This is a genomic window from Pseudomonas sp. P4_B3 (assembly GCF_056402295.1).
This window is the reverse complement of record NZ_JBFUHR010000020.1, coordinates 55,856-113,132: the sequence shown is the minus strand read 5'-3', so window position 1 is coordinate 113,132 and position 57,277 is coordinate 55,856. Positions and strand designations below refer to the sequence as shown.

53 protein-coding genes (2 of these 53 cut by a window edge) are annotated in these 57,277 nt (G+C 60.6%); 41 read left to right on the top strand and 12 right to left on the bottom strand.

Features of this window, described 5'->3' with window-relative positions:
• A protein-coding gene (locus tag AC1DWG_RS22815) for an AraC family transcriptional regulator (protein WP_477788385.1) crosses the window boundary here: on the top strand, positions 1–855 show its 3' portion. 207 nt of this gene lie to the left of the window's left edge; only the last 855 of its 1,062 coding nucleotides appear in the window; its start codon lies beyond the left edge, outside the window; its stop codon occupies positions 853–855.
• Here the strand turns inward: AC1DWG_RS22815 and AC1DWG_RS22810 are convergent.
• A complete protein-coding gene (locus tag AC1DWG_RS22810) occupies positions 812–2,266 on the bottom strand; it encodes a TrkH family potassium uptake protein (protein ID WP_477788384.1) in 1,455 nt (484 codons plus the stop codon). The genes AC1DWG_RS22815 and AC1DWG_RS22810 overlap by 44 nt on opposite strands.
• Before the next feature lie 121 nt (positions 2,267–2,387).
• Between AC1DWG_RS22810 and AC1DWG_RS22805 the strand changes: the two genes are divergently transcribed.
• On the top strand, positions 2,388–2,894 hold the full coding sequence (locus AC1DWG_RS22805) for a nitroreductase family protein (protein ID WP_477788383.1): 507 nt from the start codon (positions 2,388–2,390) through the stop codon (positions 2,892–2,894).
• Positions 2,895–2,948: 54 nt separating this feature from the next.
• On the opposite strand, the gene AC1DWG_RS22800 is transcribed toward AC1DWG_RS22805, so the two are convergent.
• From AC1DWG_RS22800 to AC1DWG_RS22775, 6 genes are all read right to left on the bottom strand, one after another.
• Entirely contained in the window at positions 2,949–4,286 is a 1,338-nt protein-coding gene (locus AC1DWG_RS22800; protein WP_477754469.1) for a sensor histidine kinase, read from the bottom strand.
• Between the two features lie 183 nt (positions 4,287–4,469).
• Entirely contained in the window at positions 4,470–4,919 is a 450-nt protein-coding gene (locus tag AC1DWG_RS22795; RefSeq protein WP_477754468.1) for a Spy/CpxP family protein refolding chaperone, read from the bottom strand.
• 240 nt (positions 4,920–5,159) lie between these two features.
• Positions 5,160–5,837 (bottom strand): response regulator transcription factor, encoded by a 678-nt coding sequence (locus AC1DWG_RS22790; protein ID WP_007984138.1) that lies wholly within the window; start codon positions 5,835–5,837, stop codon positions 5,160–5,162.
• A 7-nt stretch (positions 5,838–5,844) separates the two neighbouring features.
• Entirely contained in the window at positions 5,845–6,258 is a 414-nt protein-coding gene (locus AC1DWG_RS22785) for an SH3 domain-containing protein (RefSeq protein ID WP_477762548.1), read from the bottom strand.
• A gap of 122 nt (positions 6,259–6,380) precedes the next feature.
• Positions 6,381–6,680, bottom strand: a complete 300-nt coding sequence (locus AC1DWG_RS22780; protein WP_477752379.1) for a YciI family protein — start codon at positions 6,678–6,680, stop codon at positions 6,381–6,383.
• A 1-nt stretch (position 6,681) separates the two neighbouring features.
• Complete coding sequence (locus tag AC1DWG_RS22775) at positions 6,682–7,278, bottom strand: septation protein A (protein WP_477752380.1); 597 nt, start codon at positions 7,276–7,278, stop codon at positions 6,682–6,684.
• Between the two features lie 87 nt (positions 7,279–7,365).
• Here AC1DWG_RS22775 and AC1DWG_RS22770 point away from each other — a divergent pair, with 87 nt between their 5' ends.
• The 7 genes from AC1DWG_RS22770 (at position 7,366) to arfB (ending at position 15,134) form a co-directional block, all read left to right on the top strand.
• Positions 7,366–8,229 carry a PHP domain-containing protein gene (locus AC1DWG_RS22770; RefSeq protein ID WP_218432616.1) on the top strand — a complete coding sequence of 288 codons (864 nt, stop codon included), beginning with the start codon at positions 7,366–7,368 and terminating at the stop codon, positions 8,227–8,229.
• Between the two features lie 13 nt (positions 8,230–8,242).
• A complete protein-coding gene (locus AC1DWG_RS22765; protein ID WP_032829738.1) occupies positions 8,243–8,872 on the top strand; it encodes an L-threonylcarbamoyladenylate synthase in 630 nt (209 codons plus the stop codon).
• A 60-nt stretch (positions 8,873–8,932) separates the two neighbouring features.
• On the top strand, positions 8,933–9,691 hold the full coding sequence (locus tag AC1DWG_RS22760; protein WP_477762612.1) for a segregation and condensation protein A: 759 nt from the start codon (positions 8,933–8,935) through the stop codon (positions 9,689–9,691).
• An 11-nt stretch (positions 9,692–9,702) separates the two neighbouring features.
• Complete coding sequence (scpB, locus tag AC1DWG_RS22755; RefSeq protein WP_477762547.1) at positions 9,703–10,674, top strand: SMC-Scp complex subunit ScpB; 972 nt, start codon at positions 9,703–9,705, stop codon at positions 10,672–10,674.
• A 319-nt stretch (positions 10,675–10,993) separates the two neighbouring features.
• Complete coding sequence (rluB, locus tag AC1DWG_RS22750; RefSeq protein ID WP_477762546.1) at positions 10,994–12,223, top strand: 23S rRNA pseudouridine(2605) synthase RluB; 1,230 nt, start codon at positions 10,994–10,996, stop codon at positions 12,221–12,223.
• A gap of 863 nt (positions 12,224–13,086) precedes the next feature.
• Positions 13,087–14,499 (top strand): amino acid permease, encoded by a 1,413-nt coding sequence (locus AC1DWG_RS22745; protein WP_477762545.1) that lies wholly within the window; start codon positions 13,087–13,089, stop codon positions 14,497–14,499.
• Between the two features lie 221 nt (positions 14,500–14,720).
• Entirely contained in the window at positions 14,721–15,134 is a 414-nt protein-coding gene (arfB, locus tag AC1DWG_RS22740) for an alternative ribosome rescue aminoacyl-tRNA hydrolase ArfB (protein ID WP_108218603.1), read from the top strand.
• On the opposite strand, the gene AC1DWG_RS22735 is transcribed toward arfB, so the two are convergent.
• The 5 genes from AC1DWG_RS22735 to phhA all read right to left on the bottom strand — a co-directional run bounded on the left by AC1DWG_RS22735 (position 15,131) and on the right by phhA (position 19,542).
• A complete protein-coding gene (locus tag AC1DWG_RS22735; protein ID WP_477788382.1) occupies positions 15,131–16,330 on the bottom strand; it encodes an MFS transporter in 1,200 nt (399 codons plus the stop codon). The two genes, arfB and AC1DWG_RS22735, sit on opposite strands and share 4 nt — an antisense overlap.
• Positions 16,331–16,429: 99 nt before the next feature.
• On the bottom strand, positions 16,430–16,615 hold the full coding sequence (locus tag AC1DWG_RS22730) for a hypothetical protein (RefSeq protein ID WP_477752385.1): 186 nt from the start codon (positions 16,613–16,615) through the stop codon (positions 16,430–16,432).
• Between the two features lie 481 nt (positions 16,616–17,096).
• On the bottom strand, positions 17,097–18,290 hold the full coding sequence (locus tag AC1DWG_RS22725) for an amino acid aminotransferase (protein ID WP_477788381.1): 1,194 nt from the start codon (positions 18,288–18,290) through the stop codon (positions 17,097–17,099).
• Positions 18,290–18,646, bottom strand: a complete 357-nt coding sequence (locus AC1DWG_RS22720) for a 4a-hydroxytetrahydrobiopterin dehydratase (protein WP_046037728.1) — start codon at positions 18,644–18,646, stop codon at positions 18,290–18,292. The genes AC1DWG_RS22725 and AC1DWG_RS22720 overlap by 1 nt, the downstream gene beginning before the upstream one ends.
• Before the next feature lie 104 nt (positions 18,647–18,750).
• Positions 18,751–19,542: a phenylalanine 4-monooxygenase gene (phhA, locus tag AC1DWG_RS22715; protein WP_104449926.1), complete on the bottom strand. Its 792-nt coding sequence runs from the start codon at positions 19,540–19,542 to the stop codon at positions 18,751–18,753.
• A 279-nt stretch (positions 19,543–19,821) separates the two neighbouring features.
• Here phhA and AC1DWG_RS22710 point away from each other — a divergent pair, with 279 nt between their 5' ends.
• The 32 genes from AC1DWG_RS22710 to AC1DWG_RS22555 form a co-directional block, all read left to right on the top strand.
• Positions 19,822–21,384, top strand: coding sequence for a sigma-54-dependent transcriptional regulator (locus tag AC1DWG_RS22710; protein ID WP_477788380.1), 1,563 nt, complete (start codon positions 19,822–19,824; stop codon positions 21,382–21,384).
• Positions 21,385–21,659: 275 nt separating this feature from the next.
• Positions 21,660–22,400 (top strand): flagellar basal body rod protein FlgF, encoded by a 741-nt coding sequence (locus AC1DWG_RS22705; protein ID WP_477762542.1) that lies wholly within the window; start codon positions 21,660–21,662, stop codon positions 22,398–22,400.
• 45 nt (positions 22,401–22,445) lie between these two features.
• Positions 22,446–23,231, top strand: coding sequence for a flagellar basal-body rod protein FlgG (gene flgG, locus AC1DWG_RS22700; RefSeq protein ID WP_007975316.1), 786 nt, complete (start codon positions 22,446–22,448; stop codon positions 23,229–23,231).
• 51 nt (positions 23,232–23,282) lie between these two features.
• The gene (gene flgH, locus AC1DWG_RS22695) at positions 23,283–23,978 is read left to right on the top strand and encodes a flagellar basal body L-ring protein FlgH (protein WP_223547427.1); all 696 of its coding nucleotides are present in this window, start codon (positions 23,283–23,285) and stop codon (positions 23,976–23,978) included.
• A gap of 27 nt (positions 23,979–24,005) precedes the next feature.
• The gene (locus tag AC1DWG_RS22690; protein WP_477762611.1) at positions 24,006–25,094 is read left to right on the top strand and encodes a flagellar basal body P-ring protein FlgI; all 1,089 of its coding nucleotides are present in this window, start codon (positions 24,006–24,008) and stop codon (positions 25,092–25,094) included.
• Between the two features lie 11 nt (positions 25,095–25,105).
• Positions 25,106–26,392, top strand: coding sequence for a flagellar assembly peptidoglycan hydrolase FlgJ (gene flgJ / locus AC1DWG_RS22685; protein ID WP_477762541.1), 1,287 nt, complete (start codon positions 25,106–25,108; stop codon positions 26,390–26,392).
• A gap of 23 nt (positions 26,393–26,415) precedes the next feature.
• Positions 26,416–28,461, top strand: a complete 2,046-nt coding sequence (gene flgK / locus AC1DWG_RS22680) for a flagellar hook-associated protein FlgK (RefSeq protein ID WP_477762540.1) — start codon at positions 26,416–26,418, stop codon at positions 28,459–28,461.
• A 13-nt stretch (positions 28,462–28,474) separates the two neighbouring features.
• On the top strand, positions 28,475–30,046 hold the full coding sequence (locus AC1DWG_RS22675; RefSeq protein ID WP_477762539.1) for a flagellar hook-associated protein 3: 1,572 nt from the start codon (positions 28,475–28,477) through the stop codon (positions 30,044–30,046).
• 115 nt (positions 30,047–30,161) lie between these two features.
• Positions 30,162–33,752, top strand: coding sequence for a glycosyltransferase (locus tag AC1DWG_RS22670; protein ID WP_477762538.1), 3,591 nt, complete (start codon positions 30,162–30,164; stop codon positions 33,750–33,752).
• Between the two features lie 280 nt (positions 33,753–34,032).
• A complete protein-coding gene (gene rfbF, locus AC1DWG_RS22665; RefSeq protein ID WP_477762537.1) occupies positions 34,033–34,806 on the top strand; it encodes a glucose-1-phosphate cytidylyltransferase in 774 nt (257 codons plus the stop codon).
• A complete protein-coding gene (rfbG, locus tag AC1DWG_RS22660) occupies positions 34,788–35,870 on the top strand; it encodes a CDP-glucose 4,6-dehydratase (RefSeq protein ID WP_477762536.1) in 1,083 nt (360 codons plus the stop codon). Before rfbF ends, rfbG begins: the two co-directional genes overlap by 19 nt.
• Positions 35,867–36,427, top strand: coding sequence for a dTDP-4-dehydrorhamnose 3,5-epimerase family protein (locus tag AC1DWG_RS22655; RefSeq protein ID WP_477762535.1), 561 nt, complete (start codon positions 35,867–35,869; stop codon positions 36,425–36,427). The genes rfbG and AC1DWG_RS22655 overlap by 4 nt, the downstream gene beginning before the upstream one ends.
• On the top strand, positions 36,424–37,650 hold the full coding sequence (locus AC1DWG_RS22650; RefSeq protein WP_477762534.1) for a methyltransferase domain-containing protein: 1,227 nt from the start codon (positions 36,424–36,426) through the stop codon (positions 37,648–37,650). The genes AC1DWG_RS22655 and AC1DWG_RS22650 overlap by 4 nt, the downstream gene beginning before the upstream one ends.
• Complete coding sequence (locus AC1DWG_RS22645) at positions 37,647–38,768, top strand: DegT/DnrJ/EryC1/StrS family aminotransferase (protein WP_477762533.1); 1,122 nt, start codon at positions 37,647–37,649, stop codon at positions 38,766–38,768. Before AC1DWG_RS22650 ends, AC1DWG_RS22645 begins: the two co-directional genes overlap by 4 nt.
• Positions 38,765–39,430: an acetyltransferase gene (locus AC1DWG_RS22640; protein WP_477762532.1), complete on the top strand. Its 666-nt coding sequence runs from the start codon at positions 38,765–38,767 to the stop codon at positions 39,428–39,430. The genes AC1DWG_RS22645 and AC1DWG_RS22640 overlap by 4 nt, the downstream gene beginning before the upstream one ends.
• A gap of 30 nt (positions 39,431–39,460) precedes the next feature.
• Entirely contained in the window at positions 39,461–40,189 is a 729-nt protein-coding gene (locus AC1DWG_RS22635; RefSeq protein WP_477762531.1) for a cephalosporin hydroxylase family protein, read from the top strand.
• 52 nt (positions 40,190–40,241) lie between these two features.
• Positions 40,242–43,166 carry a glycosyltransferase family 2 protein gene (locus AC1DWG_RS22630; protein WP_477762530.1) on the top strand — a complete coding sequence of 975 codons (2,925 nt, stop codon included), beginning with the start codon at positions 40,242–40,244 and terminating at the stop codon, positions 43,164–43,166.
• A gap of 126 nt (positions 43,167–43,292) precedes the next feature.
• Entirely contained in the window at positions 43,293–44,483 is a 1,191-nt protein-coding gene (gene pseC, locus AC1DWG_RS22625; RefSeq protein ID WP_477762529.1) for a UDP-4-amino-4,6-dideoxy-N-acetyl-beta-L-altrosamine transaminase, read from the top strand.
• Positions 44,483–45,103 (top strand): pseudaminic acid biosynthesis-associated methylase, encoded by a 621-nt coding sequence (locus AC1DWG_RS22620; protein ID WP_477788379.1) that lies wholly within the window; start codon positions 44,483–44,485, stop codon positions 45,101–45,103. The genes pseC and AC1DWG_RS22620 overlap by 1 nt, the downstream gene beginning before the upstream one ends.
• Positions 45,100–45,807, top strand: a complete 708-nt coding sequence (gene pseF / locus AC1DWG_RS22615; RefSeq protein WP_477762527.1) for a pseudaminic acid cytidylyltransferase — start codon at positions 45,100–45,102, stop codon at positions 45,805–45,807. The genes AC1DWG_RS22620 and pseF overlap by 4 nt, the downstream gene beginning before the upstream one ends.
• Positions 45,804–47,309, top strand: a complete 1,506-nt coding sequence (gene pseG / locus AC1DWG_RS22610; RefSeq protein WP_477788378.1) for a UDP-2,4-diacetamido-2,4,6-trideoxy-beta-L-altropyranose hydrolase — start codon at positions 45,804–45,806, stop codon at positions 47,307–47,309. Before pseF ends, pseG begins: the two co-directional genes overlap by 4 nt.
• Complete coding sequence (pseI, locus tag AC1DWG_RS22605) at positions 47,302–48,354, top strand: pseudaminic acid synthase (RefSeq protein ID WP_477762525.1); 1,053 nt, start codon at positions 47,302–47,304, stop codon at positions 48,352–48,354. The genes pseG and pseI overlap by 8 nt, the downstream gene beginning before the upstream one ends.
• A gap of 226 nt (positions 48,355–48,580) precedes the next feature.
• A complete protein-coding gene (locus tag AC1DWG_RS22600; protein ID WP_477752404.1) occupies positions 48,581–49,507 on the top strand; it encodes a ketoacyl-ACP synthase III in 927 nt (308 codons plus the stop codon).
• Positions 49,508–49,597: 90 nt separating this feature from the next.
• The gene (locus AC1DWG_RS22595) at positions 49,598–50,890 is read left to right on the top strand and encodes a motility associated factor glycosyltransferase family protein (RefSeq protein WP_477762524.1); all 1,293 of its coding nucleotides are present in this window, start codon (positions 49,598–49,600) and stop codon (positions 50,888–50,890) included.
• Positions 50,887–51,153, top strand: coding sequence for a hypothetical protein (locus tag AC1DWG_RS22590; protein WP_477788377.1), 267 nt, complete (start codon positions 50,887–50,889; stop codon positions 51,151–51,153). Before AC1DWG_RS22595 ends, AC1DWG_RS22590 begins: the two co-directional genes overlap by 4 nt.
• A 244-nt stretch (positions 51,154–51,397) precedes the next feature.
• Positions 51,398–52,249, top strand: a complete 852-nt coding sequence (locus AC1DWG_RS22585) for a flagellin domain-containing protein (protein WP_057715895.1) — start codon at positions 51,398–51,400, stop codon at positions 52,247–52,249.
• A 72-nt stretch (positions 52,250–52,321) separates the two neighbouring features.
• Positions 52,322–52,675 carry a flagellar protein FlaG gene (locus AC1DWG_RS22580; RefSeq protein WP_477752407.1) on the top strand — a complete coding sequence of 118 codons (354 nt, stop codon included), beginning with the start codon at positions 52,322–52,324 and terminating at the stop codon, positions 52,673–52,675.
• 82 nt (positions 52,676–52,757) lie between these two features.
• Positions 52,758–54,194, top strand: coding sequence for a flagellar filament capping protein FliD (fliD, locus tag AC1DWG_RS22575; protein ID WP_477788376.1), 1,437 nt, complete (start codon positions 52,758–52,760; stop codon positions 54,192–54,194).
• 128 nt (positions 54,195–54,322) lie between these two features.
• Positions 54,323–54,718 (top strand): flagellar export chaperone FliS, encoded by a 396-nt coding sequence (gene fliS / locus AC1DWG_RS22570; RefSeq protein WP_477752409.1) that lies wholly within the window; start codon positions 54,323–54,325, stop codon positions 54,716–54,718.
• Positions 54,719–54,728: 10 nt separating this feature from the next.
• A complete protein-coding gene (gene fliT / locus AC1DWG_RS22565; RefSeq protein WP_477788375.1) occupies positions 54,729–55,025 on the top strand; it encodes a flagellar protein FliT in 297 nt (98 codons plus the stop codon).
• A 172-nt stretch (positions 55,026–55,197) separates the two neighbouring features.
• The gene (locus AC1DWG_RS22560; RefSeq protein WP_477788374.1) at positions 55,198–56,673 is read left to right on the top strand and encodes a sigma-54 dependent transcriptional regulator; all 1,476 of its coding nucleotides are present in this window, start codon (positions 55,198–55,200) and stop codon (positions 56,671–56,673) included.
• Positions 56,674–56,801: 128 nt separating this feature from the next.
• Positions 56,802–57,277, top strand: the 5' end (the start) of a protein-coding gene (locus AC1DWG_RS22555; RefSeq protein ID WP_477762610.1) for a sensor histidine kinase. 718 nt of this gene lie beyond the right edge of the window; the window shows 476 of its 1,194 coding nt (coding positions 1–476); the start codon lies at positions 56,802–56,804; its stop codon lies off the right edge, out of view.

The following is a 57,277-nucleotide window of genomic DNA, read 5'->3' as shown; positions in this document are numbered from 1 at the left end:
AACATGGGCAAGGTGGTGCGACCGGCGCAGTTTCATGTGACCGGTTACGCCTTGATGTCCAGTCAGACCCTGGCCGAAGGCTTTCAGCGTCTGGTGCGCTATCAGCGGATCATCGCCGAAAGTGCCGACCTGAGTTTCAAGCTGCTGGAAGAAGACTACGCGTTGATTCTGACGGTACATGGCGACCATCTGCCGCCAACCCGGCAAAGCGCCGAAGCTTCACTGGCCTGTGCCTTGGCGCTGTGCGGGTGGTTGACCGGGCGTACGTTGCATCCACGCAAAGTGTTGTTGCAAGGCGCCGAGCCGGTCAACCTTGAACCCTATAGACAAGCCTTTCATGCACCGCTGCTGTTCAACGCGCCTTACGATGCGCTGATTTTCGAACGCGCGGACATGGAAGCGCCCCTGCCGACGGCCAACGAGGCCATGGCCTTGCTGCATGACCGCTTTGCCGGCGAGTACCTGACGCGCTTTTCCGAAAGCCGCGTGACCCACCAGGCGCGGCAGGTGTTGTGTCGCCTGTTGCCACAGGGCGAGCCCAAGCGCGACACCGTGGCGCAGACGCTGCATTTGTCCCAGCGCACCTTGCAACGGCGTTTGCAGGAAGAGGGCACGAGTTTTCAGGTGCTGCTGGACGATACCCGGCGTGAACTGGCCGAGCAGTACCTGGCGCAACCGACCATGACCTTGCTGGAAATCGCCTACTTGCTGGGGTTCGCCGATCCGAGCAACTTCTTCCGTGCTTTCCGCCGCTGGTTCGATGCCACTCCCGGCGAGTACCGGATGCGGCTGATGCAAATATCTGAAGCGGTCAATGACGCCAAAATGCCGGAATACACAGCACAAACACCGTAATGATCTCCAGTCGGCCCAGCAGCATGCCAAACGACAGAATCCACTTGGCGGCATCCGGCAGGGTGGCGAAGTTGCCCGCCGGGCCGATGGTTTCGCCGAGCCCCGGGCCGACACCGGACACGGTGCTGGCCGCACCGGTCAGGGCGGTCATCCAGTCCACGCCGAGCAGCGACAGCAGCAGCGCAATCACACAGATGGTGATTGCGAAGAAAAACGAAAAGGTCAGGATCGAGCGCACGATTTCTTCGTCGAGGCGGTGACCGTTGTACTTCTGCTTGATCACCGCTCGCGGGTGGATCAGTTGGTTAAGGTTGGCCTTGAGCAGGATATAGGCCACCTGGAAGCGGAAAATCTTGATACCGCCCGCGGTCGAGCCGGAGCAACCGCCGACAAACCCCAGATAGAAGAACAGCATCAGCGAGAAATTGCCCCACAAGCTGTAGTCCCCCAGTGCGAAACCGGTCGTCGTCACCACCGACGTCACGTTCAGCGCCACATGCCGCAGTGCTTCCAGCCAATGCAGCTTGGTGGTCCACCAGTACCAGGTACCGAGCACCAGCCAGGTCACCAGCAGCATGCCGAGCAGGCCTTGAACCTGTTCATCCTTGATCAGCGCCCGGCGGTTACCACGCAACATGGCGACATACAGGGTGAACGGCAGGGCACCGAGAATCATGATGACGATCGCGACCCAATGCACCGCAGGCTCCGGCCACTTGGCCAAAGACTGGTCGGAGGTGGAGAAGCCGCCGGTGGAAATCGCCGACATCGCATGGTTGATCGCATCGAACAGGCTCATCCCGGCCCACCAGAACGCCAGGCTGCCGACAATGGTAATGCCGACGTACGCCGCCACGATCAGGCGCGCCACCATGTGCGAGCGGGGCATGACTTTTTCCGAGCGGTCCGACGATTCGGTTTGGAACAGCCGCATGCCACCGATGCGCAACAGCGGCAGGATCGCCACCGCCATGCCGATAAAGCCGATGCCGCCGAGCCAGTGCAGCAACGAGCGCCACATCAGGATGCCGGGGGACATGGTGTCCAGGCCGCTGAGCACGGTCGAGCCGGTGGCGGTGATGCCGGACATGCTTTCGAAGAAGGAGTCGGTGTAGCTGATGTGCTGGGTCAGCAGGAATGGCAGCGCGGCGAAGATGCACACCACCAGCCAGCTGCTGACGGTCAGCAGGTACATGTCCCGGGGGCGCAGGTGAATGTGCTCGGGGCGCCCCGGAATCACCAGCGCCAATCCGGCGACAAAGGTGATCATGCTGGCCCAGAGGAACGACGGCAGATCGCTGGTACGGTCGAAAATGACCAGCGTGGCCATGGGTACGACCATGGAGATCGCCAGCGTTATCAGGAAGATGCCGATGATGAAACCAATGATCCGTAAGGTCGGCAACGCCATGAGGTCCGCTCGGCTGATAGTGGAAAGGGCGCCATTCTACCCGCGAGGCAGGGCATGTAAACCGGCACTGCTGCGGCAGTTACCGCTAGAATAGCCGCACAAATTTTTCAGGAGGTGGCCGATGCAGGCTCTCGACGCTTTGCTCAACCGTGTTTCCGTTCCACGACTGATTGACCCAGCGCCCACTGCCGAGCAGCGCGAAGTGCTGTTCGGCGCCGCCATGCGCGCCCCGGATCACGGTCACTTGCAGCCGTGGCGCTTCCTGACGGTGGAAGGCGCGGCGCGCGAGCAATTGGGCGAGTTGCTGGCCGAAGCGGCGAAGCTTTCGGACAGCGAAGTCAGCGAAGCAGCCATCGACAAGGCACGCAATGGTCCGCTGCGGGCACCGCTGGTGGTAGTGGTGATTGCGCGGTTGCAGGATCACGTCAAGTATCCGAAGTCCGAGCAGTTGCTGGCGGCGGGCTGTGCGGCCCACGGGATTTTGCTGGCAGCGTATGCGCAGGGCATCGGTGCGGTGTGGCGTACCGGTGACCTGGCTTATTCGCCCCATGTGGCCAAGGGGTTGGGCTTGGCGGAGGGGGAAGAGGTGATTGCTTTCCTGTATCTGGGGTTATGCATACACCTGTAGGAGCTGTCGAGTGCAACGAGGCTGCGATCTTTTTACATCATCACTACTTTAAGGTTATACGACAGCCCCCGGCACCAACGGCAATTCCAGGCTGGCAATGAACCCGCCCTCCGGGTGATTGGCCAGCACCAGGCTGCCACCATGGCGCTCCGCCGCGCGGCGGGCGATGGCCAGGCCCAGGCCATGTCCGGCCGCGGTCTGCCCCGGTGCCCGATAGAACGGCTCACCGAGCTGGTTCAAATATTCGGCACTGACACCCGGCCCGTGATCGCGCACGGTCACGACGATCCGCTCACCCTGACGCAGCGCCTGCATTTCGATCGGCAGGCCACCCACCGGATTGAAGCGCTGGGCGTTGCGCAGCAAGTTGTCGACGGCCCGTTCGATCATGGTCGGCCAGCCCTTCAGATTCAGTTGCGACTCGGCTTCAAGGTGGACGAGCTGCTCGGGTGAACCGAGTTGTGCATCCTTTTGCAGGGTATTGAGCAAGGCGTTCAGATCCACCTCTTCCGCACCGGCGTTATCGGAGTCGACCCGCGCCAGAACCAGGATTTCGCTGATCAGCGCCTCCAGTCGGTCGCACTCGCGGGTCAGGCGCGGCCAGAGCTGTTCCCGTTCTTGCGGAGTGGCCCGTTCGGCCAGCGCCAGCGCGATGCGCAGGCGGGCGAGGGGCGAACGCAGTTCATGGGATACATCCCGCAGCAGTTGCCGCTGACTGCCAATCAGGCTTTGCAGGCGTGCGCCCATGCGGTTGAAATCGTTGGCAAGGACGCCGAACTCGTCACGACGGTTGGCCAGCTTGACCAGACTGTTCTGTTGATACGTGGTTTGTCCCAGGTCATGCACCGCTCCGCGCAGACGACTGAGCGGGCGAGTGATGGAAAAGGTCACCAGCAGGCTGAACAGGGTCAGTACCACCAAGGCGATTCCCAGCGCACTCAGCGGCCAGAGCAGGCTTTCACGATGCCAGGCGTCCAGTTCCGGGTGCGGAATGCGGTAGATGAACAGGAAGGTGTCACCGGTTTTTTCGCTGGTGAACTCATCGGTCAGACGCCGCCATGGCAGGCGCCGGTCCTCGTTGTTCTGGCGCGCCTCAAAGGCCGCCGCACGTTTCGGGAAAGTGCCGCGCACCACCGGATCGCCGCTTTCGTTAAGTACCTGAACGTCGATGTGATACTGGCGTTTGCGTTGCTGGAGAATGTCCTGGGCGGCATCTTCGCCCTGACTTTCGTAGGTTTGCGTCCACTGTTCGGCCAGTGTGTTGAGGCCCGGGTGGCGGCTGAGAATCCAGGCGTCCTGGTTGAGCATGTGCCCGAGCAGGATGGAAAGCCCGGCAACCAGAGCGATGGCCAGCCAGAAGCTGGCCAGGATACGCCAGAACAATGAACGCACGGAAAATCCTCAAGCAAGCGCAAAATTCTATGTAGGAGCGAGCTTGCTCGCGATGGACGTCAACGATAACGCGCGGCATCAGGCAGCACGTGTTGTCTATTCGTTTTTCGCGAGCAAGCTCGCTCCTACAGTAAAAGCAGCAGACCCAACGGTGTTTAGCCGTTGGGTCCGGGGTTTAGCGCATTATTGCGCTTTTTGCGGTTGTTGCGCTTTCCAGGCTTTGAACTCGGCCCACTCGGCGCGGCGTTCGGCCTGTTTTTTCTGGATCTCGTCGAATTTCTTCTGTTGATCCGGCTTCAGCAAGGCGCGCACGTCCGCTTCGGCTTTCTTGTGGTTAGCGGCCATCTCGTCTTTCATGGCTTTCTGGTCGGCTGGCGAGAGCTTCTCCAGGTACTTCTCGACCAGTTGCTTACGCTCGTGCATCTGCTCGCCCATGATCTTGCGGATCTGCTCGCGCTGTTCGCGGCTCAGGTCCAGTTCACTGTACGGGCCTTTGCCGTGCATGCCGTGCATCTGACCGCCGTGGCGCGAACCGTCCATCGACCCATCCATCGGGCCGGTGCCTTCAGGCATGGCCATGGCAACGGTCGGCAGGGCAGCAGCGAACATCAGAGCGATAAGAGTCTTGCGCATGGTGTATCTCCTTGTCTCGTTCCCGGTACGTTCCGGATGAGTACAGATTACGCAGATCAAGGTCAGCGGCGGTCAGCGGAGGGTAAAGCTTGGGTAAAGACGATTTCCCGCCGACCTGACAAATGCAAATCCCTGTAGGAGCTGGCTTGCCAGCGAAGGGGCCCTTCAGCCATGCATCGCCAATGAAGACGCCTTCGCTGCGATGCGGCGACCCGACAAGCCAGCGCCTACGGATCGCCGTTAGAGGCTGTAGTAGTAGCCGCGGCTGCGCAGGGCGACGATGCGCGGACGACCGTCGGGGTGTGGGCCGATTTTTTTGCGCAGGTTGCTGACGTGCATGTCCAGGCTGCGGTCGTACAGGGTCAGCTTGCGTCCGAGAGCGATCTGCGCCAGTTCCTGTTTGTCCAGGGGCTCGCCGGGTTGCTTGAGCAGGGCTTCCAGCAGGCGGCTTTCGGAAACAGTGAGGGTGAACTCTTGCTCGTCGATGCTGACCACGCCGCGCACCGGGCTGAAACAAAGGTCGCCCAGCTCCATCTGGCTGGACACCGCTGCCGGATGGCTACGACGCAGGACCGCGCGCAGGCGGGCAGTCAGTTCCCGTGGGTCGCAGGGTTTGGCCAGGTAATCGTCGGCGCCGAGTTCCAGGCCGAGGATACGGTCCAGGGGCTCGCCACGGGCCGAGAGCATCAGCACCGGCAGATCCGGGTGATCGCTGCGCAACTGCTTGAGCAGTTCCAGGCCGCTGCCATCGGGCAACATCACATCCAGCACCACGGCCGCCGGGGCGGTTTCGGCCAGTGCACGGCGTGCGCTCTGGCCATCGTGACAGGCACGTACCTGAAACCCTTCCTGGCTCAGCCAGCTGCTCAGGAGCTCACACAGCTCCTGGTCATCATCAATAAGTAACAGCTCGCTCATGACTCACTCAATTTAGCCATTGTCGACGTTTTCGACTTGCTCCACTGGCGAAGATACCGCAGAGCAGAGCCAATAGCGCTACCCCGGCGCCAATGACAAACCATTGTTGCTGGTCGGTCAGCAGGCGCGGCAGTGGACTGCTGGCTTGGGCTTCCTTGAGTTGCAGCTTCAAGCGCTGGTTCTCCTGGCGCAACCGGGCCAGCAGCGGGCTTTCGCGTTCGCCATCGGCAGTTTGCAATTGTTTGCTCAGTTCTTCCCGTTGCCGTTCGCTTTCTTTCAAGCGTTGCTGCAACTCGGTGATCTGGCTGCCGGCGCTCAAGGAAAGCGGCGTTGAATTACCGCCCTCGACACTTTCTTCACCGTGGGCAGGCGCCCCGATCGACAACGTGACCAACATCAGACACAACGGACCCTTGCGCATCGCGACTCCTGATTCCAATACGAGTATTGGGCAAGTTGTCGGCCGGCAAGCGAGAATAATGAGCGATTGAGAACGCGATGTACCGACAAGGTTCATCGCGTGGGGCAATTGCGAGAAGAAAGTTACGGCAGGACTTGCTTGAACGGCTTGACCAGAACGTTGGCGTAGACGCCTGCGGCGATGTACGGATCAGCGTCGGCCCAGGCCTGGGCGGCGCTCAGGGAATCGAATTCGGCGACGATCAGGCTGCCAGTGAAACCCGCCGCGCCCGGATCATTGCTGTCGACGGCCGGGTGTGGGCCGGCCAATACGATGCGACCTTCGCCCTTGAGCACTTGCAGGCGATCGAGGTGCGCAGGCCGTGCGGCCAGGCGGGCTTCCAGGGAGTTGGCGACGTCTGTGGCAATGATTGCGTAAAGCATGTCAGTCCTCGGTTTTTGGCGTTGTGGTGTCGGCATCGTGCAGATGGCGGGACAGGTAGATGCCCTGGCCGACCAGGAACAGCAAAGTCATGCCCAGGCTGCCGAAGACCTTGAAGTCGACCCAGTAGCTCTGGAAAGTGAACGCGACAAACAGGTTGGCGGCACCGCAAAACAGGAAGAAGACGATCCAGGCGATGTTCAGGCGCGTCCAGACCGGCTCCGGCAGGGTCAGCGCGTGGCCCATGATGCGTTTGATCAGCAGGCTGTCACCGACGAAGTGGCTGCCGATGAACGCCAGGGCGAACAGCCAGTTGACCACCGGGGCTTTCCACTTCAGGAACGTCTCGCTGTGGAACGCCAGGGTCAGGCTGCCGAAGACCAGGCAGGCGATCAGGGTCAGCCACTGGCTCTTCTCCAGCTTGCGCTGCTTGATGAACAGCGTGCCGTAGACCACCAGGGAACTGACGATCAGCATCGCCGTGGCGCTGTAAATACCGCCTACAGTGAGCTCATGACCGGCGATGTCGACGACCCGTGGATCGATCTTGAAGACGATGAAAAACAGCAGGAGCGGGATGAAATCGATGAATTGTTTCACAGTGGCAGCCAGAAGCAGGATGTGGCGGCATAATAACAAACATATGGGCGCGCGATAGCGCCAGCTGATTTGAGGTTACAAAGCCCTGTGAATGTTGATTTGCACTGCCATAGCACGGCCTCCGATGGCGCCCTGGCGCCTGCGGTTCTGGTGGCGCGGGCGTTCGAGAAAGGCGTGCGAGTCCTGGCCCTGACCGATCACGACACCCTTGAAGGCCTTGACGAGGCCCGCCACGCGGCCACCGCGCTGGGAATGCAACTGGTCAACGGCGTCGAATTGTCCTGCACCTGGGGCGGCGCGACCATTCATGTCCTGGGCTACGGTTTTGACGTGAACGCCGCGCCGTTGGTCGAGGCCATCGCCAGATTGCATGATGGCCGCTGGCTACGCTCCGAGGAAATCAGCCGCAAACTGGCGCTCAAAGGCATGCCGGGGGCGCTGGAGGGCGCCCGCAAGATCCAGCAGGAGCTGGGCGACAGCGGCAATGCGCCGGCCCGCCCGCATTTCGCCGACTGGATGGTGCGTGAGGGTTTCGTCAAGGACCGCGCCGAGGCGTTCCGCAAATGGCTGGGCGCCGGCAAGCTGGGCGACGTCAAGCAACACTGGCCGACCCTGGAAGAAACCGTCGAAACCCTGCGCGCAGCCAAAGCCTGGGTCAGCCTGGCACACCCTTGGCACTACGAATTCACCCGAAGCAAGCGTCGTCGCCTGATTGCCGACTATATTCAAGCAGGGGGCCACGCCATCGAAGTGGTCAATGGTTACCAGCCTGCCGAGCAAGTGGGCAGCCTGGCCATTCTGGCCCGCGAATTCGGTCTGCTGGTCAGCGCCGGCAGTGATTTTCATGGCCCTGGAGGGTGGTCGGAGATCGGTGAATACCGGCCACTCCCGGAGGATCTGCCACCACTATGGTGTCGATTCAAACATGACCCAGTTATTGCCGCCGTCTGAACAGGTAGAGAATGTGAGTCAATTTTTCCAGATTCATCCGGAAAACCCGCAAGCGCGCCTGATCAAACAGGCAGTCGAGATCATCCGCAAGGGCGGGGTGGTGATTTATCCCACGGACTCTTCCTACGCCATTGGTTGCCAGATCGGCGACAAGGTGGCCGTGGAGCGCGTTCGGCGCCTGCGACAGCTGGATGAAAAACACAACTTCGCGCTGATCTGCAGCGACCTGTCGCAACTGGGCCTGTTCGCCAAGATCGACACCGGCACATTCCGTATTCTCAAGGCCCATCTGCCGGGACCGTATACCTTCATTCTCAACGCCACCCGCGAAGTACCGCGGCTGTTGTTGCACCCGAAGAAACGTACGATCGGCCTGCGTGTGCCGAGCCACCCGATTGCCCTGGCGCTGCTGGCTGAACTGGGCGAACCGTTGATGAGCGTGACCCTGATCATGCCTGGCGATGAAGATCCGTTGAGCGACCCACACGAAATGCGCCAACTGCTCGAACACCAGGTTGATCTGATCATCGACGGCGGTTTCGGCGGGATCAAGGCGTCCACCGTGATCAGCCTCGCCGACGGCGAGCCGGAAGTCATTCGCGTTGGTTGCGGCGACCCTGCGCCGTTCATGGTCGAGGCCTAGATGTCCGCAGTAGAACCCGTCGACAGTCAGGCCGGAGCCCAGCAGGAACTGCCCTTTGCCATGGTCTATGGCCAGGCGGTCATGGAAATGCCGCTGGACCTGTACATCCCGCCGGATGCCCTTGAGGTCTTCCTCGAAGCCTTCGAAGGGCCCCTCGACCTGCTGCTGTACCTGATCCGCAAACAGAACATCAACATCCTCGACATCCCGGTGGCGGAAATCACTCGCCAGTACATGGGCTACGTCGAGTTGATGCAGTCGGTGCGCCTGGAGCTGGCCGCCGAGTACTTGGTGATGGCTGCGATGCTGGCCGAAATCAAGTCGCGGATGTTGCTGCCGCGGGCAGAAACCATCGAAGACGAAGAGGAAGACCCGCGCGCCGAACTGATCCGCCGCTTGCAGGAATATGAACGCTTCAAGGCTGCCGCCGAAGGCATCGATGGCCTGAGCCGCGTCGGTCGTGATGTGGTGGTGCCCAGGCTTGACGCCCCAGAGGCCCGGGCGCGCAAGCTGCTACCAGACGTGCGTCTGTCCGAGTTGCTGCTGTCGATGGCCGAGGTGTTGCGCCGTGGCGACATGTTCGAAAGCCATCAGGTCAGCCGCGAGGCGCTGTCGACCCGCGAACGCATGAGCGATGTGCTGGAACGGCTCAAGGGCGGCGGTTTCGTGCCGTTCGTCGAGCTGTTCACCGCTGAAGAAGGGCGCCTGGGGGTGGTGGTGACCTTTATGGCGATCCTTGAATTGGTCAAGGAATCCCTGGTCGAGCTGGTGCAGAATGAGCCATTTGCCGCGATCCACGTGCGAGCGCGAGCCGAATAACGAGTCGAAACATGAACCTGACTGAACCCCGTGATCTGGCACCCTTGCTCGAAGCCTTTCTGTTGGCTTCGGGAAAACCGCAATCTCTGGAAAGCCTGTTCGAACTCTTCGAAGAAGGCGAGCGCCCGGAGCCGCCGGTGTTCAAGAAGGCCCTGACGATTCTGGCCAAGTCGTGCGATGGCCGCGCGTTTGAACTGAAGGAAGTGGCCTCGGGTTATCGCCTGCAAATTCGCGAGAAATTTGCGCCTTGGGTCGGGCGTCTGTGGGAAGAGCGCCCGCAGCGTTACTCCCGTGCCATGTTGGAAACCATGGCCCTGATCGCCTATCGCCAGCCGATTACCCGTGGCGAAATCGAAGACGTGCGGGGCGTGGCGGTCAACAGCAACATCGTCAAGACGCTGATGGAGCGCGAGTGGATCCGCATCGTCGGCTACCGCGACGTGCCCGGCAAACCGGCGATGTTCGCCACCACCAAGGCGTTCCTCGATCACTTCAACCTGAAAAACCTCGACGACCTGCCGCCGCTGGCGGAACTGCGCGAGCTGGAACCGGATCCGGTGCTCGATTTCGATGACGCGCCCGTACCTGCCGGTCTGCAAGAGTTGGCCGACGCCAGCGCCGAGCCGGAAGAGCCCAAGGAAGAAACCAGTTTCCACACGCTGTTGCTGGAACTGGACAGCATGGAGGAGGGGCTCAAGACCGACTTCGACGACTTGCTGCGTGATGGGGCGTCGCCTGAGTTCGATTCGGAACAGTCGGTTATCGAGCCAGAAATCGAAGCGGCACAGCCTGAGCCTGAGCCGGAAATTGAACCGGAGCAAGAAGACGACATCCTCGGCGTTGCCGAAGCCCGGGAAAAACTCCTGGCCGCCGTTGCCGCCCTCGAACAGCCGAAGCCCGAGCCCGAACTGTCGGACGAAGAGGCCGAAGCCCAGGCATTGGCCGAAGCCATCGAAGCCGAACGTCGCCAGTTCGAAGACTAACCACAAATTTTCGGGCACTGAATAACCTGTAGGAGCGGCGGTGCGGCGATCCGACTTGCCCGCGAAGAGGGAGTGTCAGTCGACATCTTTATTGGCTGGCCCACCGCTTTCGCGGGCAAGTCGGATCGCCGCACCGCCGCTCCTACAGGGTTATGTGTTCGCCGGAAAGCGGCGGACCGGTCAGCGGAAAAACAAATAACCTTGCATCGATCAGCTAGTCTCTGATGCGCAAACGCCCTCATGCGCGTATGATTCGCGACCCTTCGGCGATCCCTTCGCCCAAGTACCCAGTTTTCAGACCACACCGGGAGGTGCCCAGATGAGTATCAAAGACCAGCAAGACGACCAGCCAATCGGCCCAGCAGGCGAAAAACTGCAGAAAGTCCTCGCCCGTATCGGCGTCGGCTCGCGCCGTGACGTGGAAGCCTGGATCAGCCACGGCCGCATCAAGGTCAACGGCAAAGACGCCACCCTTGGCCAGCGCGTCGACATGCATGACGCCATCACCATCGATGGCAAGGTGATCAAGCGCGAAGAGGCCGCCGAATCGGTGCGCCGCGTGATCATGTACAACAAGCCCGACGGCGAGATCTGCACCCGTGTCGATCCGGAAGGCCGTCCGACCGTGTTCGACAAGATGCCGCGCCCTAAAGAGGGTCGCTGGATCAACATCGGTCGTCTGGACATCAACACCACCGGTCTGCTGATGTTCACCACTGACGGTGAACTGGCCAACCGTCTGATGCACCCGTCCTACGAGATGGACCGCGAGTACGCCGTGCGTGTACGCGGTGAAGTCGACGACGAGATGATCGAGCGTCTGAAGGCTGGCGTTGTCCTTGAAGATGGCCCGGCCAAGTTCACCGACATCAAGCAGGCGCCAGGCGGTGAAGGTTTCAACCACTGGTACCACTGCGTGGTGATGGAAGGTCGTAACCGTGAAGTGCGTCGCCTGTGGGAATCCCAGGGCCTGGTGGTCAGCCGTCTGAAGCGCGTGCGTTTCGGCCCGGTGTTCCTCAACTCCGACCTGCCGATGGGCCGCTGGCGTGAAATGAGCCAGTACGAAGTCGACATTCTGAGTGCCGAGGTCGGCCTGACACCGGTCGCGATGCCGCAGATGAACGCCAAGAGCAAGGACAAGCTTGACCGGATGCAGCGCAAATCCTCGCGTCCGATGGCCAAGACCGAGCGCGTGCGTACCCTGCGTCCGGCCGCTGGCGCAGCCGCCGCACCTGCCGCGCCACGTGCCAGCCGCGAGCCGCAGATCGAAGGCGAGCGTCCAGGGCGCAAGCCTGCTGCGCGTCAGGACGGCGAGCGCAGCGAGCGCGGTCCACGCACGCCACGTCCGGCCAACGGCCGTACAGAGCGTGGCGAAGGTCGTGGTACGCCGGTAGCCGATCGTCCGGCCGACACCAAGCGCCCGGCCAAGCCTGCACCGAAGCGTCCGGGGATCAAGCTGGTCGACGGCGACACGCCGTCGGGCAAGCGCCGTGGCGCACCGGCCGGTTCCGGCCAGCGTCCGGGCTTTGGGCGTCGCAAGCCGGAATAATCGGCTGAGCGCTTCATAAAAAACGCCAATCCTTCGGGTTGGCGTTTTTTTTGGCCTGGCTTTATGTCTGTGTCGTTTTTGAGGCCGCCTTCGCGGGCAAGCCCGCTCCCACAGAGGTTGTGGTTGTTCACAAAGTTGCGTGTGCACCTTCATACCCTGTGGGAGCGGGCTTGCCCGCGAAAGCGCCAGTCGCCGTACCGGGATGTCCGAAGTGGAAAGCCAGAATTACATGCTGTAAAGAAATCATGACGAAATCAACAGATTAACCCCATGAAATCGCCCCTCCTCGAATGTTGTAAGAAAATTCTTACGCGTCATTACCTTGCATCCTTCTCTCAACGCTCTAGCCCGCTTGTTTCATCGCGCCATGCAGGGTGTTATGCGCGCCATGCCTGTCGTGCAGGTGCATAACAAAAAGGAGGCGCAATGAACGCCGTATACCATCTCCATCTCTCTGCGAGAGGCGGTTTTCCTGCCTTTCCCGTCGATGATCCGCAAGGATCTGACCCATTTTTTGCAGCCGCCCGAGCTCCTCGGGGCGGACACAGGCAATCCCGGCCATAGACACGCTTGTCCAGCGGGTCTGGCAGCAGGGGGTTACGGGTGTACAATGCGCCGCGTTTTACCTGTGACCTCCTGCGCATCTGCGCAAACCTCAAGGCTATCCGCCTTGTTCACTCCGTCGCGTCACGAGCGTGTCGGGTTCGATTTCGTCACAGATAAAAACAAACAGGTGACGCATGACCGTTGTAATTACGCTGAACTCCTGGTGCCTGCGCTGGGGTTTGATCGGTGCCGCTTAACGCCTTTCCTGAGCAGCAACGTCTACTGAACATCATCAAACCTTGCGTGAGACCCTTTTCATGAGTGGACAAAACCCGCAATCAGGCGAGCTGAAACGCGGCCTGAAAAATCGCCACATTCAATTGATCGCCCTCGGTGGCGCGATCGGTACCGGTTTGTTCCTCGGCTCGGCCGGGGTACTGAAGTCCGCCGGCCCGTCGATGATCCTCGGCTATGCCATCTGCGGCTTCATCGCCTTCATGATCATGCGCCAACTGGGCGAAATGATCGTCGAAGATCCAGTGGCCGGTTCCTTCAGCCACTTCGCGCACAAATACTGGGGCGGCTTTGCTGGCTTCCTGTCGGGCTGGAACTGCTGGATTCTGTACATTCTGGTGGGCATGTCCGAGCTGACGGCCGTCGGCAAGTACATCCACTACTGGGCGCCGGACATCCCGACCTGGGTCTCTGCAGCTGCCTTCTTCGTACTGATCAACGCGATCAACCTGGCCAACGTCAAAGTGTTCGGCGAGGCCGAGTTCTGGTTCGCGATCATCAAGGTCGTGGCGATCGTCGGCATGATCGCCCTGGGCAGTTACCTGCTGGTCAGCGGCAATGGCGGCCCGCAAGCGGCGGTCAGCAACCTGTGGTCCCACGGTGGCTTCTTCCCGAACGGCGTCAGCGGTCTGGTGATGGCCATGGCGTTTATCATGTTTTCCTTCGGTGGTCTGGAAATGCTCGGTTTCACCGCAGCTGAAGCCGACAAGCCGAAAACCGTGATCCCGAAAGCCATCAACCAGGTGATCTACCGGATCCTGATTTTCTACATCGGTGCACTGATCATCCTGCTGTCGTTGACTCCATGGGACAGCTTGCTGACCACCCTGAACGCCTCCGGTGACTCCTACAGCGGTAGCCCGTTCGTGCAAGTGTTCTCGATGCTGGGCAGCAACACCGCTGCGCACATCCTCAACTTCGTGGTTCTGACCGCTGCCTTGTCGGTGTACAACAGCGGCACCTACTGCAACAGCCGCATGCTGCTGGGCATGGCTGAGCAGGGCGACGCGCCGAAGGGCCTGGCGAAGATCGACAAGCGTGGCGTGCCAGTGCGTTCGATCCTGGCCTCGGCCGCCGTGACCCTGATCGCGGTACTGCTGAACTACCTGATCCCGCAAAACGCGCTGGAACTGCTGATGTCGCTGGTGGTGGCCACCCTGGTGATCAACTGGGCGATGATCAGCTACTCGCACTTCAAGTTCCGCCAGCACATGAACAAGACCAAACAGACGCCGCTGTTCAAGGCCTTGTGGTACCCATACGGGAACTACGTCTGCCTGGCGTTCGTGGTGTTCATCCTTGGCGTGATGCTGTTGATTCCGGGGATTCAGACATCGGTGTATGCGATTCCGGTGTGGCTGGTGTTCATGTGGGTCTGCTACGGCATCAAGAACAAGCGCAGTGCTCAGCGTGCCTTGCAGGCCGCAGTGGAGTAACTCCGCGCAGAAACAACAAACCCGGCCAAGTGCCGGGTTTGTCGTTTCTGCACTTCACACACACATCCCCTGTAGGAGCGAGCCTGCTCGCGATGGTGGTGGGTCAGCAAAGGTTATGCTGACTGATACGGCCTCATCGCGAGCAGGCTCGCTCCTACAGGGGCCGCATTCCTCCAATCGTTTCGCGGTATCCTGCACGTTCTGAATACGGACGCTTTTCCATGCTGGTGATTTCCAACAACGTGCACCTGCCGGATGCCGAGATCGAGTTGACGGCCATTCGCGCCCAGGGGGCCGGTGGGCAGAACGTCAACAAGGTTTCCAGTGCCGTGCACCTGCGCTTCGACATTCCGGCGTCGTCCTTGCCCGAGTTCTACAAGGAGCGGCTGCTGGCGCTGCGCGACAGTCGCATCACCAGCGACGGTGTGTTGATCATCAAGGCCCAGCAGTACCGGACGCAGGAGCAGAACCGTGCCGATGCGCTGGAACGTTTGATAGAGCTGATCCAGAGTGCCACCAAGGTCGAAAAGAAACGCCGCCCGACCAAGCCGACGCTCGGCTCAAAAACCCGTCGGCTCGAATCCAAATCCAAGCGAGGCAACATCAAGGCCGGGCGCGGCAAGGTCGATTTCTAACGCACGTCTCGCGTTTCGCGTTGCTTCGGCGCCTGCCGGTACAGGTAGACGCTGAGCGCAAGACCGCTGAGCGCGGCCAGTGCGGCGAACAGGAAGATCGAAGCAAAGCCGAATCCCGCCGCAATCGCACCGGCCAATGGCCCGGTGATCCCCAGCGACAAATCGATGAATAGCGAATAAGCACCCACCGCCGCACCACGGCTGGAGGCGGGCACCAGATTGACCGCTTCCACGCCCAGCGCCGGAAACACCAGCGAAAAACCGAACCCGCTCAGCGCCGCGCCCGCCAGTGCCCAATGAGCGTCGGGTGCCAGCCACAGCAGCAACAGGCCCAGGGTCTCCACCGACAGGCAGGCAATCGCCACGCGAAAGCCACCGAGACGGTTGATCAGGTTGCCGAACAGCAAGCGCGCGCCGATGAAGCTGGCGCCGAACAGGCTCAGGCACAGCACCGCGTTGTCCCAGTGTTGCGTGGCGTAATACAGAGTGATGAAGGTGGCGATGGTGCCGAAACCAATGGAACCCAAGGCCAGGCCACAGCCGTGGGGGAAGACCCGCCCGAGCACATGCATGAACGGCAGGCGCTCACCGGTAACGATTGGTGCGGCGGTTTTCGGCCAGGCCAGCAGCAGGCCGAGCACGGCCAGCAACACAATGCTCACGCCCATGCTCCACAAGCCCAGTCGATGGACGAGCAACACCCCCAAGGGCGCGCCGACAGCCAGTGCACCATAGCTGGCGATACCGTTCCATGAGATGACTTTGGCCGTGTTCGCCGCGCCGACGCGGCCGATGCCCCAGCCAATCGAGCCCGAGCCCACCAGGCTTTCCGCGCTGCCGAGCACCAGACGGCCGATCAACAGGCTGAACAGGCTCAAGGCCGGCAGGTTCTGGGTCCAGGCCGAGACCAGCATGAACACACCGCTCAAGCCGCAACCGGCCAGGCCATACATCACAGCCAGCTTGCTGCCCTTGTTGTCGATGATCTTCCCGGCATAGGGGCGGCTGAGCAGGGTGGCCAGGTATTGCACGCTGATCACCAGGCCCGCGATCACCGCGCCGAAGCCCAGGTCGCTGTGGACGTAGCCGGGCAATACGGCCAAGGGAATGCCGATGTTCAGGTAGCCGATAAAGGTAAACAGGACGATGGAAACAACTTGCAGCGTGACCGCCAGGGGGCGCTGGTTTTCAGACATGGGTAAAGGTCCACGGTAAAGCAGGATAGATAGGCTGCTTATGATAGCGGTGTGGACAGTCGCAGGTTGTGAAAAAGTAAAACTATTTGCCGGGCGCTGTCATTCAGGTTTGACGGGAGCGACCAGCTGCGTGGTGACCAGGGCGGCCAGCGCATTTTCCTGGGTGCCGAAGCGGGCGAGCAAGGCGGTTTGTTTCTCGGGAGAGAGGCGATTCCAGATCTCGATCATTTTCTCGGCGGTGCCGATCAGGACGCTGGCCTGCGCTTCGCTGAATTCATCGGTCATGGATAGAGTTCTCGTTTCAGGCAGTGTGGAAAGCGCATGTTAGCGCTTTCCACACGGTCTGTACGGCGGGTGTTTCAGTCTTCTCTGTCAGCCTGGCGGCTGTCAGTGGCTTCTTTCGGCTCGGGCTGTTGGGCTCCGGCTTGCTGCGTGGTCGTCTGCTCAGGTTCGTGCAGGCTTGGGAAGGGGAGATTAGGAATCTCGTGCATAGTCGCGCTCCTCGCTAAGTCTGTTGATAGATCTGGTAGATCCGCGCTTTAAAAAAAGCCTGGGCAGGATACCGCACTGAAAATGACAAACGGACTTTTATATCCATTTGTTTCGACGGATGGGGTTGTATAGACAGATCGATAACACTGGCGCAGAAATAATTGTAGGAGTGAGCCTGCTCGCGATAGCGGTGTATCAGTCAACATCAATGTTGAATGACACTCTGCTATCGCGAGCAGGCTCGCTCCTACGGGGGATTTGCAGTGTTTGAAGGTTATTTGCAGACCTTCGCAATCGCCTCGGCCAGCAGATCCAAACGCGTGGCATCAATACCTGCGACGTTAGCCCGTCCCGAACTGACCATATACACGCTGTGGTTGTCCCGCAGGTTCTTCACTTGCTCAGGCGACAACCCGGTATAGGAGAACATCCCGCGTTGCACGCCAATGTGCGCGAAGCGCTCGCGCAAACCGTGAGGCTCCAGCGCTTCCACCAGACCGCTGCGCAGTTGGGCGATACGCAGGCGCATGGCTTCCACTTCGTCAGCCCAGAGGTTTTTCAGCTCCGGATCAGCGAGGATGGTCGCGACCACGGCCGCCCCGTGATCCGGCGGCGTCGACCACAGGTTGCGGGCAATGTTGGCCAGTTGGCTGCGAATGTCGGTGAGCTTGTCGGCGGTTTTCGCGCAGACAATCAGTGCGCCGGTGCGGTCGCGGTACAGGCCGAAGTTCTTCGAGCAAGAGCTGGTGATCAGCAGTTCCGGCAACTCGGCGGCGAACAGCCGGGTCGACCAGGCATCCTGCTCCAGGCCATCGCCGAATCCTTGATACGCGAAGTCGATCAATGGCAGCAGTTCGCGCTTGCGTACCACCTCCAGTACCCTCTGCCAGTCATCCTGGGACAGGTCGAAACCGGTCGGGTTATGGCAGCAGGCGTGCAGCAAGACCACGTCACCCTTGGGCGCTTCATTGAGCGCCGCCAGCATGCCATCGACGTCGAGCCGGTTGTCACTGCCCACGTACGGGTAGTGGCTGACCTTGACCTTGGCTGCCGCAAAAATCGTTTCGTGGATCGGCCAGGTCGGGTTGCTCAGCCACACGCCGCGGCCCGGCAGGCATTGGGCGATAAAGTCCGCGCTCAGGCGCAGCGCACCCGTGCCACCCGGTGTCTGGGTGGCGCCGGCGCGTTGTGTGCTGATCAGCTTCGAGTCGGCACCCAGCACCAGCTCATTGATCGCTTTGCCGAACGCCGGCTCGCCGTGACCGCCGATGTAGGTCTTGGTGGACTGACTGTCCACCAGACGTTGCTCGGCAAGCTTCACCGATTCAAGAATCGGTGTCAGGCCCTGGGCGTCTTTGTAGACACCCACGCCCAAATCGAACTTGCGTGGGTTCGGGTCCTGCGCGTAGGCCTCCATCAGGCCGAGGATCGGGTCGCCAGGTACTCGACCGATGGCGTCGAAATGCATTACTTGCGCCCCTCAGCGTCCTTGGCTACTTCGTCAGTGCGCGCAGCCATGATGAAGTCGTTGCGGTGCAGGCCCTTGATCGAGTGGCTCCACCAGGTCACGGTGACTTTGCCCCACTCGGTCAGCAGGCCCGGGTGATGGCCTTCGGCCTCGGAGATTTCACCGACGGCGTTGGTGAACGCCAGGGCGTGCTTGAAGTTCTTGAACAGGAAGACTTTTTCCAGCTGCATGATGCTGTCGCGTACTTCGATGTTCCAGTCCGGGATCTGCTTGATCAGGATCGGCAGTTCTTCATCGCTGACTTGTGGGGCGTCGGCGCGGCAGGCTTCGCAATGGGCTTGAGTTAATGCGGTCATGATGTGTTCCTGAAATCGAATGTTGGGAAATCGGCCCTCAGTTCTACCACGCTAATCCAAAGCGATGGTTTCTGACAGACTCACTTGATTCTAAAAGCGGCGGATCACGCGGCTTTTGGTTTTGGCGGAAATTTCGGTGTGTGCAGACCCATCTGCATCGCTTGCTTGACCATGCCCATGATGTCTTCGTGAGCGAGGTCGAACAGACGCTTGAGATTTGGCAACGCGAAGTACAGTGGCTGCAAGATATCGATGCGGTAGGGCGTGCGCATGCATTCCAGCGGATCGAACGCCTGATGCTCAGGCTCGTCCGACAGGCAATACACGGTCTCTTTCGGAGAAGACAGAATGCCGCCGCCGTAGATGCGCTGGCCTTGCGGGGTGTCGACCAGGCCGAACTCGATGGTCATCCAGTACAGGCGCGCCAGGTACACACGTTCCTCCTTGGACGCCTTGAGGCCGAGTTTGCCGTAGGTGTGGGTGAATTCGGCGAACCACGGGTTGGTCAGCAGCGGGCAGTGGCCGAAGATCTCGTGGAAAATGTCCGGCTCTTGCAGGTAGTCCAGTTCTTCGCGGGTACGAATGAAGGTCGCCACCGGAAACTGCTTGCTGGCCAGCAATTCGAAAAAAGTCTGGAAGGGAATCAGTGCGGGAACCCGGGCAACTTGCCAGCCGGTGGTTTCACCGAGGACCTTGTTGATTTCGCCGAGTTGAGGAATGCGGTCGTGGGGCAGACCGAGTTTTTCGATACCGTCCAGGTACTCCTGGCACGCACGCCCTTCGATCACCTTCAGTTGACGGGTGATCAGCGTGTTCCACACCGCGTGTTCTTCGGCGGGGTAGTCGATAAAACCTTGCGCATCGGGCTCGCGAGCCACGTATTGCGTCTGCTTCATGCTGCTCTCCTGCTAGGGGATTTCGTTCTTGTTATGTACTGCTATGGACCTAGAAATACTCCATCAATTGCATCGTTGCAGCAGGTGAGCGGCGTCCTGTGCGGGAAAACCCCTTAATTATCGTAAAGATTTCGTTACGTATCGGCCGTCATCGCGCAGATGTTGAGATTGGTGGGTGGGAAAAGCCCTACATCTGTCACATAATCTTGACGACTATCTGAGCGCCTCAGCAGAAATTATCCCTGCGCACCTTACTCACCGTTTTTTCAGGCCATTTATATGCGTATCAAAGTCCACTGCCAGAACCGCATCGGCATCCTGCGCGACATTCTCAATCTGCTGGTGGAGTACGGGATCAACGTGGCCCGCGGTGAGGTGGGTGGTGAGCATGGCAACGCCATTTACCTGCATTGCCCGAACCTGATCAACATTCAGTTCCAGGCCTTGCGCCCGAAATTCGAAGCGATTGCCGGGGTCTTTGGCGTCAAGCGTGTAGGGCTGATGCCCAGCGAGCGTCGGCACATGGAGCTCAACGCTCTGCTCGGTGCGCTGGAGTTTCCGGTGCTGTCGATCGACATGGGCGGTTCCATCGTCGCGGCCAACCGGGCAGCGGCGCAGTTGCTCGGGGTGCGGGTCGACGAAGTGCCGGGGATTCCCCTGTCGCGCTACGCCGAGGATTTCGATTTGCCGGAACTGGTGCGCGCCAACAAGTCGCGGATCAACGGGCTGCGGGTCAAGGTCAAGGGTGACGTGTTCCTGGCCGACATCGCGCCACTGCAATCGGAGCATGACGACAGCGAAGCCATGGCCGGTGCGGTGCTGACGTTGCATCGAGCGGACCGGGTGGGCGAGCGCATCTACAACGTGCGCAAGCAGGAATTGCGTGGCTTCGACAGCATCTTCCAAAGCTCGAAAGTCATGGCCGCCGTGGTGCGCGAAGCGCGGCGCATGGCGCCACTGGATGCGCCGCTGTTGATCGAAGGGGAGACCGGCACCGGCAAAGAGTTGCTGGCGCGGGCCTGCCATTTGGCCAGTCCTCGTGGGCAGTCGCCGTTGATGGCACTCAATTGCGCAGGTCTGCCGGAGTCCATGGCCGAGACGGAGTTGTTCGGTTACGGCCCGGGTGCCTTTGAGGGGGCGCGGGCCGAAGGCAAGCTCGGGTTGCTGGAGCTGACGGCGGGCGGCACGCTGTTTCTCGATGGCGTCGGCGAAATGAGCCCGCGCTTGCAGGTGAAGTTGCTGCGCTTTTTGCAGGACGGTTGCTTCCGTCGTGTGGGCAGTGATGAAGAGGTCTACCTTGATGTGCGGGTGATCTGCGCGACCCAGGTCGATCTGTCTGAACTGTGCGCTCGCGGTGAGTTCCGCCAGGACCTCTATCACCGCTTGAATGTGTTGTCGCTGCACATCCCGCCGCTGCGCGAATGCCTCGACGGCTTGACGCCGCTGGTGGAGCACTTCCTCGATCAGGCCAGCCGGCAGATTGGTTGCCCGCTGCCCAAACTCGCCCCGGCGGCCATGGAGCGGCTCAGTCACTACCATTGGCCGGGCAACGTGCGGCAACTGGAGAACGTGCTGTTCCAGGCTGTTTCTTTGTGCGACGGTGGGACGGTCAAGGCCGAGCACATTCGTTTGCCGGACTATGGTGTGCGCCAACCCCTTGGCGATTTTTCGCTGGAGGGTGGGTTGGACGAGATCGTCGGGCGTTTCGAAAAAGCCGTGTTGGAGCGGCTGTATTCCGAGCATCCGAGCAGTCGGCAATTGGGCAAGCGGCTCGGGGTTTCGCATACCACCATTGCCAACAAGTTGCGTGAGTACGAAGTCGGTAAGGACAGCAGCATTTAAGATCAAAAGATCGTCCGATCGCGGCCCGAGCCTTCGGCAGCTCCTACAGAGATCAATGTAGGAGCTGCCGAAGGCTCGGGCCGCGATCCATTGCCGCGAAGCGGCATGACACCGCCGGTTTTTCGTCTCTGATACAAATCACAAATCCCCTCTGAATCCCCAAAGTCCCCTGTTTGCCGGGCCTGGCGCCGCCAAAAACAAGTTGGTCTGCAAATTGCTTATGGCTCAGCAGTACAGCAGTGGGCGGCAAACGTCCGGCAGGCAGAGGAAAGAGTGTGGACAAGTACCTTTATGTGGCAATGACCGGCGCCAGCCAGAATGCACTGGCGCAAAAGGCGCATGCCAACAACCTCGCGAACATCTCCACCAACGGCTTCCAGAAAGACCTGGAGCAGGCCCGTTCGATGCCGGTGTTCGGTGACAGCTTTCCGGCGCGTGCGTTTGCCATGTCCGAACGCCCGGCCACCGATTTCTCCCCTGGCTCACTGGTGGAAACCGGCCGCGACCTCGACGTTGCCGTGCAAGGCAACGGCTGGATTGCCGTACAGAATCCCGATGGCGGTGAAAGCTATGTGCGCACCGGCAGCCTGAACGTTGACGCCCTGGGCGTGCTGCGCGCCGGCAACGGCATGCCGGTCATGGGCAATGGCGGGCCGATTGCGGTGCCGCCGGAGCAGCAGATCGAAGTCGGAGAGGACGGCACCATCAGCATCCGTGCGATGGGCGAAGGTCCCCGGGTGATGGCTGAAGTCGACCGCATCAAGCTGGTCAACCCGGACCTCAAGAACATGACCAAGGGCCTGGATGGTTCGATCCACACCAAGGACGGCGCGCCTGCGCAGGCCGATGCCGGCGTCAAGCTGGTGTCCGGGTTCCTCGAGTCGAGCAACGTCAATGCCGTGGAAGAGATGACCTCGGTTCTGGCTTTGTCCAAGCAGTTCGAGCTGCACATCAAGATGATGAACACCGCCAAAGACGATGACCAGGCCATGGCTCGGGTCTTGCAGATCAGCTAATTACCAGAACGTCGCGCCGTAAAACAGGCGCACGAGGAGAATCGAATGCTTCCGGCTCTATGGGTTGCCAAGACAGGCCTGTCCGCTCAGGACACCAACCTGACCACCATTTCCAACAACCTGGCCAACGTGTCGACCACGGGTTTCAAACGTGACCGCGCCGAGTTCCAGGACCTGCTCTACCAGATCAAGCGCCAGCCAGGCGCCCAGTCGACCCAGGACAGCGAACTGCCGTCGGGTCTGCAACTGGGTACCGGTGTGCGCATCGTCGGCACCCAGAAAAATTTCACCGCCGGCAGCCTGCAAACCACCGAGCAGCCACTGGACATGGCCATCGACGGTCGCGGTTTCTTTCAGATCCTGCAACCGGATGGCACCACGTCCTACACCCGTGACGGTACGTTCCACCTGGACTCCAACGGCCAGATCGTCAACGCCAGCGGCTTTGCCCTGGAGCCGGCGATTGTCATTCCGAACGACGCGCAGACCTTCACGGTCGGCCGCGACGGCACCGTGTCCATCACCGTTGCCGGCAACCCGGCTGCCCAGGTGATCGGCAACCTGCAAACCGCCGACTTCATCAACCCGGCCGGCCTGCAGGCAGTGGGCAACAACCTGTTCCTGGAAACCGCCGCCAGTGGCGCGCCGCAAGTCGGCACTCCGGGTCTGAACGGTTTCGGCACCACGCTGCAGAACACCCTGGAAACGTCCAACGTCAGCACCGTTGAGGAGATGGTCAACATGATCACCACCCAGCGCGCCTACGAGATGAACTCCAAGGTGATCTCCACCGCCGACCAGATGCTCTCGTTCGTAACGCAGAATCTGTAATCAAGTCTATGTGCGGCCATGAGGCTGCCTGCAACACCGTGAGGTAGGGTCATGAATCGCTATGTATCTGTTCTGGCACTGAGTGGGATCACCGCGCTCGCAGGTTGCGTGCCTGCGACGCCCAAGCCCAATGACCCTTACTACGCGCCGGTGTTGCCGCGTACGCCATTGCCGGCGGCGGCGAACAACGGCTCGATCTATCAGGCCGGTTTCGAACAGAACCTCTACAGCGACCGCAAGGCGTTCCGGATCGGTGACATCATCACCATCACCCTGAACGAAAGGACCCAGGCCAGCAAAAACGCCAACTCGCAAATTGGCAAGAACAGCAAGGCCAGCATCGGCCTGACCTCGCTGTTCGGCTCCACGCCCAACACCAACAATCCGTTTGGCAGTGGTGACCTGAGTCTGGACGCCAGCTATGAAGGCGACCGCGCGACCAAGGGCGACAGCAAGGCAGCCCAGGGCAACACCCTGACCGGCTCGATCACCGTGACCGTCGCCGATGTGTTGCCCAACGGCATCATCGCGGTACGCGGCGAGAAGTGGATGACGCTCAACACTGGCGATGAGCTGGTGCGGATTGCCGGCCTTGTTCGCGCCGATGACATCTCTACCGACAACACCGTGTCGTCGACTCGTGTCGCCGATGCGCGCATCACCTACTCGGGCACCGGTTCGTTCGCCGATGCGAGTCAGCCAGGCTGGTTCGACCGTTTCTTCCTCAGCCCGCTGTTCCCTTTCTAGGTGGTCCGTTTGAATCTTAAACACCTCATGGTGGCCGCCTTGATGCTGTCCGCCGCGTTCAACGCGCACGCCGAGCGCCTGAAGGACATCGCCAGCATTTCCGGCGTGCGTTCCAACCAGTTGATCGGTTACGGCCTGGTGGTCGGGCTTAACGGCACCGGTGACCAGACGACGCAAACTCCGTTCACCCTGCAGACCTTCAACAACATGCTCTCGCAGTTCGGCATCAAGGTGCCGCCGGGTTCGGGCAACGTGCAGTTGAAGAACGTCGCGGCGGTGTCGATCAGTGCCGATTTGCCGGCGTTCGCCAAGCCGGGGCAGCAGGTCGACATCACCGTTTCGTCCATCGGTAACTCCAAGAGCTTGCGCGGCGGCACCTTGCTGCTGACACCGCTCAAGGGTATCGACGGCAACGTCTATGCGGTGGCTCAGGGCAACCTGGTAGTCGGTGGTTTCGATGCGGAAGGTCGCGACGGCTCGAAGATCACCGTCAACGTTCCGTCGGCCGGTCGCATCCCCGGTGGTGCCTCGGTGGAGCGTGCGGTGCCGAGCGGTTTCAACCAGGGCAACAGCCTGACGCTGAACCTCAACCGTTCCGACTTCACCACCGCCAAGCGCATCGTCGACAAGATCAACGACATGCTCGGCCCTGGCGTGGCCCAGGCCATCGACGGCGGTTCGATTCGCGTCACCGCGCCGCTCGATCCAAGCCAGCGTGTCGACTACCTGTCGATCCTGGAAAATCTCGAAATCGATCCGGGCCAGGCGGTGGCGAAAGTCATCATCAACTCCCGCACCGGCACTATCGTGATCGGCCAGAACGTCAAGGTTTCTCCGGCCGCCGTCACCCACGGTAGCCTGACCGTGACCATCACCGAAGACCCGATCGTCAGCCAGCCCGGCCCACTGTCCAATGGCACGACGGCGGTGGTGCCGCGTTCGAAGGTCAACGCCCAGCAGGAAGCCAAGCCGATGTTCAAGTTCGGCCCGGGCACCACCCTCGACGAGATCGTGCGGGCGGTGAACCAGGTCGGCGCGGCACCGGGTGACTTGATGGCCATCCTCGAAGCGCTGAAGCAGGCAGGCGCCCTGCAAGCCGACCTGATCGTGATCTGAGGACGGCCATCGTGGATATGCGCAAGAGTGGTCTGGTCAGCAGCAGCGATTCGGGCTCCTATTCGGACCTCAATCGTCTGAATCAGCTCAAGGTCGGCGACACGAACAGCGATGGCAACATGCGCAAGGTGGCGCAGGAGTTCGAGTCGCTGTTCCTCGGGGAAATGCTCAAGTCGATGCGCTCGGCCACCGAAGCATTGGGTCAGGACAATCCGATGAACACCCCGGCGGCCAAGCAGTACCAGGAAATGTACGACCAGCAGCTGGCCGTCTCCATGTCCCGCGAGGGCGGTGGTATCGGCCTGGCGGACGTGCTGATGCGCCAGATGTCGAAGAACAAACCGCTGGCTCCGGGCGAGGCCGCCGCCGCGTCGGCGGCCAGGCAAGAAGCGGCGAAAGCGGCTGCACAAACGCCGGTGGCGGCTGGCACGGTTGCGCTCAACGGGCCGTTGTCGCGGGTCAACGGCCAGCGTCCGTTGTGGGCCTCGCGCTCGGTCCATGCGCAGCAAGAGGCGGGCGAGGGCGCTCATCGCAATGACATGGTGCTGATCAATCAGCGGCGCCTGGCATTGCCGCCGAAGCTGGCTGATCGTCTGTTGGCCGGGCTGGTGCCTTCGGCGACGACCACCGCTGTGGCAGTCAATAAAACGCAGTTGCCGGAGCGCACGGCCTCTACCGGTTCGGGTCCGTTGTACAACGGCGACTGGCTGGCGAACGCACAGCAATCCTCCGCGGGCGGCATGCAGATTTACGGTCGCGCCATGGCGCAGATTCCTCTGGCGCCACCGAAGAAGGCTTTCAGCTCCGCCGACGATTTCGTCAACACCATGTTGCCGATGGCCAAGGACGCGGCGGCCCGGATCGGTGTCGATCCACGTTACCTGGTGGCCCAGGCGGCCCTGGAAACGGGTTGGGGCAAGTCGGTCATGCGCCAGCAGGACGGCAGCAGCAGCCACAACCTGTTCGGCATCAAGGCCGGCAACAGCTGGCAGGGCAATTCGGCGCGGGCGATCACCAGCGAATTCCGCAATGGGCAGATGGTCAAGGAGACGGCCGAGTTCCGCTCCTACGATTCCTACAAGGACAGTTTCCATGACCTTGTGACTTTGCTGCAGACCAATAATCGCTATCAAGATGTCGTGAAGTCGGCCGATAACCCAGAACAGTTTGTACGCGAGTTGCAGAAGGCCGGTTACGCAACCGACCCGGACTACGCAAGCAAGATTTCGCAGATAGCCAAGCAGATGACGAGTTACCAGAACTACGCTGCGGCGGGCGTTTCCACCACGCCTTTATAGGCACAAGGTATAAGGTCTGAACCATGAGTTTGCTCAATATCGGGATGTCGGGGCTGAGTGCTGGCCATAACTCGTTGGTGACGACCGGCAACAACATTGCCAACGTCGACACCGCCGGGTACTCGCGCCAGCAATCTGTGCAGAGCACCAAAGGCTCGATTCAGTACGGCAACGTGTTCATCGGTACCGGCACAACGCTGGCCGATGTGCGTCGCGTGTATAACTCGTATCTCGATTCGCAGCTGCGTACCGCTACCTCGCTCGACAGCGAAGCTACGTCGTACAACGCACAGGCCACGCCGCTGGACGCCACGCTTTCCGATTCCAACACCGGGCTGACCGGTGTGCTGCAAAAATTCTTCACCTCGATGCAAGGCGTTTCGACCTCGGCCACCGACGACACGTCCCGCCAGTCGGTGCTGACCGGTGCCCAGGCCTTGTCCGCCCGCTTCAATTCGATTGCCAAGCAGTTGAACGACCAGAACACCAACCTGAACGGCAGCCTGGGCGACATGGCGGACCAGGTGAACAAGCTGTCCACCACGATTGCCACACTCAACCAGAAGATTTCCGAGCTCTCCACCGGCACCAACCAGCCAAACGACCTGCTGGACTCGCGCAACGAAGCCGTGCGCCAACTGTCCGAGCTGGTCGGTACCCAGGTGGTCGAGCGCGGCAACAGCTACGACGTCTACATCGGCAGCGGCCAGCCACTGGTGGTCGGCAACACCACCAATACACTGCAAACCGTGCCAGGCAAGGACGATCCATCGCGCATGGCGCTACAGCTCAACCGTGGCTCCAGCACCATCGACGTGACCTCGGTGGTCAGCGGCGGTGAAATCGGCGGCCTGTTGACGTATCGCAAGGAAGTCCTCGACCCTTCGCTCAATGAGCTGGGGCGCGTGGCACTGGTGGTGGCCGACCAGATCAACAGCCAGCAGGCGCAAGGCATCGACAAGAACGGTGATTTCGGCGCGGCGATCTTCAACAACATCAACAGTGCCGCGCTGGTCAGTCAGCGTAGCATTGCGGCGGCAGGCAACAGTGCCGGCTCCGGCAACCTGGATGTCACCATCAAGGACACCGGCAAGCTGACCACCAGCGACTATCAGGTGACGTTCACCAGCGCGACCAACTACACCGTCAAGCGCTCGGACGGCACCGACATGGGCGCGTTCAGCACCACGACGACCCCGGCTCCGGTAATCGACGGTTTCAGCCTGAACCTGAACGGCGGTGCGCTGAGCGCCGGCGATTCGTTCAAGGTGACGCCGACCCGTGGCGCGGCGACCAGTATCCAGACCGTGCTCACCGACCCGAAAAAAATCGCGGCCGCAGCACCGTTGACCGGCGTGACCACTGCCAACAACACCGGCACCTACACCCAGCCGACACTGACCAGCACCCTCGACATCTACAACCCGACGGCCCAGGCAGAAATGCAGACCGCGCTCAAGAACTCGACGCCGGTCAAACTGGTGTTCGGCGCGGCCAGCGGCGGTAGCCAGAGCTACAACATGGTCGATGCCAAGGGCAATTCGATCGGCACCGGCACCATCGTTCCCGGCCAGAGCAACACGCTGAATCTGAAAGTGGGCATGCTCGATGCCAGCGGTGCTCCGGTCATGGACACCAGCGTCACGCCAGCCGTGCAGAAGACCTTCACCGTGCAGACCACGGTCGGCGCCACGCCAGCCAGCGGCGAAAGCTTCACCATCAACCTGACTGGCGCGGCGTCTTCGGACAACCGCAACGCTCAGGCGCTGGTGGGGCTGCAAACCAGACAGACCGTAGACACCGGCACGGCGAGCAAGGGTATCAGCCTGACCGATGCCTACAACAAACTGGTGACCAACGTCGGCGCCAAGGCTGCCCAGGGCAAGTCCGACAGCGACGCCACCACGGCGATCCTGGACAACGCCAAAGGGGCACGGGATTCGAACTCCGGGGTCGACCTGGATGAAGAAACCGGCAACCTGGTCAAGTACCAGCAGTACTACACCGCGTCTTCGCAGATCATCAAGGCTGCGCAGGAAATTTTCACCACGCTGATCAACAGCCTTTAAGGAGTCGTAATTCATGCGCATTTCCACCGCCCAGTATTACGAAATCACCGCTGCCAACTACCAGCGCAACTTCAACAAGGCCATCGCGACCAGCAACGAAATCAGCAGCCAGATCCGCGTCAACACTGCCGCCGATGATCCGATCGGTGCCGGTCGTTTGCTGCAACTGGGTCAGCAGAGCGCGATGCTTGATCAGTACGGCACCAACATCAACACCACCAAGAGTGCGTTGAGCCTGCAGGAAACGACGCTCGACTCCATCGGTACCGCTTTGCAGCGCGCCAAGGAACTGGCCCTCGCCGCCAGCAATGGCATTGCCACCGACGCGGACCGCAAGGCCTATGCGTCAGAGCTGGGCCAGATCCAGCAACAAGTGCTGGGCCTGATGAACGCCAAGGATGCCAGCGGCAACTACGTGTTCTCCGGTTCGAAAACCGACACCGCGCCTTACTCGAAAAACTCGGACGGCACCTACAGCTACAACGGTGACCAGACCACCATCGACCTTGGCATTGGCGATGGCATGACGGTCGGGACCAACACCACTGGCTGGAGTGCGTTCCAGCAGACCATCAACACCAGTCGCACCCAGACCACCATGACCGCTCCGGTGGTGGATGACGGTCGCGTGGTGCTGTCCAACGGTACGGTCGGCACCAGCTCCACCTACAACGCGAAGTTCACTGGCGGCCAGCCCTACACCGTCAGTTTCCTCAGCAGCACCCAGTTGAAGATCACCGACTCGCTGGGCAACGACGTGACCGCCGAAGCCAGTCAGAACGGCCTGGTCAGTAACTCCAATGGCGCCAACCAGACGGTCAGTTTCCGTGGCGTCGACCTGAAGTTGAACATCAACCTCAAAACCGGTGATACCAACCCGGATGCGGTGATCGCCGGCCATACTTTCAATCTGTCTTCCACGTCGGACACCTTCAACACGTCGCGCAGCGCCGGTAACTCGTCAACCGCGGTCATCACCGGTTCCAGCGTGACCAACCCGATGGATTACGCCAACGCCTTCCCGTCGGGCGGGGCGATCCTCAAGTTCACCAGTGCCAGCAATTTCGACCTGTATGCCGCGCCGATCACCGCCGACAGCAAACCGGTTTCGTCGGGCACAGTGGCGGGCGGCAACGCCACCGCAGCAGGCGTGACCTTTGCCCTGGGCGGTGGCGCCCCGGCGTCCGGCGACCAGTTCGTGATTCAGTCCAACAACCATCAGACCCAGAACGTGCTCGACACTCTCGGACAGATGATCACCGCGTTGAACACGCCGATCGATGGCGACCCGGTGGCCAAGCAGAAGTTGCTGGGCACCATGGAGTCGGGAATGGGCAACATCGACAGTGCGGCCAACCAGATCGGCTCGGCCATCACCACGATCGGTGCCCGCGGTCAGGCACTGGATAACCAGACCGCGACCAACGAGAGCCTGACCCTGGCGAACAGCGCCAGCCAGAAGTCGATTCGCGATTCGGACCCGGCTGAAGTCATGACTCGCCTGACCTTGCAGCAGACCATGTTGCAGGCGGCGCAGTTGGCGTTCAGCAAGATTTCTCAACTGGGCCTGTTCAACAAGATGTGACCGTGGTCGGGCGCGCAGGCGCCCGATGGCCGTGCCCCTTCAGTATTTATCGTCTTTTTTGCGGTAATCAAGGGCTCGCTTTTCAGGGCGGGCTCGCGCCGCCTGTGAGCCCGCCGTGAATTCACTTCCGCTTGTCAGCCTGGTCATTCCCGCCTTCAATCCACGCTTTTTCGGTCGTGCCTTGCACACGGCTGTGAACCAGAGCTACGGCAACCTGGAGATCATCGTTTGCGATGACAGTCGCGGGCATGAGATCGAAGAGATCGTGGCTTCGGTGGTCGAGCAGGGCGCGACCGTACGTTATGTGCGAAATCCGCGAACCCTGGGGCTGGTGGGTAATCTGCAAGCCTGCCTGGAAGTGGCGCAAGGCGAGTACATCAAGTTTCTGTGTGATGACGATCAGTTGTTCTCGGCCTGCATCGAGCGTCAGGCCCAGGTGCTGATCGACTGTGCTGACGTCAATCTGGTCGTGGCCCAGCGTCTGCTCTGGGATGCCGACGACATGCCGCTGCCGTCGCGCCTGGAAAACACTCCGCTTTCCCCGGTGGGCGGAGTGTTCAAGGGCGAGGACCTGCTGGCGATCTTCGAAAACTTCCCGGTCAACATTCTCGGTGGCTTCAGCAACGCGATGTTCCGGCGGGCTGACGTGCTCGAACTGTTCCCGGCACTGACGCAGCCCGGCCATTGTTTCGTCGCGACCCTCGATTTTGCCTTGTACGTCTGCCTGATGCGGCGCGGCAATCTGGCGGTGTCCAATCATGTGCTCGGCGTCGAGCGCCTGTACCCCGAGCGTCTGAGCGGCCAGCAGTCGATGAAAGACGCGGCCGAAACCGAGCGGCAATGGCTGTCGCAGATGCTCAAGGCCCGTGGCGGCGAATCTGCGCCGGCCCAGGGTTGGGTGCGCTATGTGCCACTGACCAAAGTGGACGAGTCACCGCGGGTTTGGGAAGAGTTGCCGCTGAGCCGGACCCTGGGCACCAAGCAGACCACCCAGGATTGGCATGTCGGCATCGCCAGTGTCAGTTTCGCGCAACTGTATGCCCAGTGGCTGGCGTGCCGCACGCTCACCGACGGTCAGCGCGAGTTGCTGGCGGATACATTGGAGGCTTGGCCAACCCGACCCAAAATCGTTCCGGTCATCATCGATGAGCAAGGCAGCCGTTCGGCGCTGGAACTCACCCTGCAATCGCTGGAGGATCAGGATTACGCCCCTGAACTGACACTGGTGCTGTCGGCATCCTGCACTGAGGCCGCGCTGGATGAGCGTGTGTTCCGCTTGCCGCTGCAGGACGATTGGCAGCAGCAGATCAACGCCCTGTTACCACAACTGGAAGGCACTGGCTGGTTCTATCTGCTGCGTGCCGGTGATCGTCTGGTGGCGCCGGCCTTGCTGGTCATGGCTGAACGCATTGCGCTGTCGCGCTCGCTGACCTGCCTGTACAGCGACGAAGGTGGGCTGCATCAGGGTGAGTCGGCCGAGCCTGCATTCAAGCCGGACTTCAACCTGGACCTGATGCGCAGCTATCCCTACGTGGGGCGAGCGCTGGCATTCGAGCGCGAACAGTTCCTGGCGCTGGGCGGGTTCGATTCGGTGTACGGCGAACTGGCGCCACACGATATGTTGTGGCGAATGGTCGAGAGTGCTGGCACGCATGTGGTCGGGCACATTTCAGAGGTGTTGCTGGAGTCGGCGTTCGACCTGGCCAAATGGCTGTCGCTGCCGCAAGTGATGGACACCAATCCGCGGTTACTCGAGGCGCACTTGCAGCGCCTGGGTGTCGCCCACGACATTCGTGAGGGCAGTTCGGCGCTGCTCAATCGAGTCGACTATCAGCATGCTGATCGGCCGCTGGTGTCGATCGTGATCGTCAGCAAGGACCAGACCCTGGCATTGCAACGTTGTGTCGAGAGTCTGCTGGAGAAAACCGCCTACGGCGAATACGAGTTGCTGTTGGTGGACAACGGCAGCGAGAGCGTCGAGGCGTTCGACTGGTTCGCCGGCATGGCGCAATTGGGCAGCGAGCGGATCCGGGTACTGCGCTGCGAGTTGCAGGGTAATGCGGCGGCGCGTAATTTCGCCGCGCAGCAGGCCGCTGGCGAGTACGTGCTGATGCTCAACCCCTACACGGTGATAACCCAAGGTGAATGGCTGGGCGAGCTGCTCAATCATGCGCAACGTCCGGAAGTCGGCGTGGTAGGCGCCAAGCTGTTCAACCCCGATGGCCGCGTGCTGCATGCCGGCCTGATACTCGGGTTGCAAGGGCCGGCTGGCGTGCCGTTCCATGGTGAGTCGCTGCAGGCGGCGGGGTACATGTACCGCTTGCAGGTCGCTCACAATTTCAGTGCCGTCGGCGGCGATTGCCTGATGGTGCGCAAGGCGGTCTTTGACGCGGTCGGCGGCCTGGACGAGCAGGGCCTGGCGCAGTCCCTCAATGAGGTGGATCTGTGTTTGCGGGTTGGCCAGGAAGGTTATCTGGTGGTCTGGACGCCTCACGCGCAACTGGCGTTGGGCGCGCAGCCGGCGGTGGTTGCGCGAGAGGGTGACCAGGCTCGAAGCGAGCAGGAGCAGGAAGTTTTCTATAAGCGCTGGCTGCCGATCGTGGCCCGTGATCCGGCCTACAACACCAACCTGGCGTTGCAGGGATTGGGCGGGGCAAGCTTCAGTCTCGAGCCCGGCTTGCGATCCGGTTGGAGCCCGTTTTCCAGGGCGCAGCTGCCGAAGATTCTCGCGTTGCCGGTCAATGCGTCTGCCATCGGCCATTACCGGGTCACGCAACCGTTGATCGAGCTGGAGGCCGCCGGCAGGGCGCACGGGCGCATTCATTACAACCTGCCGACCATCATCGAAGTCGAGCGCCATTCGCCTGACGTGATCATCCTGCAGGGGCGCTATTCCGAAGGTCCGATCAACGAAATCCCGAGCCTGCAAAAATACTCCGGTGCGCGGCGTATCTATGAGCTGGATGACTTCGTGATCAACGTCCCGCACCGCAATGCGCATATCCGCAATATGCCGGGCAAGGATGAAATGGAAAAACTGGTGCGGCGCGCCATCGGCATGTGCGATCGCGTGGTGGTCTCCACCGAGCCGCTGGGTAACGCGCTGTCGGACATGCATCAGGACATTCGCGTGGTGCCCAACATGTTGGCGTCGCACTTGTGGACCGACCTGCGCAGTCAGCGCAGAACCTCGAAAAAGCCCCGGGTCGGCTGGGGCGGCGGCACCAGCCACCACGGTGACCTGGCAGTGATCGCCGATGTGGTTCGCGAACTGGCCAATGAAGTCGACTGGGTCTTCTTCGGCATGTGCCCGGACGATCTGCGCCCGTACATGCATGAGTTCCACGGGGTAATCGGGCTGGATGTCTATCCGGCGAAACTGGCCAGCCTGAACCTGGATCTGGCGTTGGCGCCGCTGGAGTTCCACATCTTCAACGACTGCAAGAGCAACCTGCGCCTGCTGGAGTATGGCGCTTGCGGTTACCCGGTGATTTGCACCGACACCGAAGCCTATCGCGGCTACCTGCCGTGCACCCGGATCAAGACCAACTCCACGGATGAATGGCTGCAAGCGATCCGCATGCATCTGGACGATCCGGATGCCAGCTATCGCATGGGCGATGAGTTGCGCGAGATCGTGCTGCGTGACTACGTGCTGCGCGGCGACAATTTGCGTTACTGGGAAAATGGCTGGCTGGCGGACTGACCGTTCGCGCATCGATCCCGACCAGGCAGGCGACGTTGAGTCGCCTGCCTTTTTTTTTGCCGCCAGACTTTGCAATCAGCGTTGAAGATGCCCGCCAAGCATTGCCCGGTAGCGGATTGAAAGAGCTGGCGCGTTTCCTGCAAGTCCCCCTTATATCGCCATAAAACGAGCACTTCCGGTGAGCCCGGACGTGCCCTGAACGGCGGCAGGTTTAACCCGGATGGCCCGCAAAAGCTTGATACAGCTTGGCTGAGCCCTGTGACGAACAAGAGGGGAAGGGATGAAGGCAGTTATTTTGGCGGGTGGCCTGGGTACGCGGATCAGCGAAGAGTCGCACCTCAAGCCCAAGCCAATGATCGAGGTCGGCGGCAAGCCAATTCTCTGGCACATCATGAAACAGTACTCCGCTCACGGGATCCACGATTTCGTGATTTGCCTTGGCTACAAGGGCTATGCGATCAAGGACTTTTTCGCCAACTACTTTCTGCACACCTCCGACGTCACGTTCGACATGTGCAACAACCGCATGGATGTTCACCAGAACTACAGCGAGCCATGGCGCGTCACGCTGATCGACACCGGCGAAGAGACCATGACCGGCGGCCGTTTGCGCCGCGCCCGACGCTACCTCGAAGACGAACAGGCGTTCTGCTTTACCTACGGCGACGGCGTGTCGGACCTCAACATTGGCGCGTTGGTGGATTTCCATCTCCAGCACGGAAAACTGGCGACCGTCACCGCAGTACAACCACCCGGCCGCTACGGCGCGCTCAATCGCGATGGCGACAAGGTCCTGGGCTTCACTGAAAAACCTCGCGGCGATGGTGGCTGGATCAATGGCGGGTTCTTCGTCCTGTCGCCCAAGGTGCTGCCGTTGATCGACGGCGACGAGACCTCGTGGGAGTCCGGGCCGCTGGATGGTCTGGCCGAGCGCGGCGAACTCATGGCGTTCCAGCACGACGGTTTCTGGCAACCGATGGACACCCTGCGTGACAAAAACCACCTCGAGGCGTTGTGGCAGAGCGGGGAGGCCCCATGGAAGCAATGGGACTGAGCCCGCAATTCTGGCGCGGCAAGCGGGTTCTGGTCACCGGCCACACCGGTTTCAAGGGCAGTTGGCTGACGTTGTGGCTGCAAAGCCTGGGTGCCGAAGTCAGCGGGTTTTCCCTCGATCCGTCCACCGAGCCGAGCCTGTTCGAACTGGCCCGCGTTCACGAAGGCATCAATGATCAGCGCGGCGACTTGCGTGACCTGGGCGCTTTGCTGGAACTGATCGCCGAGACCCGGCCGGAAATCGTCCTGCACCTGGCGGCACAGCCGCTGGTGCGCGAAGGTTATCGCGACCCGTTGGGCACGTACTCCAGCAACGTCATGGGGACGCTCAACCTGCTCGAAGCGATCCGCCAGGTCGGCGGCGTGCGTGCTTGTGTGCTGGTGACCACCGACAAGGTCTACGCCAATCAGGAATGGCTGTGGCCGTACCGCGAAAACGAAGCGTTGGGCGGTCACGATCCCTACAGCAGCAGCAAGGCTTGCTGCGAATTGCTGGCGCAATCCTATGCCGCCTCGTTCTTTGCGCCGCAAAAGCACGCCGAGCATGGTCTGGCGTTGGCCACGGCCCGTGCCGGCAACGTACTCGGTGGTGGCGATTTCGCCCCGGAGCGGTTGATTCCCGATGTACTCAAGGCCTGGTCGGCGGACGAGCCGGTGACCTTGCGTTACCCGCAAGCCGTGCGCCCGTGGCAGCACGCACTGGAACCGCTGGCTGGCTATCTGCAACTGGCAGCCGGCCTGTTTGAGCAAGGCCCGCAATTCGCCGGGGCGTGGAATTTCGGTCCCGGCGAAGCGGACATGTGCAGCGTCGGTGAAGTGGTCGAACTGCTTGCCAGCCGCTGGCCGCAGGCACGCGGGCTGCGCATCGAACCGAGCGATTTGCATGAGGCCGGCCTGCTGCGCCTGGACAGCAGCCGCGCCCGTCAATTGCTCGGCTGGCAACCGCGCTGGTCGTTGCAGCAGTGCCTGACCCAGACCCTGGATTGGCATCTGGCGTGGCAGAACGGCGATGACATGCGCGCCATCAGCCTGGCGCAATTGAACCTGTACCGAGGCGCGCTGTGAGTGAATTTCTGCTGAAGGCATTGCCGCTGAGCGGTTTGTTCTGCGTGCAGCACAAACGCTTCGAGGACGAGCGCGGGCACTTTTCCCGGTTGTTTTGCGAAGGCAGCCTGAGTGCATTTGGCCAGGCGTTTCATATCCGCCAGATCAATCACTCCTGCACCCGCGAACGCGGCAGCGTGCGTGGCCTGCATTACCAGAATGCCCGTGCGCCGGAAGCCAAATTGATCACCTGCCTGCGCGGTGAAGTCTGGGATGTCGCGGTGGATCTGCGTCCCGACTCCGAGACCTTCCTGCACTGGCACGCTGAACACTTGCGTGCCGGCGATGGCCGCAGTCTGTTGATTCCGGCCGGGTTCGCCCACGGCTTCCAGACCCTGAGTGCCGACGCCGAGCTGCTTTACCTGCACAGCAACGACTACACGCCGGAACACGAAGGCGGGTTGTCGGTGCTCGATCCACGGCTGGCGATTGCCTGGCCGTTGCCTGTCAATAATCTGTCGGTGCGCGATGCGAGTCATCCGGCGCTCGATGAACATTTTGCCGGAGTGCGTCTATGAACTGCCGTGGTTGCGCCACTGCGCTGACCCTGCCGCTGATCGACCTGGGCACCTCGCCACCGTCCAACGCTTATGTGCGTGTCGACCAGCTGGAGCAGGCCGAACAATGGGTGCCACTGAAGGTTGCCGTGTGCCAGCAATGCTGGCTGGTGCAAACCGAGGATTACACCAGCGCCGACAGCCTGTTCGATGCCGAGTACGCCTATTTCAGTTCGTTCTCCAGCACCTGGCTGGCCCATGCCGAGCGTTATGTGGCCGAGATGGTCGAGCGCTTCGGCCTGAGCGCCGACAGCCGTGTGGTGGAAGTTGCGGCCAATGACGGTTACCTGTTGCAGTACGTGGCCAGGCGCGGCATCCCTTGCCTGGGCGTCGAGCCGACCCGCAGCACCGCGCAAGCGGCGCGGGAAAAAGGCCTGGAGATTCGTGAACTGTTTTTCGGTCGCGACACCGCCGCGCAGTTGAAAAACGAAGGCTGGGGCGCCGACCTGATGGCTGCCAACAACGTGCTGGCGCATGTGCCGGACATCAATGATTTTCTCGGCGGTTTCGCGACCCTGCTCAAACCGACGGGCGTGGCGACCTTCGAGTTCCCGCAGTTGCTGACCCTGATGGCCGGCCAGCAGTTCGACACGCTGTATCACGAGCATTATTCCTACCTGTCGCTGACTGCTGTGCAGACCTTGTGCGAGCGCAATGGCCTGCAAGTGTTTGACGTCAGCCAGCTCTCGACCCATGGCGGTTCGTTGCGGGTGTTCGTGCAGCGACTGGATGGCGAGCGTCGCGAAGTGCAACCGGCGGTCCGGCAACAACTGCAGGCGGAACTCGTCGCCGGGGTGAAAACCCCTGGGTTCTACGCGACCCTGGCGCCCGCCGCCGAGCGCATCAAGCATGACCTGCTGCGCTTCCTGTTGCAGGCCAGGGCCGATGGCAAACGCGTGGTCGGCTACGGCGCCGCCGCCAAGGGCAACACCCTGCTCAACTACGCCGGGGTCAAGCCGGACCTGCTGGCCTGGGTGGCCGATGCCAACCCGCACAAGCAAGGCAAATACCTGCCCGGCAGCCGCATTCCGATCGTGTCGCCGGCACAGATCGACATCGAAAAACCGGACTACGTGCTGGTACTGCCGTGGAACCTGCTGGATGAGATCACCCAGGCCTTTGCCGGCATTCGTGCATGGGACGGTCGTTTTGTCATTGCCATTCCCGAGTTGATCATTCGATGAGCCGAATTCATTACACCAAACCCAGTGTCGGTGAGCTGGAAGCTGACTACGTACTCGATGCCGTCCGCCATGGTTGGGGAGAGCGCTGCTACGAGTACCTGACGCGCTTCGAAAAGTCCTTTGCCGAGCACGTGGGTGCGACGTACGCGATTGCCACGTCCAGTTGCACCGGCGCGCTGCACATGGGCATGGCGGCGCTGGGCATCGGTGCCGGCGATGAGGTGATCCTCGCCGATACCAACTGGATCGCCTCGGCCGCGCCCATCACCTATCTGGGCGCGACGCCGGTGTTCGTCGACGTACTGGCCGACAGCTGGTGCCTCGACCCGCAGCAGGTTCGCCAGGCGATCACCCCACGAACCAAAGCGATTCTGGCGGTGCACCTCTACGGCAATCTCTGCGACATGGATGCGTTGCTGGCCATCGGTCGCGAGTTTGGCCTGCCGGTCATCGAAGACGCCGCCGAGGCGATTGGCTCGCAGTGGCGTGGTCAGGCCGCCGGTTCCCTGGGCGCGTTCGGCGCGTTTTCCTTTCATGGCACCAAGACCATGACCACCGGCGAAGGCGGCATCTTCGTGACGTCGGACAAGGTTCTGTATGACCGTGTGCTGACCCTGTCCAACCATGGCCGCGTGGCCGGCAGCAGCAAACAGTTCTGGCCGGATTTCCTCGGTTTCAAATACAAGATGAGCAACTTGCAAGCCGCCGTCGGTTGCGCGCAGGTTGAGCGGATCGACGAGTTGATCGAGCGCAAGCGTGCGATCTTCGCCAACTACGCCGGCGTCCTGGTTGCATTGCCGGGCTTGTCCATGAACCCTGAACCGGAACACGCGCGCAACGGTTACTGGATGCCTACCGTGGTCTTTGACCGCGAGCTGGGGATCACGCGGGACATGTTGAGCGCCGCCTTCCAGGCCGCCGATATCGACGCGCGGGTGTTCTTCTGGCCGCTGTCGTCCTTGCCGATGTTCAGCGAACTGACGGCCGACTCACCCGTGGCGCATGCGCTGCCGGAACGCGCGATCAATCTGCCGAGTTACCACGACATGACCGATGACGATCAGCACCGGGTCATCGAGGTGCTGCGCGCGCTGGTACTCAAAAGGACCCGGCTATGAAGGTTTACCTGCTGGGGGCGGCCAATCCTGAAGCGGTACGGATGATCCTCACCCTGCAACGCAGCCAGCCGGACGTGCAATTCGCCTTTCTCGATAACGATCCGGCGAAACAAGGCACGCTGTTTCATGGCGTGCCGGTGGTGGGTGGCACCGACAAGGTGGCCGAGCTGAAAGGCCCCGACACACGCTTTGTCAATTTGATCACTGGCAGCACGGCGCTGCGTTACCGGACCACCTGCGAGATCGTCGAGGCCGGTGGCAGCCTGGGTAACTTCATCCACCCGGGCATCGATCTGACGATGATTACGATGGGCGTCGGCACGTATCTGCAAGAGGGCGTGATCATGCAGGCGCAAGTCAGCCTGGGTGACAACACCAGTATCAGCGCCGGCAGCCTGGTCGGGCATGAAGGGCAGATCGGCCATTCGGTGTTCATGGCGCCGGGCGTCTGCATTGCCGGTTGTGTCGAGATCGGTGACGGCACCTTTATCGGCACCAACGCCACGATCCTGCCGCGATTGCGCATCGGTCGTTGGGTCACCATCGGTGCGGGCGCCGTGGTGACCAGAGACGTTCCAGACTATGCGGTTGTGGTGGGCAGCCCCGCCAGGACCATCAAGACCAATCCTGCTTCCTTTCAAGACGGTCGGGTTTTCAAGTAACCACCGCGACTAATTTCCGGAGAGTCTGTAATGAATCCTCATGAGCAGTTTCGTGAAGAAGTAAAAGAGAACATCGAAGGCCTGCGACAGGACAAAGCCTTGCAAGCCACGTCGCTGGATTGGGTTGGCACGACCGCCAGACATAAGTACACCTACAACTTCAGCTGGATGGGCCGCCCGATCATTCAGTTCCCCCAGGACATGGTCGCCATGCAGGAAATCATCTGGGCGCTGCGGCCGGACATCATCGTCGAGACCGGTATCGCCCACGGCGGCTCGCTGGTGTTTTACGCCTCGATGCTGGAACTGATCGGCCACGGCGAAGTGCTGGGCGTCGACATCGATATCCGCCAGCACAACCGTGAGGCAATCGAAGCGCACCCGATGAGCAAGCGGATCCGGATGATCCAGGGTTCGAGTATCGATCCGGCGATTGTCGAACAGGTTCGCCAGCGCGTCGAAGGCAAGAAAGTGCTGGTGGTTCTGGACTCCAACCACACCCACGAGCATGTGCTTGAAGAACTGCGGGCCTATGCGCCGATGACCTCGGTAGGCAGCTACTGCGTGGTGATGGATACCGTGGTGGAAGACATGCCCGAAGACGCCTTCCCGGACCGCCCGTGGGGCAAGGGCGACAACCCGAAAACCGCGGTATGGGCTTACCTGGAAGAAAACCGCGACTTTGAAATCGACCAGGCCATTCACAGCAAGCTGCTGATCACCGTCGCGCCGGATGGCTATTTGCGTCGCGTGCGGTAATCGACAAGACATCGTTGGGTTTTTTCGGCGATACGCCGTTGTGGGGAAAGGTATGCAAGGCAAGAACAATTCTGAACACGGGTTGGCACTCAACGAACAGTTGACCGTGGTGCTGATGTCTCACGAGCGGCCGGCATTTTTGCGCCGGGCGGCACGTTTCTACAGCGGCTTGCCTTGCAGGATTCTGGTTCTGGACTCTTCGACCGAAGGCCAGCCAAGCCTGGCCGGGCAGTTTGAAAATGTGGATTACCAGCATGTCCCGCAGTTTGGCTACTGGGGCGTTCGCGCCAAGCTGGCTTTTGGCGTGGAGCAAGTGACCACGCCGTTCATGGTGTTCGCCGCCGACGATGACTTCCATGTGCATGACGCCCTGCGCGCCGCCGTGGCATTCATGGAGGCCAATCCCGATTACGGCCTGTGCCACGGTTACAGCATGATGTACCTGTCGCAACCCAACAGCGTCAGCTACTTTCGGCGTGACAAGAAGGTCTGCGAGGACTATTCGTCCGAGAATGCCGAGGAGCGTGTACTGGATTACATGCACCAGTACCTGCCGCCTTTCTATGCCGTACAGCGTACCGACCTGGTACGTGACTGGTATCAGGTGATGCCTCAGGATACGTCCTTCCAATGGCAGGAAATCGGTCACACGTATTACATGCTGGCGCGGGGCAAGGCGCGGATTCTGCCGATCCCGTATGTCGTGCGGGAGATGAACTACGGGTACTCGGACCACAACACCGAGATCTTCCACACGCTGGCTCATACCGATGCCAAGACGGTCGCCGAGCGTGAAGCCTTTGCCGCGTTCCTCTTCGGGCTGCCGACTCAAGTTCAAGGCGAGAACCCGGAGCAAGGCAAACAGTTCGCGCTGCAAAGTTTTGAAGCCCTGGCCGATAGCTTGCGCACCGGTCGCGCACTGACCACCGAGCTGATTATCGAGTCCGCCTGGACGAGCGTCGAGAAAGGCCCGGAGCGCCGTTTCGGCCCCAAGCAATACGTCGAAATGCCGTTCTACAATCAGCAGTTTTTCGATCAGTTGACCCAGTTCGAATTCCTGTTGCACGCCATGCCGGCCGGTCGCGTTCAGTTGGCAGGCCTGGAGGGTATCTGGACCCGCCAGCAGAGCCTGATGCTGGCGCGTAACAATGACACGCCGGAAAGTGTGGTCGACCGTTTGTGGCAGGCCCACGACAGTAATGTGTTCAACCGCACGGTGGTCAAGCGTCTGGTGGCTCAGCTGGAACTGCTGGGCGAAGAAGAAGAGGCGCAGCCCCTGAACGACTGGGCTGCACGTCTTGACGCGGTGTCGGTCGAGGGCAACGGTGCGACGTTCGACAAGATGCTCTCCGGTCGTTTGCTCAAGTGGCTTGCGCCCCGTCAGCCGGATGCACTTGAGGCTGAGTCGATCGCCCAACACCTGGCGGCCAACGACGGTGGTCCACAGTTCGGGATCTTCCTGCTGGACCTGGATAACGATATCGACAAGCTGCAAGTCTCTCTCGACAGCCTGCTCGAAGGTCACAGCAAGGCGTTCAGGATTGTGGTCTTCACCACCGGTGAAGCACCGGCGGCGACCACGGCGCAGAACACCCTGCACTTTGTCCGGGTCACACAAAGCAACTACGTCGACAAACTGAACCAGAGTGCTCGTCAATCGACGTGCGACTGGCTGCTGCTGGCTGAAGCCGGCGACGAGTTCACTGCCGGTGGCCTGTTGCGTGCCAGCCTGGAATTGCTGGCCGCCGCAGACTGCCGCGCCGTCGCCACCGACGAAATCCTGCGCACCGCCGAAGGCGCACTGGTGGACGTGTTCCGCCCTGGCTTCAATCTTGACTTGCTGCAAAGCCTGCCGGCCTTGATGGCGCGTCACTGGCTGATCCGCCGGGAAGTGTTCATTGAAGTCGGCGGCTACCAGCCTGACTTCAGCAAGGCCCTGGAATTCGACCTGCTGCTGCGCATCATCGAGCAGGGTGGCCTCAACGGGCTGGCCCACCTGGACGAGCCGTTGCTGATCAGCCAGGCACCGGTGCTGGAAGAAAACGCCGATGAGCGCCTGGCGTTGCTGCGTCACCTGGGCAATCGTGGCTACAAGGCCAAGGTCACTTCGACGGTGCCTGGCACTTATCATATCGACTACCGCCACACCGAGCGCCCGCTGGTGTCGATCATCCTGCCGGCCGGGGATGACCTGGCGGCCCTGCAACAGTGCCTGCAAGCGGTCTTGCTGCGTACCCGCTACATCCAGTACGAAGTGCTGATCGCGCTCAACCCCAATCAGTCGGCCGAGGTCAACGATTGGCTGGGTACTTACCAGCATCCGAAAGTCAGCGTGCTGCGTGCCGACCAGACCCTTAGCGACGCGGCGTTGTACAACACGGCCAGCCAGCAGGCGCAGGGCGAGTACCTGGTGCTGTTGGCCGCCGACAGTGAAGTGGTCAACCCGAACTGGCTTGAGTCGCTGCTCAATCACGCCCAGCGTCCGGAAGTCGGCGTGGTCGGTCCCAAGTTGATCGACCGCGACGGCAAGGTCACCCAGGCCGGGCTGATTCTCGGCATGAACGGTGGTGTGGGCTCAGCCTTTGTCGGGGAAAAACACGACGCCGAAGGTTACCTGCACCGGTTGGCCCTGGAGCAGAACTACTCGGCGGTGTCGAAGGTGTGCCTGATGGTGCATAAAGCGTTGTTCGACGACCTGGACGGTCTGGACAGCGTGACCTTCGCCGACGGCTTGAGCGACGTCGATCTGTGCTTGCGGGCCGGTCAGGCCGGTTACCTCACCGTGTGGACGCCGCTGGTACAGGTCATTCATTCGGGTGCAGTGCCACAGGCGCCGCAGGCCCTCGATGCGCTGCGTCACAAGTGGGCGCCAGCCTTTGCCCAGGACCAGGCCTATAACGCCAACCTGGCCTTGAGCGGCAAGGGCTTTGCCCTGGGCGAAAGTGCTTCGGTGAACTGGGCGCAGATGCTCGGTTAGGCCCGGCGAAAAGGTATAAGGGATTCAAGGCATGTTCAACGGTAATTCGATTTTCATCGCAGGCCGGACCGGTTCGTTCGGGCGTCAGATCATCCGGGACGCGCTGGTGCGTGCCTGGTTGCCAGCATGATTCCTTACGCTCGGCAAAGCCTCGATCAGGCGGATATCGACGCCGTGGTCGGTGTATTGCAGTCTGACTGGCTGACCCAGGGGCCGACCATCGAGCGCTTCGAGCGAGCGATGGCCGAACGCTGCGAGGCCGGTTTTGCCGTGGCGGTGTGCAATGCCACGGCGGCCTTGCACATCGCTTGCCTGGCGGCGGGGCTCGGCCCGGGCGATCGGCTGTGGACGACACCGAATACCTTTCTCGCTTCGGCAAACTGTGGTCGCTACTGCGGTGCCGAGGTGGATTTTGTCGATATCGACCCGCTGACCTGGAACCTCGATGCCGCTGCGCTGGCCGTCAAGCTGGAGCAGGCCGAGCGTGAAGGTCGGCTGCCGAAAGTCCTGGTGGCGGTGGCGTTCTCCGGGCAGAGCTGCGACATGCGCAGGATCGCCGCCCTGGCCAAGCGCTATGGCTTTACCGTGATCGAAGACGCGGCCCATGCTGCTGGTGCGTCCTACGCCGGGCGCCCGGTGGGTTGTGGCGAGTTTGCCGCGATGACTGTGTTCAGCTTCCATCCGGTGAAGATCATCACCAGTGCCGAGGGCGGCATGGTCATGACCAACAGCCCGGAGCTCGCCGAGCGTTTGCAACGCTTGCGCAGCCACGGCATGACCCGGGATCCGCAGCAAATGACCGGACCCAGCCACGGCCCCTGGTACTACGAACAGGTGGAGCTCGGTTTCAATTACCGCATTACCGACCTGCAAGCGGCCCTCGGTTTGTCGCAGTTGAACAAACTCGATGAGTTCATCGAGCGTCGGCGTGAACTGGCGGCGCGTTATGCGCGCTTGCTGGCGTATTTACCGCTGACCCTGCCCGCTGCACAACCCGAGGCCGAGTCGTCATGGCATCTGTATGTGGTGCGCCTGCAACTCGATCAGATCAATCTCACGCATCGTGAGGTGTTCGAGGGCTTGCGAGCTGCCGGGGTCGGGGTGAACCTGCACTATATTCCGGTGCATTTGCAGCCTTACTATCGTGATCTCGGGTTCGCCGAAGGTGATTTTCCGCAGGCCGAACGTTACTACGCTGAAGCCATCAGCCTGCCGTTGTACCCGTTGCTCAGTGATGAAGAACAGGACTATGTGGTCGAGCAGATGCGGCAGCTGATCGAAATAATCCAGCCATTGCGGCGGGTGGGAAATGTGTGATGCGTGAACTGACCGAGCAGGAAACTTTCTGGCAGGGCGAATTCGGCAACCAGTACGTTAACCGCAATCTCGGGCAGCCACTGGTGGCGGCTAACCTGGCATTGTTTGCCAAGGCGCTGACCCGGGTCGGGCGCATCGACAGCCTGGTGGAACTGGGCACCAATGCCGGCAACAACCTGCAGGCATTGCGGCAGCTGTTGCCACGCTGCGAGTTGTTCGGTGTGGAGATCAATGCCGGTGCTTGCGCCGCTGCCCAGGCGTTGGGTATTGTACAGATCTGGCACGGTTCGCTGTTCGATTTCCCCCGCGAACGTACCTTCGACCTGACCCTGAGCAAAGGCGTGCTGATTCACCTGGCGCCGGAGTTGCTGCCGGCCGCGTACGCGCAACTGTATGAGCTGAGCCAGCGCTACATACTGATCGCCGAGTACTACAACCCGGCGCCGGTCGAGGTCCCGTATCGTGGCAACAGCGGCAAGTTGTTCAAGCGCGATTTTGCCGGTGAAATGCTTGATCGCTATGACGACCTGCAACTGCTCGATTACGGTTTTGGCTACCACCGCGATCGGCAATTCCCGGTGGATGACATCACCTGGTTTGTCCTGGAAAAACGCCGTTGAACAACGTCGCCATCATCCCGGCCCGCGGTGGCAGCAAACGCATACCGCGCAAGAACCTCAAGCCGTTCGCCGGTGTGCCGATGATTGCCCGCTCGATTCAGGTTGCGATGAAGTCCGGGTTGTTTTCCCGGATCGTGGTCAGCACCGACGACGAAGAAATCGCCGGGCTGGCGCGGGACTGTGGCGCCCAGGTGCCCTTCATGCGCCCGGCGGCACTGGCCGATGACTTCACGGGTACCGCAGCGGTGATCGCCCATGCCCTGCAAGCACTGCGTGAGCAAGGGGAGACGTTTGATCGCGCCTGCTGCATCTACGCGACCGCGCCGTTGCTGCAATCGCGATTTCTTGCCCAGGGGCTGAGCCTGCTGGAACAGCATCCCGACAAGTCTTTCGCCTTCTCGGTGTGCGACTTTGGTTTCCCGGTTCAGCGAGCCCTGACCCTTGATGATCACGGCGCATTGACGGCACTGTATCCGCAGTATCGTGATACCCGCTCCCAGGATTTGTCGGTGGCCTATCAGGATGCCGGGCAGTTCTACTGGGGCCGCAGCGATGCGTGGCTGCGTGGCGAGGTGTTGTATTCACCGTACAGCCTGCCGGTTATTCTGCCGCGTCATCTGGTGCAGGACATCGACACGCCGCAGGACTGGAAACGCGCGGAGTACCTGTATGCCGCGCTCAAAGCCGGAGGTGAGCTGCAATGAGAGTGCTGATTCGTTCCGACGCCTCGCCGAACATCGGCAGTGGCCACATCGCGCGCTGCCTGTGCCTGGCCCGCGTATTGCGCAGGCAGGGCAGTCACGTGGCTTTTGCCTGTCGCCTGTTACCGGGGCATCGAGTGGAGGCACTGCGGGCCGAAGGTTTTGAAACCTTCGCGCTGCCCGAGCGCTACGAGGATGAAGACCCGCAGCAAGCCATCGAATCCATGCTGCCCTGGCAGGCGGACATCGCCGCGCTCGAGCCGCTGCTGGAACACCAGCCGGCGTTCGACTGGATCATTGTCGACCACTACGGCCTCGATCATCACTGGCAGACGGCTGCGCGGCGCTTTGCGCCACGGATCGCCGTGGTGGATGACCTCGCCACGCGGACCTACAGCGCCGATTTGCTGCTGAACCAGAATCTTTCGGGTACGCCAGAAGCTTATGCGTCGTTGCTGGCGCCAGGCTGCCGGACATTGTTCGGCCCCCGGTTTGCCATGCTGCGCGACGAGTTCCGTTGCCCGGCCATCGAAATCAAGCCCCAGGCCCGGCGTGTGCTGGTGAATTTCGGCGGTTTCGACGCGGCCATGCAGACCCATCATGCGATGCTGGCGCTGGCGGACTTTGCCGAGCTGGAAGTCGATTTTGTCGCCGGTGCGGGTAATCCGGCCTGGGCGCAGATGCAGGCGTTGGCGGCGAGTCGCCCGCATTGGCGCCTGCACAGTTTTGTCAGCGACTTTTATCGATTGATGACCGAAGCCGACCTGTTTGTCGGGGCGGGTGGTGGCACCAGTTGGGAGCGGGCGGCCATGGGGCTGCCGACGATTTGCATTGCCGTATCGAACAACCAGCAGGCCAACGGCGAGGTGTTGGCGGCCGCGGGCGCCCATGTGTTCATGGGGGCCCGCGAGCATGTCAGCGTCGAGCAGCTGCGCCTGGCCATTGGCTTTGTCGCGGATAACCAGGGTTTGCGCCAGAGCCTGGCGCAACAATCTCGACTGTTGGTCGATGGTCGTGGCGCGCAGCGGGTAGCGGCGGCGCTGGCCGGCGCGGTGCTGAGGATGCGCCCGGCGACCTTGGGTGATGCGCAGTTGTTGTTCGAGGGGCGCAACACCGAGGCCGTGCGCCGCTCGTCGCTGGAGACCGGCGTGATCGAGTGGCCTGCGCATCAAAACTGGCTGACGGCGAGCCTGAGCAATCCCCGGCGGCTGTTGTTGATTGCCGAGGCCGATGACGGTCCGGTCGGTGTGCTGCGTTATGACCTGCGTGGCTTTACCGCCGAGGTGTCGATTTACCTGTTCGAAGGCCGGTTCGGCCTGGGCTGGGGCAGGGCGCTGCTGGACCGTGGAGAAACCTTTGTGAAGGCCCACTGGCCAGAACTGGAGTCACTCACGGCCCAGGTCTTGCCCGCTAACCAGCCGTCGCTGAAGGTCTTTCGCGAAGCCGGTTTTACCCAGAGTGCCTGCGCGTTCACGCGCGTATTGAAGGATCACACAGATGACTAGCTTCAAGATTGGCGAGCGTCTGATCGGTGCCGATGCGCCGCCATTCATCATTGCCGAGATGAGCGGCAACCATAACCAGTCCCTGGACATGGCGCTGCAAATCGTCGAGGCCGCGGCCAAGGCCGGTGCCCATGCGTTGAAGCTGCAGACCTACACCGCCGACACCATGACCCTGGACCTGGGCGAAGGCGAGTTTTTCATCAAGGACCCCAACAGTCTGTGGGCCGGTACTTCGTTGTACGCGCTGTACGAGAAGGCCCACACGCCCTGGGAATGGCATGCGCCGATTTTCGCTCGCGCCAAAGAACTGGGGCTGCTGGCGTTCTCCACGCCATTCGATGAGAGCGCCGTGGACTTCCTCGAAAGCCTCGACGTGCCGGCCTACAAGATCGCCAGTTTCGAAAACACCGATTTGCCGCTGATACGCCGGGTGGCCGCGACGGGCAAGCCGCTGATCATTTCCACCGGCATGGCCAGCATCGCCGAGCTCGATGAAACCGTGCGCGCCGCCCGCGAGGCCGGGTGCAAGGATCTGGTGCTGCTCAAATGCACCAGCACCTATCCGGCATCTCCCGCGAACAGCAATGTGCGCACGATCCCGCATTTGCGGGAATTGTTCGATTGCCAGGTGGGGCTGTCCGACCACTCCATGGGCGTCGGTGTGTCCGTGGCGGCGGTGGCACTGGGCGCAACGGTGGTGGAAAAGCATTTCACCCTCGAGCGTGCGGCCGGTGGCGTCGACGCCAGTTTCTCGCTGGAGCCCTCGGAGCTGGCCAGCCTGGTGATCGAAACCGAACGCGCCTGGCAAGCCATGGGACACGTGCATTACGGCGTCACCGAGGCGGAGCGCCAATCCCTGGTGTACCGTCGATCGTTGTATGTCACCCAGGACATGGCGGCTGGCGAGCCCTTCAATGCGACAAATCTGCGAGCCATCCGTCCGGGGCTCGGGCTGGCGCCCAAGCATGCGCAAAGCCTCCTGGAACGCCGTGCCCGTCAGGCTATCAAGCGTGGAACACCACTGGACTGGTCGTTGGTCGAATGACCCATTGCCGGGCTGATTCGGCAAAATAGCGTGACCTGCGAGTCATAACGGGCATCTTCACTGTATTGTATTGACCGGGAAGATGGCGCCTGACCCTTTATCGGGTTCAGTGATGGTCCTTTACGCTTCCCGGCCGTCGCCTTGGGGCGACAGAAATCCAGGTTTGTCGGCGCCCCTCGATTCCTGCGGGTGGTGGTATTGGGCTGTTTATTATTGGGAAGCCGTAATGATTGGCATAAAAAGCATTGCGAGCTACGTTCCTGTAGCCGGCGTGGACAATTACGCACAAGGTGCAAAATTCGAGAAGGATGAAGAATTCATCCTGGGCAAGATCGGTTCGGCTTTCCTGCCGCGCAAGGGCGTTGATCAGGAAACTTCCGATCTGTGCGTTGAAGCGGCCAATGCGCTGTTTGCCAGCAACCCTGATCTGAAACGTGAATCCATCGATGCGTTGATCGTCGTCACCCAGAACGGTGACGAAGAAGGCCTGCCGCATACCGCGGCCATCGTGCAGGACAAACTCGGCCTGCCGACCAGCGTCGCCGCGTTCGATATTTCCCTGGGCTGTTCCGGTTACGTCTACGGCATCTATGCGATCAAGGGCTTCATGGAGGCCGCTGGCCTGAAGAACGGCCTGCTGATCACTGCCGACCCGTATTCGAAGATCGTCGACCCGGAAGACCGTAACACCACCATGTTGTTCGGCGATGCGGCCACCGCGACCTGGATGGGCGAAAACCCGACCTGGGCACTGGGCAAGGCCAAGTTCGGCACCGATGGTTCCGGCGCTCCACATTTGAAAGTCACCGACGGCGTGTTTTTCATGAACGGTCGCCAGGTGTTCAACTTCGCACTGCTCAAGGTGCCGGCACATTTGCATGAGTTGCTCGGTGAGTCGCAATTGAGCGCGGATGACATCGACGCGTTCTGCATTCACCAGGGCAGTGCGGCGATTGTCGATGCGGTCGCGCGGCGCTTCGAAGAATGCCCGCAGAAGTTCATCAAGGACATGGTCGAGACCGGTAACACGGTGTCGTCGAGCATTCCATTGCTGCTGGAAAAGCATATTCTCGATTCCGAATGGAAGCGCGTTGCGCTCAGCGGTTTCGGTGTGGGGCTGTCATGGGGTTCGGCGATCATCTATCGTCCTTGAGTGAAAGTTTTTTAATAAAAAGGCCGGTACAAAAAAGCGCTCAAGGGTTAACCTTGAGCGCTTTTTTGCTTGTAGGGAATGCGAGGTAGCATGAGCGAATGCTTTGAAGACAATGCTCAGGTTATCCAGCGGCGCTGGCCGTCGCTGTATGCGCGATTGAATACGGAAGATCGCCTGACCATCGATGTTGACCTGATCGAAGGACGAGACTCGACGTTGTGTGTGGGCGGCATCCAGCTCACCAGCCGCCATGATCGCCTGCGCGAGGCCCGTTTACAGGCTGCCAGTCTTGCGTTCGACAAGCCTCATCTGCACGTCTACGGCACCGGTTTTGGCGATTTGCCTTCGGTTTTGCTGGAGCGTGCCGGGCTTGAGAAACTCTATGTCCATATCCTCAACGGCGCGCTTTTCGCATTGGTGTTGCAGCTGATCGATCAGCGCCAGTGGCTGGGCGATCCGCGTGTGCAATTGCTGTATGCCGGCGATCTGTCGGACATCTGCACACCGTTCTTTGCATTGCCTGCCGAGATGCTGCTGGCGGATGACTTCAGTGCGAAGATTCGTGATCGCCTGGTCAGCGAAGTGCACTTGAGTTTCAACAATCGTGAGTTCGACCCGCAGTCTCCCGTCATTCAGCAGCGCTTGCAGGACACCCTTGAAGTGCTGCTGGCCGATGATGATGTGGCACAGCTGTTTGGCACGTGTTCCGAGCGTGAAATCTATGTGATCGCCACAGGGCCCAGCCTTGAAGGGAATTTCGAGCGTTTGGCAGCGGTGCGCAATCAAACGCCGCGACCGCTGTTCATCAGCGTAGATACCGCTTACCGGCCCCTTCGCGAGCACGGAATCAAGCCTGATCTGGTCGTGAGCATCGATCAGCGCATCAGCGTGCTGCACTTGCCGGGCGAGGGCTCCGAAGGCATTCCGCTGGTGTACTTGCCTTTGAGCGATCCACACATGCTGAAGGCCTGGAAAGGCAAGCGTTATGGCGGTTATTCCGCCAGCCCGATCTACGCTGCGTTGCGTGAGCAACAGCCGCGTGCGCAGCTCTACGTCAGTGGCAGCGTGATCCATCCTGCGGTCGATCTGGCGGTGAAGATGGGCGCGCAGCGCATCACGCTTTTCGGTGCGGATTTTTCCTTTCCGATGAACCGCACCCATACCGGTTGGAACGATGGTGACCTGGGGCCGCCAGTGAACCAGGCCAGGCACTGGGTGCACGATGGTCATGGGCAAAAGGTCAAGACGCAATTGAATTTCCGCAGTTACCTGTGCGAGCTCGAGCGTTACATTGCCAGGCATCCCGAGGTGCTTTTTTTCAATAGCAGTCGGGCTGGGGCAATGATTGCCGGTACGCAGTTCAACCAGGATTTCGTGCAATGAAGCCTCAAGTGAAAGGCATCGACGAGTACCGGCAGTGCGCAGGGCTTTTTCGCCTGGGACGTGATGTCGAAGCGGCGTTGAACATGGTTGATCTGTTCGATGAGGCGCAGCGGCTGTTTGCGCAGGCGCCCCGGGAGGTTCAGCAGGCCTGGGCCTTGATGCTCAGGCAGATGCTGGCCTGTCAGGAGCGCCAGGATTGGCTGGGGCTCGCCGACTTCATGGAATATGAGTTGATCGAGTTGCTCGAAAACCTGCCGGCTTGAGGGGGGGGGCGACAGCTTTGGCGCGGGCGTTTGTGGGCTGGACAGTTTTATGGCGTCATTTTTTCGCGGTTGAGGGGCGCTAAGCCCTTGTTTTCTCGGAGATGGCAGGGTGATGGCATTTTTTTTAAAAAAAGCCCTCAAGCAACCTGCCAACCCGACGATAACTATTACGAAGGTTCTCTAGGCCATACCCGGCGGTTGCCAGGGCCGGAAGCCGCAGTACCCAACCAACGAGGAATTCGTCATGGCTTTAACAGTAAACACCAACACCACGTCGTTGAACGTTCAGAAGAACCTGAACCGTGCTACCGACGCTCTGTCGACTTCGATGGCTCGTCTGTCTTCCGGCCTGAAAATCAACAGCGCCAAAGACGACGCCGCTGGCCTGCAGATCGCAACTCGCATGGCCGCACAGATTCGTGGTGGCAACCAGGCAGTGCAGAACGCCAACGACGGTATCTCCGTTGCCCAGACCGCTGAAGGCGCGCTGCAAGCTTCGACCGACATTCTGCAGCGTATGCGTGAACTGGCTGTTAAAGCACGTAACGGTACCAACAGCACTGCTGACCAGACCGCTACCAACTCTGAGTTCGCTCAGATGTCTGACGAAATCACTCGTATCTCTGCCTCTACCAACCTGAACGGCAAAAACCTGCTGGACGGTACGGCCGGTACCATGCAACTGCAAGTTGGCGCCAACACTGGTTCGGCCAACCGCATCGACCTGGTACTGAGCTCCAAGTTCGACGCCGTATCCCTGTCCGTAGGCAGCGGTACTGTTGTTCTGACCGGTGCGACTTCCGCTACCCTGTCTGCCAACATCGACAACGCGATCACCGCGATCGACGCCGCTCTGGCATCGATCAACGCCACCCGCGCAAACCTGGGTGCTTCGCAGAACCGTCTGACCAGCACCATCTCCAACCTGCAGAACATCGTGGAAAACACCACCGCTGCACAAGGCCGTGTACAAGACACCGACTTCGCCGCAGAAACCGCGAACCTGACCAAGCAGCAAACCCTGCAACAGGCTTCTACCTCGGTTCTGGCTCAAGCCAACCAACTGCCTTCCGCTGTACTGAAGCTGCTTCAGTAATTTCGGAATAAGTTTGAGCGGGGGAGTGTGCTGGTCACGCTCTCTCGCTTTTTACGTTAAGAGGTGATGGACATGGAGATGAGCGTAAAGCTTGGCGTGTCTTATCCGGCTCCCCAGCCAGCGAGCACCGTTTCGGATAAAGCGCCGGAAAAGCCTGAAGCCGCCAGCGTGACTCCAGCGGCGGATAAGAAACCGGATGCGGATGACGTCCACCTGAAGCAGGCGGTGCAGCAGATCGAAAAGTTTGTACAGTCGATCAAGCGCAATCTGGAGTTCTCGATAGACGAGCAATCCGGAAAGGTCGTCGTCAAAGTGATTGCAAGCGAAACGGGCGAAGTCGTACGACAGATCCCCTCCGCAGAGGCCCTCAAGCTGGCGGAAAGCCTGAGCAATGCGAGCCACGTATTGTTCGACGCCAAGGTCTGATAGCTGGCATGAATAATGTTTGTACGTTCTTGGGCGCAGGTATTGGTCAAAAGAGTGGCAGCAACCTGAAGGGAGACGAAAAATGGCAAGTCCAATTTTGCCGGGTACGGGCTTAGGCTCTGGCCTGGATATCGGTGCGATCGTCACTGCGCTGGTCAACGCCGACAAATCGGCGAAACAGACGCAGATCGATACTCAGACCAAAACCAACACGCTGAAGATTTCCGGTGTCGGTTCCCTGAAAAGCGCACTGACGGCCTTTCAGACGGCGCTGACCAATCTCGGTAGCAAGACCAATCCTGCGTTTGCGGGCTATACCGCCACTTCGGGTACCCCGTCGATCCTGGGTGCAACTTCCGACAACACCGCCGTTGCCGGTACCTACAGCGTTGTTGTGAATAACCTGGCCACCAGCTCGAAAGTCGCCAGTGCTTCTTTTGCCGGCGGTGCCGCCAGTGCCATTCCGAGTGGTACTTTGAAAATCAGTCAGAATGGCACTGATTACGATGTCACGATTCCAGCCAATGCGACTTTGCAGAGCACCCGGGATGCCATCAACACTGCGCAGGCGAGTAATGGTATTTCTGCCAACATCGTGACCGACAGCAGCGGTGCGTCACGGCTGGTGATCAGTTCCAGCAAGACCGGCGCGGGTTCCGACCTTACGGTCAGCGGTATCGCCGGCCTTGATATCGACGGCACCCAACCGATGGGCGCTAACCCTTCGGCTACCAGTTCGGGGGCTGTCAACGGGGTTGCGGTGGATGCATCGCTGACCATCGATGGCCTGGCAGTGACCAGCAAGAGCAATACGGTGACCGGCGCAGTCAGCGGCCTGACCCTGAACCTGGCGTCCGTGAGCCCGGGTACGCCGCCGGCTGCTGCGACAATCACCGTCGCGACTAACACCACCGGTTTGCAGACGTCGATCCAGTCGTTCGTTGATTCCTACAACACCCTGATGAACACCATCAACTCCCTGTCCAAGGCGACAGCGGATGCCGATGGCAGCCTGACGGTTCAGGCGGCGTTTACCGGCGACTCGATGTCGCGCACGCTGATTTCCGATATCCGCGGTGTGCTGACGGCTCCCGGGGCGGGCGGTCCATTGGCCGTGCTGTCACAGATCGGCGTGTTGACGAACGAGAAAACCGGCAACCTGGCGTTCAACACCACGGCGTTCAACGAGAAGATGGCCATCAACGGCATGAGCGGCCAGATGCAGCAGTTGTTCAACGGTAGTAATGCTACCAACGGCCTGCTGGCGCGCATGGGTACCGCAATCAAGCCTTATGTGCAGACGGGCGGGTTGCTGGACCAGCGCAATACCAACCTGCAGAGCGTGAGCAAGAACCTTTCAACTCAGCAGACTGCGTTGGACTTTCGTGTCGCCAACATGACCAAGACGTTGACCGCCAAATACAACGCAATGGACCTTTTGGTCGGGCAAATGAAGGCGACGGCGACGAACATCACCTCGTTCTTCACTTCCTTGAACGCCCAGAAGTCCAACAGCTAGTCATGAGTTGACGAAAAAACCCGGCTACGCATTTTCGCGTGTGCCGGGTTTTTGTCTTTTGATCTAAAGTTTTCTGTCTTGCAGACGATACTCTGGCTATACGAGTCATTGTGGTAATGAGGTAGAACATGAATCCAATGTTAGCCCTTCGGCAGTATCAGAAAGTGGGGGCGCACGCCCAGACGTCCGAAGCAAGTCCGCATCGTTTGGTGCAGATGCTCATGGAAGGTGGCCTGGACCGGATCGCTCAGGCCAAAGGTGCCCTGGAGCGCAAGGACATTCCCGGCAAGTGTGTGTCGATCAGCAAGGCGATCGGCATCATCGGTGGCTTGCGTGAAGGCCTGGATCTTGAAAATTGCGCCGAAGCCGTGGGCGAACTCGACAGCCTTTACATCTACATGATGAAGCGCCTGGCCGAGGCGAACATCAGCAGCGACCCGAGGATTCTCGATGAGGTCGCGGGCTTGCTGCGCACGGTGAAAGAAGGCTGGGACGGCATTGCTGCGCCAGCTCCGCAGTTCTAGGGAGATCGCCATGAGTCTTGTATTGCAGCGAATAGAACAAACTCGCGAAGCGCTGGTCGGTGCTTTGGCCGAGCGCGACTGGGAGGCCATCGGTCAATTGGACCTGGATTGCCGTTCCTGCATGGAAGACGTCTTGAGCGAGGCTTCGCTGGACGAAGAAGTTCTGCGTAGCAATCTTGAGGAGTTGCTGTATGTCTACAAGCAGCTACTTGAGGTAGCGATGGGGGAGAGGCAGGTGATAGTCGATGAAATGTCTCAGATCCAGCAAGCGCGGAACGCGGCAAAGGTTTACCATCTGTTTGGTTAATTAACCCCAAGTTAATCCAGATATGTGCGCCATAAATTTGACTGTGCGCGGTTTTTTGACTTAACTAGTGGCTGGTTCCAGATTTCAGTCGTCTTCAGGCATAACATGTCTGCAAGCGTCTAGCTTGCCCCAGCATTTTGGGCATTGAGTTGACTAGGGAAGTTGCTATTGCATGTGGCGTGAAACCAAAATTCTGCTGATTGATGACGATAGCGTCCGCCGCCGCGACCTGGCGGTGATTTTGAATTTTCTCGGTGAAGAAAATTTACCCTGCGGTAGCCATGACTGGCAGCAGGCTGTCGGCTCTTTGTCGTCAAGTCGTGAAGTAATCTGTGTCCTCATCGGGACAGTCAATGCTCCTGGTTCACTTCTGGGCTTGTTAAAGACACTCTCGACATGGGATGAGTTCCTTCCGGTTTTGTTAATGGGCGATAATTCTTCCATTGACCTGCCGGAAGACCAGCGTCGGCGAGTGCTTTCGACTCTCGAAATGCCGCCCAGCTACAGCAAATTGCTCGATTCGCTGCACCGTGCCCAGGTCTATCGCGAGATGTACGACCAGGCCCGCGAGCGCGGTCGTCATCGCGAGCCTAATCTTTTCCGCAGTCTTGTCGGCACCAGCCGGGCGATCCAACACGTCCGCCAGATGATGCAGCAAGTCGCCGATACCGATGCCAGCGTGCTGATCCTCGGTGAGTCCGGCACCGGCAAGGAAGTGGTTGCGCGCAACCTGCATTACCATTCCAAGCGCCGCGAAGCGCCGTTCGTGCCGGTCAACTGCGGGGCGATCCCGGCCGAGTTGCTGGAAAGCGAACTGTTCGGTCATGAGAAGGGCGCCTTTACCGGGGCGATCACCAGTCGCGCCGGTCGATTCGAACTGGCCAACGGCGGCACCCTGTTCCTCGATGAAATCGGCGACATGCCGCTGCCGATGCAGGTCAAGCTGCTACGCGTGTTGCAGGAGCGCACCTTCGAGCGCGTGGGCAGCAACAAGACCCAGAGCGTCGACGTGCGCATCATTGCGGCGACCCACAAGAATCTCGAAAGCATGATCGAGATCGGCACCTTCCGCGAAGACCTGTACTACCGCTTGAATGTGTTCCCGATCGAGATGGCGCCGCTGCGTGAGCGCGTCGAAGACATTCCGCTGCTGATGAACGAGTTGATCTCGCGCATGGAGCACGAGAAGCGCGGTTCGATCCGGTTCAACTCGGCGGCGATCATGTCGCTGTGCCGGCATGGCTGGCCGGGCAACGTCCGCGAACTGGCCAACCTGGTGGAGCGCATGGCAATCATGCATCCATACGGCGTGATCGGCGTGGTCGAGTTGCCGAAGAAATTCCGCTACGTCGACGATGAAGACGAGCAAATTGTCGACAGCCTGCGCAGCGATCTGGAAGAGCGCGTGGCCATCAACGGTCATACGCCGGACTTCACGGCCAACGCCATGTTGCCGCCGGAGGGTCTGGACCTGAAGGACTACCTCGGTGGTCTGGAGCAAGGCTTGATTCAGCAGGCGCTGGATGACGCCAATGGCATTGTGGCGCGCGCGGCCGAGCGGTTGCGTATCCGTCGTACCACGCTGGTGGAAAAGATGCGCAAGTACGGCATGAGCCGGCGTGATGGAGACGAACAGGCGGATGATTGACGCCTGTTTTTCAAGTCATTCATTTATAAGAAGTTTTTTTTAGGCACGGGTATTGCTACGTCCCTCGCAACGTTCCGTTTCACTGACGGTCAGCCAAGCGAGAGAGCACAATGCCCCAAGCCGCCCAGATGTCTCCTGTCCCTGATGTTTCGCGGCAGCCGTCGTCCGTAGAGCAGGCGAGTCGGCAGGGCCTTGAGCAGGCATTCGCACTGTTCAATCAGATGTCCACTCAGTTGACTGATTCCTACAGCATGCTTGAAGCCCGGGTCACCGAGCTCAAGGGTGAACTGGCGGTGGTCAGTGCCCAGCGCATGCAGGAGCTGGCGGAAAAGGAACGCCTGGCCAACCGTCTGCAAAACCTCCTTGATCTGTTACCCGGCGGTGTCATCGTCATTGACGCCCAGGGCATCGTGCGCGAAGCCAATCCGGCGGCGAGCGAGCTGCTGGGCCTGCCGCTGGAAGGTGAATTGTGGCGCCACGTCATTGCCCGCTGTTTTGCGCCGCGCGAAGACGATGGTCATGAAGTCTCCCTCAAGGATGGTCGGCGTCTGTCGATCGCCACGCGCTCGCTGGACGCCGAGCCGGGCCAGTTGGTGCTGCTCAA

Excerpts from the sequence above, each read along its gene's own strand:
- AC1DWG_RS22795 (WP_477754468.1), bottom strand. The coding sequence starts at position 4,919 with ATGCGCAAGACTCTTATCGCTCTGATGTTCGCTGCTGCCCTGCCGACC.
- AC1DWG_RS22735 (WP_477788382.1), bottom strand. The coding sequence starts at position 16,330 with ATGTCTGAAAACCAGCGCCCCCTGGCGGTCACGCTGCAAGTTGTTTCC.
- AC1DWG_RS22745 (WP_477762545.1), top strand. The coding sequence starts at position 13,087 with ATGAGTGGACAAAACCCGCAATCAGGCGAGCTGAAACGCGGCCTGAAA.
- rfbG (WP_477762536.1), top strand. The coding sequence starts at position 34,788 with ATGGAAGCAATGGGACTGAGCCCGCAATTCTGGCGCGGCAAGCGGGTT.
- AC1DWG_RS22635 (WP_477762531.1), top strand. The coding sequence starts at position 39,461 with ATGAATCCTCATGAGCAGTTTCGTGAAGAAGTAAAAGAGAACATCGAA.
- AC1DWG_RS22730 (WP_477752385.1), bottom strand. The coding sequence starts at position 16,615 with ATGACCGATGAATTCAGCGAAGCGCAGGCCAGCGTCCTGATCGGCACC.
- fliT (WP_477788375.1), top strand. The coding sequence starts at position 54,729 with ATGAGTCTTGTATTGCAGCGAATAGAACAAACTCGCGAAGCGCTGGTC.
- AC1DWG_RS22560 (WP_477788374.1), top strand. The coding sequence starts at position 55,198 with ATGTGGCGTGAAACCAAAATTCTGCTGATTGATGACGATAGCGTCCGC.
- AC1DWG_RS22810 (WP_477788384.1), bottom strand. The coding sequence starts at position 2,266 with ATGGCGTTGCCGACCTTACGGATCATTGGTTTCATCATCGGCATCTTC.
- pseC (WP_477762529.1), top strand. The coding sequence starts at position 43,293 with ATGATTCCTTACGCTCGGCAAAGCCTCGATCAGGCGGATATCGACGCC.
- AC1DWG_RS22600 (WP_477752404.1), top strand. The coding sequence starts at position 48,581 with ATGATTGGCATAAAAAGCATTGCGAGCTACGTTCCTGTAGCCGGCGTG.
- AC1DWG_RS22760 (WP_477762612.1), top strand. The coding sequence starts at position 8,933 with ATGGTCTATGGCCAGGCGGTCATGGAAATGCCGCTGGACCTGTACATC.
- AC1DWG_RS22725 (WP_477788381.1), bottom strand. The coding sequence starts at position 18,290 with ATGCATTTCGACGCCATCGGTCGAGTACCTGGCGACCCGATCCTCGGC.
- AC1DWG_RS22720 (WP_046037728.1), bottom strand. The coding sequence starts at position 18,646 with ATGACCGCATTAACTCAAGCCCATTGCGAAGCCTGCCGCGCCGACGCC.
- flgG (WP_007975316.1), top strand. The coding sequence starts at position 22,446 with ATGCTTCCGGCTCTATGGGTTGCCAAGACAGGCCTGTCCGCTCAGGAC.
- AC1DWG_RS22630 (WP_477762530.1), top strand. The coding sequence starts at position 40,242 with ATGCAAGGCAAGAACAATTCTGAACACGGGTTGGCACTCAACGAACAG.
- scpB (WP_477762547.1), top strand. The coding sequence starts at position 9,703 with ATGAACCTGACTGAACCCCGTGATCTGGCACCCTTGCTCGAAGCCTTT.
- rfbF (WP_477762537.1), top strand. The coding sequence starts at position 34,033 with ATGAAGGCAGTTATTTTGGCGGGTGGCCTGGGTACGCGGATCAGCGAA.
- AC1DWG_RS22710 (WP_477788380.1), top strand. The coding sequence starts at position 19,822 with ATGCGTATCAAAGTCCACTGCCAGAACCGCATCGGCATCCTGCGCGAC.
- AC1DWG_RS22595 (WP_477762524.1), top strand. The coding sequence starts at position 49,598 with ATGAGCGAATGCTTTGAAGACAATGCTCAGGTTATCCAGCGGCGCTGG.
- AC1DWG_RS22650 (WP_477762534.1), top strand. The coding sequence starts at position 36,424 with ATGAACTGCCGTGGTTGCGCCACTGCGCTGACCCTGCCGCTGATCGAC.
- flgH (WP_223547427.1), top strand. The coding sequence starts at position 23,283 with ATGAATCGCTATGTATCTGTTCTGGCACTGAGTGGGATCACCGCGCTC.
- arfB (WP_108218603.1), top strand. The coding sequence starts at position 14,721 with ATGCTGGTGATTTCCAACAACGTGCACCTGCCGGATGCCGAGATCGAG.
- AC1DWG_RS22675 (WP_477762539.1), top strand. The coding sequence starts at position 28,475 with ATGCGCATTTCCACCGCCCAGTATTACGAAATCACCGCTGCCAACTAC.
- rluB (WP_477762546.1), top strand. The coding sequence starts at position 10,994 with ATGAGTATCAAAGACCAGCAAGACGACCAGCCAATCGGCCCAGCAGGC.
- AC1DWG_RS22585 (WP_057715895.1), top strand. The coding sequence starts at position 51,398 with ATGGCTTTAACAGTAAACACCAACACCACGTCGTTGAACGTTCAGAAG.
- AC1DWG_RS22580 (WP_477752407.1), top strand. The coding sequence starts at position 52,322 with ATGGAGATGAGCGTAAAGCTTGGCGTGTCTTATCCGGCTCCCCAGCCA.
- AC1DWG_RS22590 (WP_477788377.1), top strand. The coding sequence starts at position 50,887 with ATGAAGCCTCAAGTGAAAGGCATCGACGAGTACCGGCAGTGCGCAGGG.
- AC1DWG_RS22780 (WP_477752379.1), bottom strand. The coding sequence starts at position 6,680 with ATGCTTTACGCAATCATTGCCACAGACGTCGCCAACTCCCTGGAAGCC.
- AC1DWG_RS22620 (WP_477788379.1), top strand. The coding sequence starts at position 44,483 with ATGCGTGAACTGACCGAGCAGGAAACTTTCTGGCAGGGCGAATTCGGC.
- phhA (WP_104449926.1), bottom strand. The coding sequence starts at position 19,542 with ATGAAGCAGACGCAATACGTGGCTCGCGAGCCCGATGCGCAAGGTTTT.
- AC1DWG_RS22690 (WP_477762611.1), top strand. The coding sequence starts at position 24,006 with ATGGTGGCCGCCTTGATGCTGTCCGCCGCGTTCAACGCGCACGCCGAG.
- fliD (WP_477788376.1), top strand. The coding sequence starts at position 52,758 with ATGGCAAGTCCAATTTTGCCGGGTACGGGCTTAGGCTCTGGCCTGGAT.
- AC1DWG_RS22640 (WP_477762532.1), top strand. The coding sequence starts at position 38,765 with ATGAAGGTTTACCTGCTGGGGGCGGCCAATCCTGAAGCGGTACGGATG.
- AC1DWG_RS22785 (WP_477762548.1), bottom strand. The coding sequence starts at position 6,258 with ATGCGCAAGGGTCCGTTGTGTCTGATGTTGGTCACGTTGTCGATCGGG.
- AC1DWG_RS22645 (WP_477762533.1), top strand. The coding sequence starts at position 37,647 with ATGAGCCGAATTCATTACACCAAACCCAGTGTCGGTGAGCTGGAAGCT.
- pseG (WP_477788378.1), top strand. The coding sequence starts at position 45,804 with ATGAGAGTGCTGATTCGTTCCGACGCCTCGCCGAACATCGGCAGTGGC.
- AC1DWG_RS22790 (WP_007984138.1), bottom strand. The coding sequence starts at position 5,837 with ATGAGCGAGCTGTTACTTATTGATGATGACCAGGAGCTGTGTGAGCTC.
- flgK (WP_477762540.1), top strand. The coding sequence starts at position 26,416 with ATGAGTTTGCTCAATATCGGGATGTCGGGGCTGAGTGCTGGCCATAAC.
- fliS (WP_477752409.1), top strand. The coding sequence starts at position 54,323 with ATGAATCCAATGTTAGCCCTTCGGCAGTATCAGAAAGTGGGGGCGCAC.
- pseI (WP_477762525.1), top strand. The coding sequence starts at position 47,302 with ATGACTAGCTTCAAGATTGGCGAGCGTCTGATCGGTGCCGATGCGCCG.
- AC1DWG_RS22805 (WP_477788383.1), top strand. The coding sequence starts at position 2,388 with ATGCAGGCTCTCGACGCTTTGCTCAACCGTGTTTCCGTTCCACGACTG.